This window comes from Lysobacter sp. Root494 (genome assembly GCF_001427225.1).
Lineage (GTDB): Bacteria > Pseudomonadota > Gammaproteobacteria > Xanthomonadales > Xanthomonadaceae > Agrilutibacter.
On the sequence record NZ_LMFH01000009.1, the window covers coordinates 55,200 to 112,870 of the forward strand.

Sequence of the window (57,671 nt, forward strand, 5' to 3'; positions counted from 1 at the left end):
TCAACGCTGGCTTGCAGAATCGTCGCTTTTTCAACGTGCATCAAGAGCCTAGATTGCAGTTCTCTTCAAAACAAGGCCGTTACGGCCGGGAGTAGGGAATGAACATCTGGACCGGATTGCTGTTCCTGGACGGGGCCGTGGCGGATACCTCCCTGGCCCGCGAACTCGCCGGCGGCAGCGAACGCGAGCCGCGCGATTCCACATCCGCAAACAACAACGAACCCGTCGCCGCACGCGACACCGCGCCCGCCAACCGGTGGTTCACCGGCGCCGGCCAGTACTGATCGAGGAAACGACCATGAACGTGTTCAAGGGCCTGCTCTATCTCATCGAAAACGACGCGCCGGCATCACCGGTGCTGATCGAGGCGCCGCGTTACGGCGCGGCTACCGCTGCCAATGAATTCGCCGGCACGCTCGGCAATGGCGCCGCCGGGCAGCGACGCTTCGGCACGCGGCGCAATGCGCCTGCCCAGGAGGCCCCGAGCCTCGGCAAGCACGTGGATGCCGCCGGCGGCTGCTGCTGACCGCAGTACGGCGCGGGTCCGGACGGTCCGGCATCTGCGCCGTCCTCGACCCGGTCACTGGTCGAAGCCGCGGCGTCGCGCCGGTTCCGCGCGAACCTGCCGCCCGTTACGATCCCCGCATCGCCGCGCACGTTCCCGCGCGTGCCGTGCCGGGGAGCACATGAAGCTCAGACTGATCATCTTCCTGTCGGTGGCGCTGGGCCTGGTGAGCGGCGCCTTCCTGTATTCGCTGCTGTCGGTGAAGCGCCACGAAAAGGCGCTCGCCGCGGCGCGCGCGGAAGGCCGCGCGGATGCGGAGAAGGCGATGGCCGACGAGCTCGCCGCGCTCAAGCCCGTGGTGCTGAAGAAGGTCGCGAATGCCGAAAGCAAGCCGGACGGCACGCACTTCACCTACGAGTACGTGAAGCCGCACGATCCCGGGCTCGAGCCGTTCTACAGGCTCGCCCATGACGGCGACCTGCTGCACCACCTGCCCGAGATCCAGGCCATCGATGGCCTGCTGATGCTGCCGAAGCCGATCCGGTTCGTGATGGCCGAGTGCCGCGAACCGAACGCGTTCTATTCGCCCGAACGCGGCGAAGTGGTGATGTGCTACGAAACGATGAAAGTGCTGCTCGATCGCGGCCGGCAACTCGCCACCGACCAGGACGTCGCCGACAAGGGCGACGCTTATGCGCAACGCTATCTCGAAGCCAACCTGCGCTTCATCCTGCTGCACGAAACCGGGCACGCGCTGATCGATCTGTTGGAAATGCCGATCACCGGGCGCGAGGAAGACGCGGTCGACCAGCTCGCGACCACGCTGATGCAGCGCTTCGCCGGCATGAACGAATCCTCGCGCCAGGTCAGCGACAACCTGCGCATGGCGTCGAACTGGTTCCTGGTCCGCAGCACCGGCCAGTACAACCTCGACGCCTACGCCGACGAACACGCACTGGGCGAGCAGCGCTACTTCAACCTGCAGTGCCTGATCTACGGCAGCAATCCCGCGCGTTACGTCGGCATCGTCACCGAAGGCGACCTGCCCGAGGCGCGCGCGAAAACCTGTCCGGCCGAGGCGCGCCGCGTCAGCAAGTCGTGGCTGCGCCTGCTGCTCCCGCACGTGGCGCCTAAGTACGAGATGACCGAAGAGAAGGCCAACCGCCTGTTCGAACAGCGCGAGCGCGAACGCAACCGCAATGCGGAAGTGCCGTACGTGAGGTGAGTAGTTCCGCGCATCGCCGGTATGCGTGCTGCCCCGATGCCTCGCGTAGAAGACAGCCGGTTGCAAAAAAATGCGGCGAGGAATCCCCGCCGCATCTTCGTACGTCGAACATGCGATCCCTGTGTGTACATCTCGAGCTCGTAGATGCGTGCGGCCGGGTCGCCGTCCTGCGCCGGCGTGGTGATGTTTGAGCCGCACGTAGCGCGCGGTGCGTGCGGTGATCGCGTGGGTGGTCACGCTTGCGCTGTTGTCTGCGTTCCTGCATCCGCCGGGTCCGCCATCGATGGCGGCGGGCCGTTCTACAGCGGCGGACAGCGGTGATGCATCACCTAATCGCGTCCGGCTTCGCTGCGCGGCGCACACCATCATCGCTGCGATTCCTGCCGGCCAATACTTTGGATCGATATAAATCCGCCATAAGACCGATCCAAAAGTTGTGGGCCGGGGAGAAGGTGGCGCTGCAACCAAACGATTGCGCATGCCGCATGCCGATCCTTCTGCTGCTCCGGACCTCCGACAAATCCCCTGTAGCCGATGTCGCCGCCGAGAGTGCGACCCCGCCAAGCGCTGCGTAAAGGGGTAGCGGCTTCACGAAAGCACACAAAAACAGGCGTTGTCGTAACTCTGTGGTTTGTTGCGGACCAGGCCGTGCGTGAGCTTTTCTCCAGCGCAGCGCCCTCGCTTCAGTGAGGGATGGTTAGCGCTCACTGCTGCACCGCGGCAAGACAATCATCGTGGTTTATGGTCCAGTGTCTTTAGATCGATCTAAATTGATCGGCGGATCGGTGCCCCACGCCGGCTTTCCTACTTCCCTCTCGGAGTGGTTTCGATGAAAGACGCAGCACGACAGAAGGTGTTGGTGACCGCGCTGCTCGCGGTGCTGTACGCACCCGGCGCAATGGCCCAGGAGCAGCCCTCCGCACCCGAGGCGAACAAGGACCCGACCGCCACCGACCTCGACACGGTGACCGTCACCGGCTATCGCTACTCGATCGAGAAGAGCCTCGACCAGAAGCGCAACGCCAACGCGATCGTCGAAGTCATCACCGCGGAAGACGTCAGCAAGTTCCCCGACAAGAACGTGGCCGACGCATTGCAGCGCGTGCCGGGCGTGGTCATCACGCGTAGCGGCGGCGAAGGCAAGAGCGTCAGCGTGCGTGGCCTCGCGCCGGGCCTGACCCTCACCCAGTTGAATGGCAATTACATCGCGTCGTCGGAGACCAACGACGAAGCCAGCCGCTCGTTCAACTACACGCTGCTGCCGGCGAACATGCTGTCCCAGGCGGAACTGTTCAAGACGCCGGAAGCGCGCATCGACGAAGGCGGCATCGGCGGCACGGTGATCCTGCATACGCGCCGCCCGCTGGATCTGGAATCCAACTCGGGCTTCGTCTCGCTCGAAGGCACTTATTCGGATACGAGCAAGACCACCGATCCGCAGCTGTCGGCCATGTATTCGTGGCATAGCAAGGACGAGCGTTTCGGCTTCCTGGTGGGCGCGACCAAGCAGAAGCGCACCAACCGCAGCATGGAAGTCAGCACCGAGGACTGGCAGTGGTACACCGATCGCTACGACGCCAACGGCGAGATCGTCGCGGACTACCCCTGGAACAACTCCGGCGTGCGGACGGACGCACCCGTCGACGTCAACGGCAACGCGCTGGGCAATGCCTCGCAGTTCTGGGGACAGTCGGGCATCTACGACCAGAATGGCGGCCACTATTCCGGCTTCTTCCTGCCGACCTCGGTCAACTTCGCCGTGCGCGAGGAAGAGCGCCAGCGCACCGGCTCGCAGGTCACCCTGCAGTTCAAGCCGACCGATGAGCTGACCCTGACAGCGGACTACTTCCGCTTCGACCTGCAGGGCGACTACACGCTCAACATGCTCAAGATTCCGGAATGGAACCTGGCGCGTGTCGCGGGCGACGGCAACTGGCCGTATGGCAGGTTGCTCAACGGTTTCACGATGGACCCGAGCGGCACCATCGTGACCGGCGCGGAATACGGACTGCTCGCGGGCAAGGTGTATCCCTGCAACGAGGACCAGGCTGCGGCCATGGGCCGGCCCGGCGGTGGCTGGGGTTCCGACGACTGCACCGTGCCGACGCCGCAGCTCACTGGCGGCTACAGCCGCGAAAGCGCGCTGTCGCAGACCTTCGACATCGGCGCGGAATGGAAGGCCAGCGACCTGCTCTTCTTTGCGGTGAAAGGCGGCAGGACCTGGTCTGAAGGCGGGCCGACGATGAACTTCCGGATGTCGGCCAAGCCGCGCCGCAACGTCAACGGTGTATGGGAGCCCGGCAACACCTTCAGTTCCTGGGACCTGACCGGCACGCCGACGATGACGTTCTCGCCGGACCTGCAGGACAAGATCATGGCCGGCATCGCCGAGATCGACACCGGCTCGACGGATTCGTCGTGGAAGGAAACCAAGATCTCGCAGGACCGCTTCCAGATCGACGGCACGAAGCTGTTCGAAAGCGGCTGGCTCGACTCGCTGCAATTCGGCGTCAAGTTCACCGACAGCAGCGTCCACCGCAACACCGGCAACACGTACTGGGTGTGCCAGGGCGCGGATCCGAAGGACTACAGCCAGCGCTACCAGGCCGGCTGCGATACGACGGCGGGCGTCGCCCAGCCGGGCTTCTTCCTGTCCAAGCCGATCGCCGACCTTGCGGGCGGCTTCAATGCCAATGTCTTCCCGGGCATCGACTTCCCGGCCTACATCGCCTATCTGAACGACCGCTACGGCGGCATGCAGAACCGCCGCGAGCCCGACTTCATCTACAACGTCGACGAGGAAACCACGGGCGGCTACTTCCAGGCCAACTTCCGCACCGACCGCCTGCGCGGCAATCTCGGTGTCCGTGTGGTCACCTCCAAGCAGCACGCCGAATCGACCGACTCGGTGGAGCGCTTCACGGACTACTTCGTGGACGACGCGAACGGCAATCCGGCGCAGTGCCCGGCGGGCGGACCGCCGCAGGGTTACACCTGCGACAGCGGCTTCCTGCGATTGCCCGACTCGCTGGCCAAGAGCAAGACGTTCGAACTCAACACGCTCGACAAGTCGTACACCGACGTGCTGCCCAGCTTCAACATCGCGTTCGACCTGACCGACGACATCGTGCTGCGCGGTGCCGCGTCCAAGGTCATCGCGCGCTCGGCCTACACCGACGTCGCCTATCCCGGCTCGCTCAGTTTCTACAGCCAGGAATACAGCAATGATCGTGCGGTGGCCGGCGGCGGCAGCCTGGGCTGGTTCGGCAACGGCAGCAACAAGGACCTGGATCCGTACGAGGCGACCCAGTACGACATAGGCGCCGAGTGGTACTTCCATCGGGGCTCGGTGCTGGGCCTGGGGCTGTTCCGCAAGGACGTCAAGAACTTCGTCGTGCCGCTGAGCCAGGACACCAACGTCACCATCGGCAGCGAGACGGTGCTTGTACAGAACTACAGCACCTCCGCGAACGGACGCGACGGCGTCTCGCAGGGTGTCGAAGCGTACGTACAGCACACGTTCGACTTCGGCCTCGGCTTCCAGGCGAACTACACCTACAACGACACCAACCTGGCCGCCGTCGAACTGGATGGCGAGCAGATCGCCGAGTCGCCGCTGGTCGGCAGCGCCAAGAACCAGGCGAACTTCACCGTGTTCTATGAAACACCGAAGTTCCTGGCGCGCGCGTCGTACAACCGTCGCGGCGAAGTCGTCGGCGGCCTGCACAACGGCCACACCATCTACTCCGAACCGTATGCCCAGCTCGACCTCAATGCGTCCTACAACATCACCGACCAGTTCACCGTGACCGGTTCGGTGCTGAACCTGACCAAGGAAGAGCAGCGCGTGCATCTGGGCAGCGACACCAACGCACGTCTGTTCAGCAACAACTATTCCGGCCGCATCATGTACCTGGGCCTGACCTACAAGTTCTGACCCCCCGCCTCTCGTGCACGATGGCGAGGGGCACCTCCGATCGGCAGTTGCGGGCCAAGCGCAACTGCCGATTCCTTATTGGCCGTCGATGCTGATGGCAACGCAGACAGCCGTAGTTGTGCGGGAACGCATGTCGTTCGATTCGATCCGTCATGGCCGGTGCAGTTCGAGCGCTGTTACCACGGCAGCCACGATGCTGCCCACCTCCTGTGCCGCGCCCGGCGAATCGAATCGTTCGCCAAACGGACGCATCCTCTCCCTGATACGTCCTTGCATCCGACGCGATTCGGGTCCCGCATTCCGGCGTGTCACGGCCGTAGACCGCTATCGTTGCCGCAGGGCGGCAGCCCGCGCCAGAAGGGAAACCCGCAGTGACAAGCAACGACAATCGAATCCGGAAAGTGGTGGTCGTTGGCGGTGGCAGTGCCGGCTGGATGGCCGCGGCCGCATTGGCGACGTACCTCGGCAAGGGCACGTCGATCCGGCTGATCGAATCCGAGGAAATCGGCATCGTCGGCGTCGGTGAAGCCAGCATCCCCTTCATGCAGTACTTCAACACCAAGATGCTGGGCATCAAGGAAGCCGATTTCGTCACCCATACCCAAGGCACGTTCAAGCTGGGCATCCAGTTCAACGACTGGGGCCGCATCGGCGACAGTTACATCCACGGCTTCGGCACGATTTCGCAAGGCATCGGCCCGCTGCCGTTCCACCAGTTCTGGCTGAAGCTGTTCCTCGCCGGTCGAGCACCGGACATCGGCGCGTATTCGCTGCATACCGCGGCGGCGCCGCTGGGCAGGTTCATGGTGAGCCCGGCCAACGTGCCCGCGGACTCGCCGCTGGCCAACCTTGCGTACGCCTATCACTTCGACGCTTCGCTGTACGCCCGGTTCCTGCGCACGCTGTCGGAGAAGCGCGGCGTGACGCGCACCGAAGGCAAGATCGTCGACGTGATCCAGCGTGGCGAGGACGGCTTCATCGAAGCGGTCGTGATGGAAGGCGGCGAGCGTATCGAAGGCGAACTGTTCATCGACTGCTCCGGTTTCCGCGGCCTGCTGATCGAACAGACGCTCAAGACCGGCTACGTCGACTGGACGCAGTGGTTGCCCTGCGATCGCGCGATGGCGGTGCCGTGCGAAGTCGTCGGCCCGCCGACGCCGTACACGCGTTCGACGGCGCTCGCATCGGGCTGGCAATGGCGCATTCCGTTGCAGCATCGCGTCGGCAACGGCTACGTGTATTCGAGCAGGCACATCAGTGACGACGAAGCGGCCGCGACCCTGCTCGCGAATCTCGATGGCAAGGCATTGGCCGACCCGCGTCCACTGCGTTTCACCACCGGCCGCCGCAACAAGGTGTGGAACAGGAACGTCATCGCGATGGGCCTGGCCAGCGGCTTCATGGAACCGCTGGAATCCACCAGCCTCTATCTGGTGCAGTCGGCCCTCAACCGCCTGCTGGGCCTGTTCCCCGATCGCAACTTCGATCCGCTGCTGTCCGACCGCTTCAACCGCGAATGCACGGCGGAAGCGGAGCGGGCCCGCGACTTCCTGATCCTGCATTACAACGCTACCGAGCGCGACGACACGCCGTTCTGGGATCAATGCCGCACCATGGCGGTTCCCGACAGCCTGCGCGAAGCGATCGGGCTGTTCCGCCATGACGGGCGTTACTTCCGCGCCGACAGCGATCTGTTCGCCTTGCCCAGCTGGGTGCAGGTAATGCTGGGCCAGCGCATCGTGCCGCGCGGCTACCACCCCATCGTCGATGAGATGCCCGACGACCACCTGGTCGAATTCGTCGATCGCGCGCGTGCCATGGTTGCCAAGTGCGTCCAGGCCATGCCGATGCACCAGGACTTCATCGACCAGAACTGCAAGGCGCCGGCGCTGTAATCAGCGACGAAGCGGCCGCTCCCGGCAACGCTGTTGGCATCGCGACAGCACAGGACCAAGGGATACAGATGAACCAGCGCATCTCCATCATCGCCACGTTCCAGCTTCTCCGTCGCGTTCGTCCGTTGCGCGCGCTGGCAGGATTGGGTCTCGCCTTTGCCGCCACCGCAGCGCTTGCGACACCGCCGACGGAACAGGCGCTCGAGGGCGCGTGGCAGTTCCGTCTCGTTCCCGGCAACGCGCAGGCAAAAACGCATGCGGAAGCCACGACGTGGCGCAGCGCGACCGTGCCTGGCACGGTGCACACCGACCTGCTCGCCCACAGGCTGATTCCGAATCCGTACATCGGTGCGCCCGAAGCCGGGTTGCAGTGGATCGGCCTGGCGGACTGGGAATACCGCACCACCTTCGCGGTGCCGCGCGACACGCTCGACGACGCGCGCAGCGATCTCGTGTTCGAAGGGCTCGACACCCTCGCCGAGGTGTACCTCAACGGCGCGAAGGTGCTCGATGCGGACAACTTCTTCCGCACCTGGCGCGTGCCGGTGCAGGGCAAGCTGCGCGCGAGCGGCAACGAGCTGCGCGTGGTGTTCCATTCGCCGATCGCGACGCTGCTGCCGAAGGTGCGGGCGATGCCGCACAGGATCGCCGGTAATTATCCCTCGCCCTATGGCGACGAGCCGAAGGATGTGATGACCGCGAACTTCGTGCGCAAGCCCGGCTATCACTACGGCTGGGATTGGGGCCCGCGCTACGTCACCGCCGGCGTGTGGAAGCCGGTCAAGCTGCAGAGCTGGGACGCGCTGCGCATCGACGACCTGCAGTTGCGACAGGACAAGGTCACGCAGGCACAGGCCGACGTGAACGCGCGCATTGCGATCGATGCGGTGAAGCCAGGCAACTACGAGTTGCGGCTATGGCAGACCGATCCGGACGGCAAGCGCAGGCTCGCGACAAAACAGAAGATCGAACTCGCCGTCGGCGACAGCACGATCTCGATGCCGCTGCACATCGGCAAGCCGCAGCGCTGGTTTCCCGCCGGCTACGGTGCGCAGCCGCTGTACCGCTTCGAGGTGGAAGTGCTCGACGGCAAGGACGTGATCGCAAAGGCCTCCGATCGCACCGGCCTGCGCAGCGTCGAACTGCGCCGCGCGAAGGACGGCAAGGGCGAGGGCTTCACCTTCGTCGTCAACGGCATTCCGGTGTTCGCGAAGGGCGCCAATTCGATTCCGTTCGACATGTTCCAGCCGCGCGTCAGCGAAGCGCAGCTGCGCCGCGTGCTGAAGTCGGCGGTCGACGCGAACATGAACATGGTCCGCAGCTGGGGCGGCGGTTATTACGAAAGCGACACGTTCTTCGACATCGCCGACGAACTCGGCCTGATGGTGTGGCAGGACTTCATGTTCGGCGGCGGCATGCAGCCGGCGTACGACGATGCCTTCCGCGCCAATGTCGTGGCCGAGGCGCGCGACCAGGTACGCCGTCTTCGCGACCATCCCAGCCTCATCCTGTGGTGCGGCAACAACGAGGAAGAGATCGCGTGGAAGTACTGGGGCCACGGCAAGGACCTGAAGGCCGCCGATCCGGTGTTCGCGGAGAAGGTGTGGAACGGCTACGTGCAGCTGTTCGGCCGCGACCTGCGCCAGGTCGTCGCCGAAGAAGGCGGCGGCATCGCGTACTGGGCGAGTTCGCCCGGTAATGATCTCGCCGAGGTCGCCAACACGCCCGCAGCTGGCGACATGCATTACTGGGAAGTGTGGGGCAATCCCGCGCATCCGCCGGTCAAGTACCTGGAGATCACGCCACGCTTCATGTCCGAGTACGGACTGCAGGCCTGGCCGGTACAGCGCACGATCGACTACTTCGCGACGCGCGAAGAGCAGGGCATCGCGATGCCGGTGATCGAGGCGCACCAGAAGTTCCTTGCCGGCAAGGGCAACGAGCGCCTGATGAAATACGTCGACTACGAATTCGGCACGCCGGAGAACTTCGCCGACTTCGTCTATCTCAGTCAGGCCGCGCAGGCCGAAGGTATCGAACTGGCGGCGCTGCACCATCGCGCCAGCCGCCCGTACACGATGGGCTCGCTGTACTGGCAGCTCAACGACGTCTGGCCCGGCGCGTCGTGGTCGGGCATCGACTGGTTCGGTCGCTGGAAGGCGTTGCAGTTCCACGCGCGCCGCTTCTTCGCGCCGGTGACGGTGGCGGCGCTGCGCAACGCCGAAGGCAGGACGCAGGTCAGCCTGATCAACGACCGCACCACGGCGCGCTCGGGTGAATTGCGCCTGCGCGTGATGGACCTGGCCGGCAAGGTGCTGCGCGAGGAGCGCAAGCGAGTGACGCTCGCGCCGCTGTCTTCGACGACGGTCGCCGGTTACACCGATGCGGACCTGCTCGGCGGTGCCGACGCGGCTTCCACGGTCGCGGTGTTCGATCTCAGCGTCGAAGGCGAACCCGGGACGCGTGACATCGTGTGGTTCAAGCCGGCGAAGGAAATCACCTGGCGCACCCCGCAGCTGCGGACGGAACTGCGTCGCGACGGCGATGGCTATGCCCTCGGCCTCAGCACGCAGAACATCGCACGCGCCGTGTGGCTCGACTTCGGCGACGCCGACGCCGAGCTGTCCGACAACGCGCTCACGTTGGTGCCCGGCGAAACCGTCACGTTGCGCGTCGGTTCCAGGGTGGGCATCGACGAACTGCGCAGGAAGCTCGTGCTGAAGTCCGTGGCTGACGTGGTGCCCGCAACCACAAGGTGACATCCGCGCTACGGATGCCGGGCATGTGAACAGGTGCGGCAATCGCCGTGCCTTCGAGTAGCGGACCTTCAATTGCGTCCAGGCCGCGCGCATTCGGCAATCACCCGGACGGGTCATCGCGTCCACGCCGATCGGTGACCGCAACGCCACGTATCCGGCGTTGTGGTCTGTGATCACAGCGGAGCATCGCCATGCCAAGTCGCCTGACCCGTCGCCAGTTCCTGGCCGTGCCTGCCGCGCTGGGCGCCACCGCACTGCTGCCCGGCGGCCTGGTCACCGCGCTTGCGCAGGAAACGCCTCCGCTGCCAGACCTCTCCGACTGGAGCCGGGTGCGCGCGCAGTTCAGCCTCGACCCGGCGTGGATGCATTTCGCCAGCTTCTTCATCGCCAGCCACCCCGCGCCCGTGCGCGAGGCGATCGAAGCCTGGCGCCGGGCGATGGACCGCGATCCGTTCCGGGTTATCGAGCACGGCATGTTCGAAGACGACGCGCACAACATCCCGCTACAGGTGCGCACCACGATCGCGCGCTACCTCGGCGGGCAAGCCGAGGAAGTGGCGCTGACGCGCAGCACCACCGAAAGCCTCGCGCTCGTCTATCACGGCCTGCCGCTCAAGGATGGCGACGAGGTGCTCGCCACGACCCACGACCACTATTCGCACCACGAATCGATCCGCCTGGCGACGCGTCGTGCCGGTGCGTCGATGCGGCGCATACCGCTGTTCGAGGACGCGGCCGGCGCAACCGTCGACGCGTTGACCGGGCGCCTGCTGCAGGCGCTGAGGCCAGAAACGCGCGTGGTCGGATTGACCTGGGTGCATTCCAGTACGGGCATCCGCCTGCCGATCCGCGAGATGGCGCGTGCGTTGAAGGAACGCCGCCCGGATGTGCTGCTGGTCGTCGATGGTGTCCACGGAATCGGCGCCGCCGATGAAACCATCGCGACGATGGGCGCCGACTATTTCTGCGCTGGTTGCCACAAGTGGATGTTCGCGCCGCGTGGGACCGGTTTGATCTGGGCGAACGCGGAGAACTGGGCGCGTCTCACGCCGGTCGTGCCCAACTTCAGCGACATCGAGAGTTACAACGCATGGGCGGAAGGCCGCGAGCCGGCTTCACCGACCAATGCCGCGCGCATGATGCCGGGCGGCTTCCATGCCTTCGAGCATCAGTGGGCGATGGGCGCCGCGTTCGCCATGCACGAGAAAATGGGCCGCGCCCGTGTCGCCGCGCGTATCCGCGTCCTCAACGACCAGCTGAAGGCCGGGTTGGCCGGCAACCGGAAAGTACGCATCCACACGCCGGTGTCCGGCGATCTGTCCGCGGGATTGGTGGCCTTCGAAGTCGACGGCATGAAACCGGACGCCGTGGTCGCGCGCTTGCTCGAGCAACGCATCATTGCGAGCACGAGTCCGTATGCAGTGAGCTATGCGCGCCTCGCGCCGAGCCTGGTGAACACGCCGGAAGAAGTCGAACGCGCGGCGCGCGCGGTGAACGCGATCGCGACGTAACCGGAACGTTTGCAGCTCGGTTTGCGCCGACACGTGCGCGACGACAGGTAGCGGGACACGGGCGACCGCGGTGTGGCGCAGAGGAAGCGGCCTGCCGCCGGCCCCTTTCATGGAGTCGGGCTCGCCGCCACTTCCTGCGGGTCCAGGTGCAAGCCGGCGCCACACGAACGAAGCCCGGCATTCGCCGGGCTTCGTGTCTCCGGATCCAGCAGCGTGAGTTACAGGGCCGCCAGGGCGGCGTTGAACGTCGCGCTCGAACGCATCGCCTGCGACAGTTTCGCCATGTCCGGCTTGTAGTAACCGCCGATCTCGACCGGCTTGCCCTGCACGGCGATGAGCTCTTCGACGATCTTCGCTTCGTTGTCGGTCAATGCCTCCGCCAGCGGGGTGAACTTGGCCTTCAGCTCTGCATCCCTGTCCTGCGCGGCCAGTTCCTGCGCCCAGTACATCGCCAGATAGAAATGGCTGCCGCGATTGTCGATCGTGCCGAGCTTGCGGCCCGGCGACTTGTCGTTGTCGAGGAACCTGGCGTTGGCCGCGTCGAGCGTGTCGGCCAGCACCTTTGCTCGCGCGTTGCCGGTGGTGTCGGCGACGAATTCCAGCGAGGCCTGCAACGCGAGGAATTCGCCGAGCGAATCCCAGCGTAGGTAGTTCTCCTCGGTGAACTGCTGCACGTGCTTGGGCGCGGAACCGCCTGCGCCGGTTTCGAACAGGCCGCCGCCGGCCATCAGCGGCACGACCGACAGCATCTTCGCGCTGGTGCCCAGCTCCATGATCGGGAACAGGTCGGTGAGGTAGTCGCGCAGCACGTTGCCGGTGACGGAAATCGTGTCCTGGCCCTTGCGGATGCGCTCGACGGACAGCGTCATGGCTTCGACCGGCGAGAGGATCCGGATGTCGAGGCCGGACGTGTCGTGGTCCTTGAGGTAGTGCTCGACCTTGGCGATCACGTTGCGGTCGTGCGCGCGCTGCGGATCGAGCCAGAACACCGCCGGCGTGTTCGACAGGCGCGCACGGTTCACCGCGAGCTTCACCCAGTCCTGGAGCGGCGCGTCCTTGGTCTGGCACATGCGCCAGATGTCGCCGGCGGCGACCTTGTGTTCCATCAGCACGTTGCCCGCGTCGTCGCTCACGCGCACGACGCCGTCGGCGGCGATCTGGAAGGTCTTGTCGTGCGAGCCGTATTCCTCGGCCTTCTGCGCCATCAGGCCCACGTTGGGCACGCTGCCCATCGTCGCCGGATCGAACGCGCCGTTCGTTGTGCAATCATCGATCACCACCTGGTAGATACCGGCATAGCAGCGATCCGGAATCACTGCCTTGGTGTCCTGCAGCTTGCCTTCGGCGTTCCACATGCGGCCGCTGTCGCGGATCATCGCCGGCATCGAGGCATCGACGATCACGTCCGACGGCACGTGCAGGTTGGTGATGCCCTTGTCGGAATTCACCATTGCCACGCCCGGGCGCCGTGCGTACACCGCGGCGATGTCCGCTTCGATCTGCGCGCGCGTGTCGGCCGGCAACGACGGCAGGCGCGCGTACAGGTCGCCGATGCCGTTGTTGGCGTCGAAACCGACCTGCTCCAGCGCGGCGGCGTGCTTCTTCAGCACGTCGGCATAGAAGCGGTTCACCACGACGCCGAACATGATCGGGTCGGAGACCTTCATCATCGTCGCCTTCAGGTGCAGCGAGAACAACACGCCCTGCGCCTTCGCATCATCGATTTGCGCATCGACGAATTCGCCGAGCGCGCGCGTGTCCATCACCGACGCATCGACGATTTCGCCGGCCTTCACCTTCAGGCCGGTCTTCAATGCCTGGCTGCGGCCGTCGTTGCCGATCAGTTCGATCTTCAGCGCGGTCGGCTGCGCGATCACCGCGGACTGTTCGCTGCCGTAGAAATCGCCGGCCGCCATGTGCGCGACGTGCGACTTCGAATCGGCGCTCCACGCGCCCATCTTGTGCGGGTGCTTGCGTGCGTAGTTCTTCACCGACAGCGGCGCGCGGCGATCGGAGTTGCCTTCGCGGAGCACGGGGTTCACCGCGCTGCCCTTGGTGCGGTCGTAGCGTGCCTTGATCTCGGCGTCGCGTTCGCCGCGCGGATCTTCCGGGTAATCCGGCAGCGCATAGCCCTGCGCCTGCAGTTCACGGATCGCGGCCTGCAGCTGCGGCATCGAGGCGCTGATGTTGGGCAGCTTGATGATGTTGGCGGAGGGCTGCGTGGCGAGCTGGCCGAGTTCGGCGAGGTCGTCGGCGACCTTCTGGTCGTCGCGAAGGAAGTCGGGGAACTGCGCCAGGATGCGGCCCGCCAGCGAGATGTCGCGCGTTTCCACCGCGATGCCCGCAGGCGCCGTGTAGGCCTCGACGATCGGCAGCAGCGACGCGGTGGCCAGGAACGGCGCCTCGTCGGTGAGGGTGTAGAGGATCTTCGGGGCGCCCCCCATGGGGACTTCCTTCGGGGCGCTGTTCGCAGGGGTGTCGGACATGAGGCGGCGGCTCTTCGTTATGAACAGGAAGCGGCGCTTCGGCCGCACACCCGGCGGCGAAACCGGCGGGTACAGAACGCCATTGTCGCCGTTCAGGCAGGCTGCGGCAAAAAGGCCAGATCGGTGAAGCGGCAGTACGGCGAATGCGTGAACACGCGAGGTCAATGCGTGTTCATCCACGAGCCTTAAAACTCGCGAAACGACATGGCGAAGAAACTTCACAAAAGCAGAACAAATGCCTTGCCCCGAGCGCGCAACCGCGTTGTACTGCGTGCGTGGCGCAGGGTGGGCGCCGCGGTTCCGGTGATGTCATGTTGAAACGCCTGCTGATCTCCAAAAGCGCGCTGTTGAGGTGCGCAACTGTCTCCCTTCTGCTGCTCGCCGCCGCGTGCCAGTCGAAAACGCCTGAACAGGCGCCAGTGACGCTCGGCGAAGACGTCAGCAGCGAAGGGCCGTCGAAACCGGTTTCGACCGCCGCGCCGCCCATCATCCAGATGGCGCCGTCCGATTACCTCAAGACCACCTACTGGCCGACCGCCGAACTCGACAACGGCGTCGCGCGCATCAGCTGCGACTACGACTATGCGCGGCTCGGCGACGGCGAGAAGCTGGAATCGCTGACCTTCTTCGAAGTGGTCGACGCACTGACCCCGTGCCAGCCGCACGGCGTGGTGCGACTGCGCTACGAAGGCAAGATCGGCCCCGGCTTCACCGCGCTGATGCAGCGCGTGTCGGCGATCGCCGATCGCATGGAAATCCCGGTGCGCATCCTCGACATCAGTTCGTCGGGTGGCCACGTCGAGGAAGCCATCCAGGCCGGCGACAGCATGGCCGAGCAGCGCTGGGCGGTGTGGGTGCGCGAGGACTCGTACTGCCACAGTTCGTGCGTGCTGATCCTCGCGGGCGGCGACACGCGCTCGATCGCGGGCAAGGTCGGCATCCATCGCCTGTTCCGCGACCAGTCGAAGGCGACGTCCCGGGCCGAACTCAGCGCCGAACTGCGCGACGTGAGCGGTCAGGTGCGTGATTACCTGGTGCGCAACGGTGCGGATGCGCGCATCGCCGACCTGATGATGACCGTGGCGAATCGCCGCCTGCGCATCCTCAGCGACGACGAGCTGCGTGAGTTTGGTCTCTCCGGCAGCAACGCGGTGCAGGACGACCTCGACCGCATCCGCACGACTCGCCGCTGCGGCGAGGACTTTGCCCGCCGTCGCGATGCCTGGCTGCGTGCGTTCGAGAACGAATGCCTCGCGCCCGGCAAGGCGTTCGAGGTGCTCGATGAATGCGGGCGCGCGCTGGAACCGCGCTTCGGCTTTCCCGATGCGAAGTGCCCGGGCGACAACCCGACCGCCGACCGGCGCGGCCTGCCGACCGGTAGTGCGAAGGTGTTCGGCGTGCTCAAGCCGAGCGGCGACAGTGACAAGCCGGTGGTCGTGACGCCCTGATCAGCTTGCGCAGGCGGCCTTGGCTGCCGCCCGCTTTCACCCGTTGCGCACTGTCGCGAATGCAAGGTGCGCGCCATGCCTGCGCCCGCCTGCGAACCCGTACCCGTGCGGTTCTGGGGAACATCGTTTCCCCGTGAACACTTGCTTGAGGTCTACAAGAGCGAATCGGCGTTCATCGATGGCCTGGTCGAGTTCGCCAGCGAAGGACTGGCGGCGGGCGAGGCCTTCGTCATGCTCGCCACGGCGGAGCATCGCGATGCCGTAGCGAGCGCGCTGCGCGAACGCGGCCATGATCTCGACGCGGATGCGTTCATCGCCCTGGACGCGGAGGCCACGCTTGCGCGCTTCATGGTCGATGGCGAGCCCGACGCGCAACGTTTCGAAGCCGTGATCGGCGCCGTGCTCGCGCGCGCATCGGCCGGCGGACGACCGGTCCGCGCCTTCGGCGAGATGGTCGCGCTTCTCTGGATGGAAGGCCGCCGCGAGGCGACGTTGCAGGTCGAGCAGTTGTGGAACCTGCTGCTCCGGCGCCATCCATTGAGCCTGTTTTGCGCCTACCCGCGCCAGGATTGCACGCGCGAGATCACCGAGGACTTTGCCCACGTATGCGCGGCGCATTCGCAGCTGGCGTTTACGTAGGACGGCCCGTGCCGCGAGGAATGATTGCCTGGTCGCGCCCAGGGGCGCTCCTACAACGACCTAATGCGAACGGCGCCGTCGCTGTCACGGTGAGTCCTGCCGCTGCACAGGGCCGTGGCGCATTGGAAACGGCGCTGTCTCGCATCGCAGCTGGCATTACGTAGGAGCGGCCCATGGCCGCGACGGATGATCGCCGGGTCGCGCCCGTGGGCGCTCCTGCGATGGCATCAGGCGCCGTGGCACTTCTTGTATTTCTTGCCGCTGCCGCAGGGACACGGTGCATTGCGATCGGGCGTGGCTTCCTTGCGGATCGGCTCGCGCGGCGTGAGTGCGTCGATGCGGTGGTGGTGCAGGTCGGCGAGCATGCCGGGGAGCGACGCGATGATTTCCAGGCGCTCACGGTAGCCGACCGGGGTGCCCGGCGCTTCCGGGTCTTCGCCGATCACTTCACCGCTGGCGAGCTGGTCCAGGCGCGCGAAGATCTCGTCGATCCAGTCGTGTTCGTCGAGCCACTGCTCCCACGCGGCTTCGCGCAGCTCGACGCCGCGGAAGAACCCGAACGCCCAGTCGCGGCCGACGTCGAGTTCGTCCGGATGCTCGGCCTCGGCTTCCTCGGGCAGCCACAGCAGCGGCGCGAGGTGCTCGGGCAACTCGTCGTCGTCGAAGCGCACGCGCTGGCTGGCCATGTTCCAGTGGCCCTGCAGCAGCGCTTCGACTTCCTCGCGCTCGGTTTCGTCGGCCCAGCGCGGCGGCTTGCCCCACACCGGCGGCTGCCATTCGCTGGCGGGCACGTCTTCGGGCGACACGGCGAGTGCAGAGAGATAGCCGTCCAGCGCCTCGAGGTTGAAGCCCTTGAACGGCACGGCGCGCTGATCGAGGAGGTCGGAGAGGCGTTCGATCTGCGGGTCGTCGAGGTAGCTGGGAGCTTTCATGGCGTCGGGAGCGGGGTGGGGTGACAAGGGTAGTCGTTCGCGCGCGACGCGGGGCGGACGGGGATTGTTGGCGGGATGCGCGCGGCCGGGGCCGGCTGTCGCGCAGCGCACTACGATCGGGCGATGGTGTGATGGCGAGGATCCTTCCATGCATGTGGCAAGCGCACTATTTCCCATCACCTTCTTGCTGGGGAGTACCGGCATGACCACGCAGGCAGCGAAGCCACCGGCCCTGATGCGCTGTGCCGGACCGGAACATCGGCAGTTCGATTTCTGGATCGGCGAGTGGGAGGTGTTTGGCGGACCACAGGGCGACCGCCTGCTGGGCAGCAACCGGATCGAACGAAGCGGGAACGGCTGTTGGCTGGTCGAGCATTGGCGCGGCGCCAGTGGCAACCACGGCACCAGCACCAATGCCTGGGACGCGCAGTACCGCGTCTGGCGGCAGTTCTGGGTCGGCGGCGACGGAGTGGTACTGCGACTTGAAGGCGGCCTGCAAGGCAAGGCGATGGTGATGACGGGCGAGCTGCCAAAAAACGATGGTGGCATCCAGCGCCAGCGCATCAGCTGGACGCCGCGTGACGACGGCAGCCTGATCCAGCAATGGGAAACCTCGGACGACGATGGGACCACATGGGCCACCAGCTTCCGTGGTACCTACCGGAGAACGACCTCCGCGGCGGACTGAGCCATCGCCGATTCCGCGACAATGCGGCGATGAGCAGAAACGAGGTCATCGCATGTCCATGCCAGTCGGGCCGCCCCTACGCCGCGTGCTGCGCGCCGCTGCATCGCGGCGACGCAATCGCGGAAACTGCCGAGGCATTGATGCGTTCGCGCTACAGCGCCTACGTGCGAGGCGATGCCGATTACCTCCGCAGAACCTGGCACCCCTCGACGCGCCCGGCGGCACTCGATCCCGGCGATGCGGGCGCAACGCGCTGGCTCGGGCTCGATGTGCGTCGCCACGAACAGCACGACGCGGATCACGCCACGGTGGAATTCATCGCCCGCTACAAGGTCGGTGGTGCTTCTGCAGTGCGCCTGCATGAAGTGAGCCGTTTCGTGCGCGAAGACGGACGCTGGTTCTACATCGATGGTAAGTTTCCATCGCGCTGACGCATTCGGGATGCGCAACGCGCAACGCATGCGCTGCGTGCACGATCCTTCGACCTTCGACCTTCGACCTTCGACCTTCGACCTTCGACCTTCGACCTTCGACCTTCGACGTGCGCACAGCGCACTGCGGCGTCTTCGCCGGTTTGCGGACAAAAAAAGGCGCGGCTTGCGGCCGCGCCGGGCTTGCCCAACCCCGCCTTGCGGCGGGGCGGAGAGAGGCAGAAAGGCGTTACTTGACCTCGAACTCGCGCGTCTGCACGACGTTGCCGTCGAGCGAGACTTCGACCTTGTACTTGCCGGTCGGCCAGCCGTCGGGCTTGGCGATGTGGAATTCGGTGTTGCCGGTGCCGGTCGCGTTGATGTCGCGGGTCTCCTCGTTGACGGTCTGGTTGCTGTCGACGTGGGTCCACTTCACGCCCAGCTTGGCGGGCACGCTGGCGGCGGGGTCGCTGGTGCTGGTGCCGATCGAGGCATAGATCGTGTCGTTCTTGGCGAACGTGGTGGCGGGCGTGGCGACCTTCATGTCGGCGCCGACGGCATTGCCGAGGTCGACGCTGGTGACCTGGGCGGTGGCGGCCGGGGCCGGGGTGGCCGGTGCAGGCGTGGTGGCCGGCGGCGGCGTGGTCGCGACCGGAGCGGCTTCTTCCTTCTTCTTGCAGCCGACGATGGCGACGGTGCCGAGCAATGCGACCAGCAGGGCAGACGGGATGCGATTGCGATTCATGCGTGCGTTCCTTTGTGCGAAGTCAAACGGAATACGGGCGATCACTCTTCTGCGGCCGGCAGCTTGAGCACCTGGCCGGGGAAGATCTTGTCGGGATCATCGATCTGGTCGCGATTGGCTTCGAAGATCGCGTGCCACTTGCTCGCCTTGCCGTAATGCTCCTTGGCGATGTGCGACAGCGTGTCGCCCTTCGCCACGGTATAGGTGCTTCCACCGGCACCGCCGGTGCCGCCACTGCCGCCGGTGATCTCCTCGGTGGAAGATGCCCCGGACTGCACGTTGGAAAAATCGGGCTTGCCCTGCTCGGTGCTGCTCGAGCCGCTCTGCACGTTCGAAAAATCAGGCTTCTTCTCGTTGCTCATGTGAGGGGTCTCCTCCCCGGCGTCTTGTCGACGCCCCAACGGTCGCACGTGCCCTGTTAAGGAAATATTGCGGACACACGCAAAACTGAATCCCGGACCTACTGTCGCGCGTCGCGCCCCGCTACCGGCCGTCCGGTCCCGGGCGTGGCGCGCCAGGGGTTGATATCGAGCCCGCCGCGGCGGGTGTAGCGCGCCTCCACCGACAGCGACTGCGGCCGCGCGCGCGCAACCAGGTCGGTGAAGATGCGTTCGACGCACTGCTCGTGGAATTCGGCGTGGTCGCGGAAGGACACGAGGTAGCGCAGCAGCGCGGCGCGATCCAGGCGCGGGCCGCGATAGGCGATCGTGACCCGTGCCCAGTCGGGCTGGCCGGTAACCGGGCAGTTGGACTTGAGTACCGAACTGGTGAGCGTCTCTTCCACCACTTGCGTTGTATCGGCGCGCAACAGGGCCGCGTCGGGCGGGCCGTAACAATCGATCGTGGTGGTTTCCTCGTCGATGGACGCGGCGTTGCCGGTGTCATCGATTGGCGGCAGGCCGGAACGCACCTGCACCCGCGCCCCGGCCGCGCGCGACAGGTCTTCGGCGATGCGTTCGCGCACGCTCTCGTCGCTGTCGAAGCGGGTGGCGTTGAAGGAGTTGAGGTAGAGCTTGAGCGACTTGGATTCGACCAGGAACGGCGAATCAGCCGGCACCTCGAACGTCGCCGTGGCGACGCGCGGGCGGCCGTGGCGATCGAGCCAGCTCAGTTCGTAGGCGTGCCAGCGGTCCATGCCGATAAAGGGCAGGCCGGCGGGCGCGCCGTCGTCGATGCCGATATGGCCGCGGCCCAGCGCGCGCGGGATCGGGAAGAGCAGGGACGCGTCGTATTCGCGCGGATAGTCGACGTGGCGGCCGAGGGGCAGGTCTTGCGTGGTCATGCGGTCATTGTATTGGCGGGCGTTCCGCGCTGCCGCCATCCGCCGTCATTTCCGCTGCGCCGGCATGACGGGAAAAGCGGTGCGCAGGAATCGGATATCGCGACGCGCGCGGCCCGCGAACACTGCGAACTCCGCACACCGCCCGATTCCCGCCCATGCTCACCTTCTACGATTACCTCCCCTCGCAGAACGCCTGGAAAGTGCGCCAGCTGCTCGCCCACCTGCAGTTGCCGCATCGCACGCGCCTGGTCGGCATCTTCGAAGGCGAAGGCCGCAGCGATGCCTATCGCGCGATCAGTCCCACCGGCACCGTGCCCGCGATCGAATTCGACGGCGGCCGCGGGCTCGCCGAATCCAACGCGATCCTGATGCATCTCGCACAGGGCACGCCGTACCTGCCCAAGGATCCGTTCGAACGCGCGAAGACGTGGCAGTGGCTGTGCTTCGAGCAGGAGCGCATCGAAAGCCAGATCGGTGCACTGCGCCACTGGACGCTCACCGGCAAGCTCGCGCGACGGCCGCAGGTGCTGGTCGAACTCAAGCGCAATGCCGGCCGCAACGCACTGGAGATCCTCGAACGCGAATTCGCCGCGCGCGAATTCATCGCAGGCGAGCGTTACGGCATCGCCGACATCGCGCTGTTCGCCTACGGCAGCCGTGCGGAGGAAGCCGGCTTCGACCTGCAGCCGTATCCGCACCTGCGTGGCTGGATCGCGCGCGTGCAGGCGCAACCGGGCTTCGGCGCGCCGATGCATCCGTATTCGATCGATCCGTATTCAGTGCGGGAACTGGGCTGAGTTGTCTGGGCGTTTCCCGATTCGTCCGCAGTGACGCGTCGTACCGCAGCAAACAAAAATCGCGATGCGCGCGGCGACGCGACGACTGGGCCAGACGCAGCCCTGTCGGCTGCGAGGCCGGCCGCGCGTCTGATCCAGTGATTCCCGCATCGGAACCCCGGTCCGGATGGTTCCCTGCGGCCGGCCCGTTGGCGCGGTAGGCAATCAGTCACGGCAACGCTCCGGAGCGAAAACGCATCCGAATCAGGGAGTTCCGCCGGCTGCGCCTCCTTTTCGAAGGGCCATTCCAGACAGGTCTTCAGTGGGGTGACTTCCGGCACAGGTGAATTATCGGTGTGGTGTTGTAGTCTACCAACACACCGAGTCACAACCGCTCCAGCCAGCCCCCCACGCCCCCGAGGAAACCGCCATGAACGTCCGCACCTTCGAAGCCCGCCGCAACGACGCCGCCAAGTCCGCTCCCGCCTCCCAGCCTGCCCCGGTCCGCCATCTGCATCGCGAACGCGATTTCGGCGTCGGTTACGGCAACAGCAGCGGCTATGCCAGCAACCGTCGTTATTCCAGCAACGCCTTCCAGCCGCTGTTCCGCTGCGCGTAACGCGCACGCCACTCCGGTGGCTGTCGTCCCCCGCAGCCCCGAGGAGATCGTCATGAACGCCCGTTTTGTCGAAACCAGCGCTTCCTTCCGTCCCGACCACCAGCCGCCCGTCGCCATCGTGATCACCGCGCCATCCGGCGCGAACACCGGCCTGCAGGCACCGATGCGCCACGTGCACCGCCAGCGCGACTTCGGCATCGGTTATGGAAACAGCAGCGGCTATGGCCGCGATCGCAGCTACACCAGCAACGGCTTCGCCCCGCTGTTCCGTTGCGCCTGAGATCCCGTCGTCATCGCCTCGCCCCGCGCGATGACGCCTGAAAGTCCCCTTCCCCGTGGGTGCGGCCCCGGCCGGCGCGCAGGCCTCATCTCCCTGCGCGCTGGCCGGTGATGCTTTGGTCGAAGCCGGTTTCGGTCGCATCGCCGCCGCGTGTATCGTCGGGCGCATGAACGAATCTTCCGCCCCCAGGCGCGCGCTGTTCCGCAGCGGCGTCAGTCTCGCCGACCTCAACGCGATGTCGAAGAACACGGCGATGGAGCCGCTCGGCATCGAATTCACCGAACTCGGCCCCGACTACCTGCGCGGCACCATGCCGGTCGATGCGCGCACGCACCAGCCATACGGCCTGCTGCATGGCGGCGCCTCGGTGCTGCTGGCCGAAACGCTGGGCAGTTCCGCCGGTGGCCTGTGCGCGCCGGAAGGCAAGGGCGTGGTCGGCATCGAGATCAACGCCAACCATCTTCGCGGCGTGCGCGAAGGCATCGTCACCGGTACTGCGCGGCCGCTGCATGTCGGCGGCAGCACGCAGGTGTGGGAGATCCGCATCGAGGACGAGGCTGGCCGCCTGGTCTGCATCTCGCGGCTGACCTTGGCGGTGGTAAGCCGGCCGGCCTGAAGCGGCGCGTTGCGCGCGAGTTCGACCTCGGCATCATGCGGGCAGCGCGCTACGCAAAAACGAAAACATCGTCTCCCGTACGGCGGCGCCAGCGAGTATCGTTCCGCCCCATGACCGCGCCGTCCCCCACCATCGGCGCCAACGCGCCAGGGGCGCGTCTGGCGCGCGCCTTTCGCTACGTCTATCGCGTGCCAATGCTGCTCTGGCATCTGCTGGTCGACCTCCCGCTGACCATATTGCTGACGACGCCGCTCACGGCAAGGCTGCGCTGGGGCGACGAATCGCTCGAATACCGCGCCATCCGCGCGTGGTCGGCCGGCCTGATGCATGTGTTCGGCTTCCGCCTGCGCCGCGTCGGCACGCCGTTGCCCGGCGCGGCCCTGTTCGTCGCCAACCACGTCAGCTGGATCGACATCGAGACGCTGCACAGCCAGCGCATGATGGGCTTCGTCGCCAAGCGCGAAATCCAGAGCTGGCCGGTGGTCGGCTGGCTCGCGCAGCGCGGCGAAACCATCTTCCATGCCCGCGGCAGCACCGAATCGCTGGGCGGCGTGCTGCATGAAATGCTCTCGCGCCTGCGCAACGGACGCAGCGTCGGTGTCTTCCCGGAAGGCGGCACGCGCGGCGGCCGCGAGATCGGCCCGTTCCATGCACGGATCTTCCTCGCCGCCGTCGAGGCTGGCGTGCCGGTGCAACCGGTCGCGCTGCGCTATGGCGAAGGTGGGAGCGCGCAGCACATCGTCGCGTTCCAGCCGCGCGAAAGCTTCTTCGCCAACTTCGTCCGCCTGCTCGGCGAACCGGCGCGCGTGGCCGAAGTGCATTTCCTCGAACCGATCAGCCCCGGTGAAACCGATGGCCGGCGCCGCCTTGCTGAACTGGCCCGCAGCCGCATCATCGACGCGATGACGGCCGCCTGACGGCGGCGCACGGATGCGCCTTTCCACGCATGTTTTCACGCGTTCCAGCCGGGGCGCGGTAGCACGCTGTGGACGGCGGCATCGAACAGGGTGTCGATCGCGGAATCGGAAGCCCGTTCGAGTGCCCGCTCGAATCGCACGGACTATCGTCAGCTGATGCTCACCGCCGCCGATTACCAACCGCCGCGCTGGCTGCGCAACGCCCACGTGCAATCGCTGCTGGGCACGAGCGCGCTGCGGCGGCGGCGCGGCGAACGCGTTTTGCGTGAGTGCGGCGCCGTGACGACCGCTCACGTGATCGACGGCGGCGACGGCGTCCGCCTGCAGGGCCTCTACAGCATCGTGCCGGGCGTGCCCACGCGCGGGCTTGCCCTGTTGCTGCATGGCTGGGAAGGCAGCGCCGAATCCAGCTACATGCGGCTGACCGCGGCGCAACTGCTGCGCCGCGGCTTCGAGGTGTTCCGCCTCAACTTCCGCGACCATGGCGACACCCACCACCTCAACGAAGGCATCTTCCACTCCAACCGCATCGACGAAGTGGTGTATGCCGCCTGCGATGTCGCGCGGCGCTTTCCGCGCCGGCCGCTGGTCATCGGCGGCTATTCACTCGGCGGCAACTTCGCCCTGCGGCTGGCATTGCGCGCACCCACCGCCGGCCTGGAGATCACCCATGTCGCGGCGGTGTGCCCGGTGCTCGACCCGGCGCGGACGATGGAGTCCATGGAGCAGGGCCTGCCGCTGTACATGTGGTATTTCGAGCGCAAGTGGCGCGGCTCGCTGGCGCGCAAGCGCGAGCTGTTCCCGCAGGTGCACGCGTTCGACAATTCCGTGCTGAGCCTGCGCATGCGCCCCCTGACCCAATGGCTGGTCGAGCGCCATACCGAGTTCGGCACGCTGGACCGCTATTTCGATGGCTATTCGATCGCCGGCAGCCGCCTCGTCGGGCTGCAGGTGCCGGCGAGCGTGCTGATGGCGGCCGACGATCCGGTGATTCCGGTCGAAGGCTTCCATCAGCTGCGCCTGCCGGCGCACGCGCAGGTGGAAATCGCACCGTGGGGCGGCCATTGCGGCTTTATCGAGAACGCGCGGCTGGAAGGCTTCGCGGAGCGCTGGGTGGCGGAGCGGCTGGCCGCCGCGTTGCCGGTCACCGAAACCATCCCGGAACCCGCCTGAGCGCCCGTACCGGACCCGCGCCGGGGCCGCCACGCGGCTTACAATCGCCGGCTCTGCAATTTCCCTGAAGCAAGCCCATGTATGAGTCCCTGATCGACGCGCTGCGCCGTGGCGCCGCCGCCGAAGCGCTGCCCGCCGCCTACGATGCCGTCGCCGCCAATCCGCAGGACGCGATCGCCCGTCGCTTGCTGGCCAATGCCCTGCAGCTCAACGGCGATCGGGAAGCAGCACTGGCCACGCTGGACGAAGCGCTCGAGCTGACGCCCGACGACGCCAGCCTGCACGTCGAACGCGCCGCGCTGCTGCTCAAGGGCCGCCAGCTGGACGAGGCCGAAACGGCGCTCGCCAAGGCGGTCGGGCTCGACCCCAACCAGTTCCTTGCCTATGTCATGCAGGGCCAGCTCGCGCTGGGTCGTGGCGACATTGCCGAAGCCGAACGCATCGCCAGGACCGCCGCGCGCATCGCACCATCGCATCCGCAGGTCGCCGCGATCGAAGGCATGGTCGCGCTGCGCCGCGGTGATGCCGATCACGCGCTGTCGATCCTCTCGCAGGCCGCGCAGGGCGCGCCGGAGGATCCGACGGTGCGCAATGCGCTGGGCTTCGCCTACCTCGCGAAGGGCCACTTCGCCTTCGCCGAACAGGCCTTCCGCAAGCAACTGGAGCAGCAGCCGGATTCGTTCGCGCTGCGCGCGCTCATCGCCGATCTCGTGCGCCGCCAGGGGCGCGCTGCCGAAGCCGCCGATGAAGCCGCACCCTTGCTGGAACGCGAGAATGCCTCGCCGGGACTGCACCGCGTGGTCGGCGAACTCGAAGTGGAAGCCGGTCGTCCCGAACGCGCGGTCGCGCCGCTCAAGGCCGCGTTCGCCGCGATGCCGAACGACCTGCGCACGCTGCAGGTGCTGGTGGAAGCCTGGCGACGCAGCGGCGGTGTCGACGACGCGCGCGCCACGCTCGACGCGGCGATTGCCGCGACACCCGGGAACGACAACCTGTGGCGCGCGCGCCTGGTGTTCGAGCCGTTCGCCGAAGCCGGCGCGCTCGCCGTCGTCGAGCGCTGGCTCGACGCCCGGCCGGACCATATCCCTCCGCTGCAGGCCCGTGTCGCCATCCATGACCGCGCTGGCGAACGCGACGAGGCCGATGCCATCGCGTATCAGATCGCCGCCATCGAGCCGGGTCAGGCGCAGGCCGAACTGCGCATCGTCGATCGTCTCCTGCGCGACGATCCGCCGGCTGCGGTCAAGCGCGTGAAGGACCTGCTGGCCAAGAGCGATTCGGACGAGGCGCGTCCATTGCTGCGCCAGTTGCTGGGACGTTGCCAGGATATTGCGGGCGAGACGGCCGAAGCCGCGTCCACCTGGGCCGCGCTGCAGGCGGATCTTTCGCAACAGCGGATGCCACTGCCGCCGTTGACGAGCGTTTCCGGAGAATTGCCGCCGCTGGCCCCGTTGCCCGAGGCCGCGCCCGGTGTGCTTTGGCTGTGGGGCCCGCCGGGCTCCCAGGTCGACCGCATCGCCCTGACCCTGAATTTCGCCGGAGCGCCGCTCCTCGCCGACCGCTACGGACCGCAGCCACCCGTTGATGCGCTGCAACGCTTCGGCACGGCGCAGGAGCTGCTGGATGGGCGCCTGGAAGGCGGCTTGCTGGTCAGCCAATGGCGCGCCGCGTTGCCGGGCCGCGGCATCACCGGCACCCAGGTCTTCGATTGGCTGTTGTGGTGGGACAACGCACTGCTGCACGCGTTGCGCCCGCATCTGCCGGAAGCGGTGCTGATGATCGCGATCCGCGATCCACGCGACATGCTGCTGGAATGGCTGGCTTACGACACGCCACAACGCTTCGGACTCGAGTCGATCGAAAAGGGCGCGCAGTGGCTGGCGCAGGTGCTCAGCCAGATCGCGGATCTGCACGAGGGCGATCTCTTTCCCCACCGCCTGCTCAAGCTCGACGACATCGGCCATGATCCGGTTGCGCTGGCGAGTGCCATCGGCGACGCGCTCGAGACCAGGCTGCCACCGCTGCCTGCGCTCGCGCCGGCGAACATGGCGCCGGGCCATTGGCGCGCTTACGCAGGACCGCTCGCCGACGCCTTCGCCATGCTGACGCCCGTCGCGGTACGTTTGGGCTATCCCGAAACCTGAGTGCGGCGCGCCGCTGCGTCGCCGGTGGCGATCCGTCGGGGGATCGCCGCCGTCTTCAAGGACCACAAGGAGCGCAGACCATGAAGATCCACAGCGACAGCTTCGCCCACCGCGCACGCATTCCCGCCGGATTCGCCGCGGGCCAGCCCACGAGCGACGGTTACGGCTTCGCGCCGAACCGCAATCCGCATCTCGCCTGGGGCGAGGTGCCCGAAGGCACGCAGTCGTTCGCGCTGCTCTGCATCGATCCGGATGTGCCCACCAACGCCAGCCCGGCGCAGATTCCGGTGGAACAGCCGCGCGCCGATTTCACCCACTGGGCAATGGTCGACATTCCCGCGAACGTGCGCGAGATCGCCGCGGGCAGCTGCAGCGATGGCGTGCAGCCGCATGGCAAGTCCGATCCAAAGGGTCCGCCCGGGAGCCGTCAGGGCCTCAACGATTACACCGGCTGGTTCGCCGGCGACGCCGGCATGCGCGGCGATTGGCGCGGCTACGACGGCCCGTTCCCGCCGCCGCACGACCTGCGCCTGCACCGTTACTTCTTCCGCCTGTTCGCGCTCGATGTCGCCAGGCTCGACGTGCCGGACCGCTTCACCGCCGGCGACGTACTGCAGGCGATGCAGGGACACGTGCTGGCGGAAGCGTCGATCTACGGGACGTATTCGCTCAATCCTGCTGTGAAGGACTGAAGTCGTAGCGCACGCTGCGCATCACGATCTGTCGGGTGATGCAGGAAACACGTGCTCGCGGAAGCGGTTTGCGCAGCGTATTCCTCGTCTTCCGCATGAGGCGCAGGGGACCGCGGCCAGGTACGCACGGCCATGCCGCGGACCTTGCTTCACTGCCCCGCAGGCACCAGCAACAGCAACGCCAGCCCCAGCACCACGCGATAAGCGGCGAACACCGTGAAGCGATGGTGCTGGATGTAGTGCAGCAGCCACTTCACCGAGATGAAGGCGGTGATCGCCGAGGCCACGAACGCGATCGCCAGCGCGCCCCATTGCTCGTGCGCGGCTTCGCCGTTGCCGATGACGTCGATCAGTTCATATGCGGTCGCGGCGAACATCGTCGGGATGCCGACGAGAAACGCGAACTCGGTTGCCGCCGCGCGGCTGGTGGTGCCGGCGAGCAGGGCGACGAAGATCGTCGCGGCCGAGCGCGAAGTGCCCGGGAACACGCCGGCGACGACCTGCGCGAGACCCACCAGCAGCGCGACCGTCCAGGTGATCTGCGAGCGTTCGCCCAGCACCGCCGCGCGCCTGCCGGCGAAGTACTCCGCCACCACCATCCACGCCGCACCGATCACCAGCGCCCACGCGATCGGCGCGACGGTTTCCGGCAGCTGGAAGCCCAGCTTCTTGACCGCCACGCCCAGCACGGCGGTCACGCCGAACGCCGCCGCCAGCTTCCACGCGTAGTCACGGCTTTCGCGATCGGCGAGGAACTGCGTCGCCAGCTGCCACAGGCGCTGGCGGTAAATCAGCACGACGGCGAGGATCGCGCCGGCCTGGATGGCGATGTTGAACAGGTCGCTGCGATGGCCCAGCCAGCGCTCGGCGATCAGCAGGTGGCCCGTGCTGGAGATCGGCAGGAACTCGGTGATGCCTTCGATGATGCCGAGCAGCAGGGCGGCGAAAAGATCGAACATGAAAGAACGGACCAGTGGAGCCGGCGGCGGCCGGCGAAACGGCGCGCAGCATAGCCTAGCGGGCGTGTGCACCAGTTCGGCGCAATGGTTCGCGCGCTGCACCAATATGGTTCAAGCCGGCTTGGCTTACGCGGGAGTTTCCTGTGAAATCAATCACCTGAAGGTTGGCACGCGCCTTGCGAACCCTAGCGCAGCTTTCCTGATTCCCCTTCCCCGGAGCTCGTGATGTCCCTCGAAAACGTCGAAAAACTCATCAAGGACCACAAGGTCGAATTCGTCGACCTCCGCTTCGCCGACATGCGCGGCGTGCAGCACCACGTGACCTTCCCGAAGTCGATCATCGAGCCCGCTCTGTTCGAGGACGGCAAGATGTTCGACGGCTCGTCGATCTCCGGCTGGAAGGGCATCAACGAGTCGGACATGGTGTTGCTGCCCGACGCGGGCACCGCGTTCCTGGATCCGTTCACCGCCGATCCGACCCTGGTGCTGACCTGCGACATCCTCGATCCGGCCACCATGCAGGCCTACTCGCGCGACCCGCGCGGCGTCGCCAAGCGCGCCGAGGCCTACCTCAAGTCCACCGGCATCGCCGACCAGGCCTTCTTCGGCCCGGAGCCGGAATTCTTCATCTTCGACAGCGTCCGTTTCGCCAATGACATGGGCCACACCTTCTTCCACATCGATTCGGAAGAAGCGCACTGGAACTCGGGCCGCGAATACGACGGCGGCAATACCGGGTACCGGCCGATGGTTAAGGGCGGCTACTTCCCGGTCGCGCCGCTCGACTCGCTGCACGACCTCCGCGCCGAGATGTGCAAGACGCTGGAACAGGTCGGCATCGAAGTGGAAGTGCACCACCATGAAGTCGCCAACGCCGGCCAGTGCGAAATCGGCACCAAGTTCAGCTCGCTGGTGCAGAAGGCCGACGAACTGCTGACGATGAAGTACATCATCAAGAACGTCGCCCACCGCAACGGCAAGACCGCGACCTTCATGCCCAAGCCCATCGTCGGCGACAACGGCAGCGGCATGCACGTGCACCAGTCGCTCGCCAAGGGCGGCGCCAACCTGTTCTCCGGCGACGGCTACGGCGGCCTGTCGCAGATGGCGCTGTGGTACATCGGCGGCATCTTCAAGCACGCGCGCGCGATCAATGCGTTCGCCAACTCGACGACGAATTCGTACAAGCGCCTGGTGCCGGGCTTCGAGGCGCCGGTGATGCTGGCGTACTCGGCGCGCAACCGTTCGGCTTCGTGCCGCATTCCGTATGTGGCCAATCCGAAGGCGCGCCGCATCGAGATCCGTTTCCCCGATCCGATGAACACCGGTTACCTGATCTTCTCCGCGCTGATGATGGCGGGCCTGGACGGCATCAAGAACCAGATCGACCCCGGTGCTCCTTCCGACAAGGATCTCTACGACCTGCCGCCGGAAGAAGAGAAGAACATCCCGACCGTGTGCCATTCGCTGGACCAGGCGCTCGAAGCTCTCGACAAGGACCGCGAATTCCTCAAGGCCGGTGGCGTGTTCACCGACGACTTCATCGACAGCTACATCGCGCTGAAGATGCAGGAAGTCACGCGCTTCCGCGCGGCGACGCACCCGCTCGAGTACCAGATGTACTACACGATCTAAGCGTCTTGCTTCAAAGCCCCTCTCCCGCCGGGAGAGGGGCAACAGCAACAAGAACAGCAACACCACATCGCCGCGCGGCCAGCCCTGCGCAGCGCATGCAACGTCCGGACGACGCGGCCGTCCCCGCGCACCCGAACGCTTCGCCTCGCCGACATAGCGAGCGCTTCATCTCCGCCTCGCGGCTAGTCCCTGCGAGCGCATCCCGGGTCTCCGCGGCATTCCCTGCGGCTACCAGTGACGCCAGCCGTCGCCTTCGCATGCATTCCTCTCCGATTGAAACGCCGCAACGACGGCGTGGACACGCGTGTCCGCAATCCACGGGAGCCTGCGAACGCAATGCCGGCAACGCCGCACGCCTGCGAACGCAACAACGACATCCGAAGCACCTGACCGGGGAGGGCCAACCGCATGAGAGGCCTGTGTCATGACGCATCGCATTAACGCCGTTGTTTCATCCATTGCCCTTGCGGCCCTGTTCGTCCTCGCACCCGCGGGCGACGCGCAAGCCGGCATTGGTGGCTCCGTCGCGCTCACCAGCGACTACGTGTTCCGTGGCGTCTCGCAGAACAACCAGGAACCTGCACTGCAAGCGGGGCTCGAATACGCCGCCGACAGCGGCTTCTATGTCGGCTCGTGGGGCAGCAACGTCAGCTGGCTGTCGGATCTCACCGCGTTCGGCATTCCCGTTTCCAACAGCCTCGAACTCGACGTCTACGGTGGTTATCGCGGCAAGTTCAGCGACAAGGTCGCCTACGACGTGGGCGCGCTGTACTACTGGTATCCAGGCGATTACCCCAGCGGATTCAACAGTCCGGACACCGGCGAAATCTATGCCGGCGTGACCTTCGGGCCCTTCGCCAGCACCACGTTCTCGGTGAAGTACTCGTACTCGCTCACCGACCTGTTCGGCTACGCCGACTCGGACGGCAGCGGTTACCTCGACGGCAACGCCAACTGGGAATTCGTCCCGGGCTGGACGCTCAACGTCCACGGCGGCAAGCAGTGGGTCGAAAACAACGAGATCGCCGAGTACGCCGACTGGAAAGTAGGCGTGACGAAAGGCTTCGCCAACGGCTTCTCCGCCGCGCTCGCCTATTCCGACACCGACGCCGACGAGCCGTTCTACACCAACGCCTACGGCAACTTCGTGGGCGAGGACACGGTGCTGCTCACCGTCACCAAAACCTTCTGACGCACCGCACGACGCAACGCGGATTCACGTAATCCGTTTCATGAAACCCATGGGAGCCGATCGATGAAACTGATCACCGCGATCATCCGCCCGTTCAAGCTCGACGAGGTGCGCGAAGCGCTCACCGAAGTCGGCGTGTCGGGCATCACTGTCACCGAGGTCAAGGGCTTCGGCCGGCAGAAGGGCCACACCGAGCTGTACCGCGGCGCCGAGTATGTCGTCGATTTCCTGCCCAAGCTCAAGGTCGAGTGCGCGGTCACGGAGGAAACGCTGGAAGCCGCGATGGAAGCGCTCGCCAACGCCGCGCGCACCGGCAAGGTCGGCGACGGAAAGATCTTCGTCCAGGCCCTCGAACGCACGGTGCGCATCCGCACCGGCGAACTCGACGACGACGCCCTCTGACACGCAACTGCGAGATTCGATATGAACATGAAAACGATCGAAGCCCGCGTGAGCGGGTTGTTGGAAATGGAAACCCCGGCCAGTGCTTCTGCAAGGCAGCGAAGCCTTCAGTCGTCATTCCCGCGAAAGCGGGAATCCAGCGACTTTGCCGTGGACGTTGGACATGTGGACCATCCTGGAAAAATAAAAACAAAGTCACTGGATGAACGGACATTCGTCCGTGGAAAAGACGCCCGCTTTCGCGGAAATGACGAAGTGGGTGGCGGTGGTGCAGTTAGCTCACGGATGAAAAAAGCAGTGGGTCGTCTTGCGATCCTGGCGGTAGCCGCATCGGCTCCGGCAGCTGCCTTCGCGCAGGATGCTGCCGCTGCCGCACAAGCCGCTGCACCGGTTGCCAACAAAGGCGACATCGCCTGGCTGCTGGTGTGCTCCGCGCTCGTCATTTTCATGACGCTGCCCGGACTCGCGCTGTTCTACGGCGGCCTGGTGCGCAGCAAGAACGTGCTGTCGGTGCTGATGCAGTGCCTGCTGGTGTTCTCGCTGGTGGCGGTGTTGTGGGTGCTGTACGGCTATTCGCTGGCGTTCACGTCGGGCAACGCCTTCATCGGTGGCTGGGACCGCCTGTTCGCGCACGGACTCGATGCGAATGCGATGGCGGCGACATTCACCAAGGGGGTGGTCATCCCGGAACTGGTGTTCTTCGTGTTCCAGGGCGCGTTCGCCTGCATCACCTGCGCGCTGATCGTCGGCGCGTTCGCCGAACGGGTGAGGTTCGCCGGCGTGCTGGTGTTCACCGTGCTGTGGTTCACCTTCGCCTACGCGCCGATGGCGCACATGGTGTGGTTCTTCCCGGGACCGGATGCGTTCACCAGCAACGACGCGGTGCCGGGCGTGCTCGCGCAGTCGGGCTTCCTGTTCGCGAAGGGCGCACTGGATTTCGCCGGCGGCACGGTGGTGCACATCAACGCTGCCGTCGCAGGCCTGGTCGGTGCCTACGTCACCGGCAAGCGCGTGGGCTACGGGCGCGAAGCGATCAAGCCGCACAACCTCACGCAGACGATGGTGGGCGCGTCGATCCTGTGGGTGGGCTGGTTCGGCTTCAACGCGGGCTCCGCGCTCGAGGCGAATGCAGTAGCTGCGCAGGCCTTCGTCAACACCTTCCTGGCGACCGCCGCGGCGGTGCTGGGATGGACGGCGGTGGAATGGATCGGCAAGGGCAAGCCGTCGATGCTCGGCGCGGCGTCGGGGGCGGTCGCGGGTCTTGTCGCGATCACGCCGGCGGCCGGTTTCGTCGGCCTGTGCGGTGCGTTGGTGATCGGTGCGCTCGCAGGCGTGGTGTGCCTGTGGGGCGTGAGCGGATTGAAGCGGTTGCTGGGCGCGGACGATGCGCTCGACGTGTTTGGCGTGCACGGCATCGGCGGCATCCTCGGTGCGGTGCTCACCGGTGTGTTCGCGGCGCCGCCGCTTGGCGGGTCGGGCATCTGGGATTACGTCACCGAAACCGCGTTGCCCGACTACTCCATCGCATCGCAGGTCTGGATCCAGGCGCAGGGCGTGCTGGTGACGGTGGTGGTGTCGGGCGTGGTCGCGCTCGTCAGCTTCCTGATCGTGAAGTACACCGTCGGGTTGCGCGTCAACGAGGAAGCCGAACGCGAAGGGCTCGACATCGCCTCGCATGGCGAGTCGGCGTACGAGCACTGATTCGCCGCAGCGAGGCGGAACACAGCAGCCCGGCCTGGCCGGGCTGCTGCGCCACGAGCTTCGTGCGAAAGCAGTCCGCACTTGCGCCGCCCGCAACCGGCTGAACCGCCTGAATGCATCCGGGGTGGGCGCGCGCGTCGCGCCAGCCCGATGCCGTTGCGCACCTGCTGGCGGCCGAGCACAGTACCGATTCCGCGCTGCTTCCTGATGCGATGACCGATCGCAATCGCCGCCTTCTGTTGCTGGGCCTGCCCGCCGCGGCCGCCGCCATCGTGGCGCCGTGGTGGTGGCGGCGCCAGCATGCGGGCGCACCGCACGCGCATCGCGCCGCGCAACCGGCGACGGAAGCCGCAACTGCATCGTCACCGGGCGCCCAGCCGCTGCGCATTCCCGGCAGGGATGGCCTGCTTGCCGACGTGCCCTTGTCGAAGCCATTGACGCTGCGCGCGCAAACCGGCGAATTCCCGGTGTTCGCCGGGGCGCGCACGCGCGTCTGGCATTACGCCGGCGAGCACGACGGCCGGACCATCGCCAATCCCCTGCTGCATGCAGCGCGCGGCGACACGCTCGACGTCACCGTCGCCAACCTGCTGGATGAAGACACGACGCTGCACTGGCACGGCCTGCACGTCGATGAAGCCAACGACGGCAGCGGCCTGCATCCGCTCGCGCCAGGCGCGCAACGGCATTACCGCTTCCGCATCGACAACCGCGCCGGCCTGTACTGGTATCACGCGCATCCGCACGGGCGCACCGGCTTCCAGCTGCAACACGGGCTCGCCGGCCTGCTGCTGGTCGAAGACGACGAGGAGCGCGCCCTGCGCGAGCGCCTGGGCCTGGAATGGGGTGAACGCGACCTGCCGCTGCTGATCGCGGACAAGCAGGTCGATGCGCACAACGCGATCGTCTATCGCGACGGCGCCGACGACTGGATCGGCAATCGCGTGCTGGTGAACTGGACGCCGGAGCCCACGCTCGAGGTGCTGCCGGCGCTGTACCGGCTGCGCCTGGCCAACGTGTGCAATGCGCGCCTGCTGCGGCTGGCCTTCCTCCACGAAGGCGAAGTGCTGCCGTTCCGGCTGATCGGCACCGACGGCGGCCTGCTCGCGCAGGCGTGGCAGATGGAAGACGTATTCCTTGCGCCCGCGCAACGCCTCGACGTGCTGGTCGATTTCGCCCGTGTTCCGGCCGGTGCGCGCGTGGTCCTGCGCAGCCTCGACTACGTGCCGATGGAAAACGAGGACGAGTCCGGCGCCTTGCTGCCCGATCCGATGAGTGATCATCCGGGCGCCGTGCCCATGGGTGCACCGCTCGACGTCATGCAGTTCTGCGTTGCCGGTTGCAATCGCGACACGGCCGCATCGTTCTCCATGCCGGTGCGGGTTCCCGCGACACTCTCGCGGCTGCCGCCGCCACCGGACACGGCAGGCTGGCCCGTGCGTTCACTGCGCCTGCGCATGGACGAGGAAGGCACCTGGTTCATCAACGACTGGAACTTCCACCGCGACGGCCATGCGCCTGCATTCACGGTGAAGCGCGGCACGCGCGAAGTCTGGGAAATCCGCAACAACATGACCAGCATGCCGCATCCGATCCACCTGCACGGTTTCCAGTTCCGCACCGTCTCGCGCAGCATCAGCCCGCACGACGTGCGCAGCCGGCAGGTCGCCGCGAACGGCCTGGGTCCGCAGGACCTGGGCAGCAACGACACCGTGCTGGTGTGGCCGGGTGAGATCGTGCGCATCGCCATCGACTTCAGCCAGCCGTATCACGGCACGCAGCGCTACATGCTCCATTGCCATAATCTCGAACACGAAGACATGGGCATGATGCTCACCTTCGCGGTGACCGACTGACGCCGACCAGCCGCACGACGACGACTGCGGTCTCTTTCGCCCCCGCGGCCAAGGCGCCTGGATGTCCGTTCGCGCCGTCGCTTTGCACTACGATGGTGCAATGACGGATCCCGTCGCCCCCACCCTCGACGCGTTGACCACTCCGTTGGCCTGGGCCGACGCTGCCGGCGTGCTGCTGGGCGGCAATCTCGCCATGGGCCGCTGGCTCGGCGTGAGCAGCCGGCGCCTGCCCGGGGTGCCGATGGCGGCGCTCGAAGTCGATGGCGACATGCTCGCCCGTGCGTTGAGCGAAGCCGGGGCCGATGGCATCCCGCCACGCGACTTCGCGCGGCTGCGCCACCTTGCGCTCGCGTTCCCCGGCCACGACGTACCGCGTTTCGCCGACGTCAGCCTGTCGCGCACCGATACCGGCTGGCTGTTCGAGGCACACCCGGTCGAGGAATTCCCCGGCGAGGATCCTGCCGTCGCACTGCCCTCCGCGCTGTCGGCCGCGCTGAAAGGTCTCGCCCACGAATTGCGCAATCCGCTCGCCGGCCTGAAAGGCGCCGCGCAACTGCTGGCCCGGCGCATCGACGCAAGCAGCGAGGATGCACGTGACTCGCGCGAACTCGTCGCCCTGATCGAGGCCGAAGTCGCGCGCCTGGCCGCATTGCTGGATCGCCTGCTGTCGCCCACGCCCGCGCAACCGCACGAACCGCTCAACATCCACGCCGTGCTCGAACGCGTGTTGCGCCTTGCCGAAGCCGACGCCGGCTGGGCGGTGAAGCTCACCCGCGACTACGACCCGAGCCTGCCCGAATTCACCGGCGACGCCGACCGTTTGACGCAGGCGGTATGGAATCTCGTGCGCAACGCGATCGAAGCCGGCGCAGTCAACATCAGCCTGCGAACCCGCGCCGAGCACGGCGCGCGCATCGGCGACGAACCGCATTCACTCGCACTGCGCCTGGAAATCAGCGACGACGGTCGCGGCGTGCCGGAAGAACTGGCTGAGCGTCTGTTTCTTCCCTTGGTGTCCGGGCGCGCGGAAGGCACCGGCCTGGGTCTCGCGCTGGCGCAGCAGGTTGCGCGCGAACACCGGGGCTCGCTGGTGTATCGCTCGCGGCCGGGGCACACGGTTTTTACGTTGTTGTTGCCGATGAGCGTGGAGAAGGGGCATGCATGACGAGGGTTCCGCGCCTTTCGCTCTTGCTCGTCATTCCTGCGAAAGCAGGAATCCAGTGACTTTCGCCTTCGCAACCTCAACTGCAACTGCAACTGCAACTGCAACTGCAACTGCAACTGCAACTGCAGAGCAAAGTCACTGGATTCCCGCTTTCGCGGGAAGGACGAGCAACGACAACGACAACGACAACGACAACGACAACGACAACGACAACAGCAACAGCAACAGCAACAGCAACAGCAACAGCAACAGCAACAGCAACAGCAACAGCAACAGCAACAGCAACAGCAACAGCAATTCTGCGCAGGCCCGCCATGCCCACTGATTCCGCCCGCATCTGGATCGTCGACGACGACCGCAGCGTGCGTTTCGTGCTCGCCACCGCATTGCGCGACGCCGGTTACGAAGTCGACGCGTTCGAGAACGCCGCCGATGCACTGGGCGCCTTGCGTACGCGCCGCGTTCCGGACCTGCTGTTCACCGACGTGCGCATGCCTGGCGACGGCGGCCTGGTCCTGCTCGAAAAACTCAAGGCCGCGCATCCCGAGCTGCCCGTCATCGTCATGAGCGCCTACACCGACGTCGCCAGCACCGCCGGCGCGTTCCGCGGGGGCGCGCACGAATTCCTGTCCAAGCCGTTCGATCTCGACGACGCCGTGGCGTTGGCCGGTCGCGCGCTGCCTTTGCGTAATGAGCAGATGCCTGCACACGGAAGTGCAGGTATGGGAACCGACTCCGTGCCTGCCAATGGCGGCGACACCGCGGAACTGGTCGGCGCCGCGCCCGCGATGCGCGAGCTGTTCCGCGCCATCGGCCGCCTGGCGCAGGCGCCGCTCTCGGTCCTGATCACCGGCGAAACCGGGACCGGCAAGGAACTCGTCGCCCGCGCGCTGCATCGCGAATCGCCGCGCGCAAACAGGCCCTTCGTCGCGCTCAACACCGCCGCAATTCCCGCCGAGCTGCTGGAAAGCGAGCTGTTCGGTCACGAAGCCGGGGCGTTCACCGGGGCCACGCGCAGGCATCTGGGCCGCTTCGAGCAGGCCAACGGCGGCACGCTGTTCCTCGACGAGATCGGCGACATGCCGCTGCCATTGCAGACGCGGCTGCTGCGCGTGCTGGCGGAAGGCGAATTCTTCCGCGTCGGTGGACGCGAGCTGATCCGCGTCGACGTGCGCGTGATCGCCGCCACGCACCAGGACCTCGAAACGCTGGTCGCCGATGGTCGATTCCGCGCCGACCTGCTGCATCGCCTCGACGTCGTGCGCGTGCGCCTGCCGCCGCTGCGCGAACGCCGGGAGGACATTCCATTGCTCGCCACGCGCTTTCTCGCGGCTGCGGCGCGCCGCTTCGACACCCCGGCAAAACGGCTGTCGAAGCCGGCGCTGGATCGCATGCGCGCGCACGACTGGCCCGGCAACGTGCGCGAACTGGAAAACCTGTGCTGGCGCCTGGCGGCGCTTGCGCCGGGTGAGAACATCGGCGTCGCGGACATCGAAGCCGCCCTGCCGATCAGCAACGCACCCGCAACCGGAGCCGCGGCGGCTGGCGAGTGGGATATCGCACTGGCGCAGTGGGCGCGCGCGCAGCTCGTCGCGGGCCGCGACGACATCCACGCGCAGGCGCGGGAACGATTCGATCGCGCACTGCTCGAAGCCGCGCTCGAGCACACCGGTGGCCGTCGCGCGGAAGCCGCGGCGCGACTGGGCCTGGGACGCAACACGCTGACCCGCAAGCTCGGCACGGGACGCAAACGGCGCTGACGATGCGGGCGCGCAGGCGGACAGATGCCACACATTGCGCGGTGTCGTGCTGCGCTACATTCGGACGCTCGCTCACAAGGAGGAACGCCATGCACCACCACTTCCTGCGGGCCGGCCTGGCCGGCGCCGTTCTCGCCGCACTCGCCGCATGCAGCACCACGCCGACCACGCCCGCGGGCACGGCCGCACCGTCGCGCGCGATGGCTGGGCCGGCGGTCTCCACTGCCAGCGGCGCGACGATCACGCTGGCGCCGGCCTCCGGCAGCCTGGTGAGCGGCAAGCTCACCGCCGCACCGGTCACGGACGGCGTGCGCATCACGGGTGAAATCGGCGGCCTGTCGCGCGGCAGCACCCACGCCATCCACATCCACGAGAAGGGCGACTGCAGTGCCGCGGACGCGACGAGCGCCGGCGGCCACTTCAATCCGTCGCAGCAGGCGCACGGCCGCGCCGGAAGCGGTCCGCACCACGGCGGCGACATGGACAACATCGTCGCCGATGCGAATGGCGTCGCCCGCGTCGACGTGCGCGCGCTCGGCGTGAGCCTCGGTGGCGGCGCCACCGATATCGGCGGGCGCGCGGTGGTCGTGCATGCGATGCCGGACGATTACGCTACCCAGCCGGCGGGCAATGCGGGCGCGCGTGTCGCGTGTGGCGTCATCGAGCTGGTGCCGTAACAGGCGGCGGATCGAAACCGCTTCGCTTCACTGCCCGACACATGATCATCGACATGTGGCGCCGTGCCCGCACATGTGCGCCTTTTGCGGCACGTCAGCACCGGGCGGCCCCGGGTTACCCGCACGATTGGCGTGGTCGACATCTGCCTTGTAGAAGGCTTGCTTCGCCTGCCCCTTCTCCGGCGAAGCGGCCAAGGTAGAAACAGAAAAGCGAAGCAGGCTCCGCCTGCAAACACGCAGTCAGATGGAGCGTTACATCTCCGTGCGCGCCGCGTCGTCGCTCGCGCAATGCACGAAGTTCACCGCGATGCCGTGCGCGGTCAGCACCGCCGCGATCTGTCGCTGCCGCGCCTGGAAATGCTGGTGCTGTCGCTCCAGCTTCTCGCGGCATTCCGGCGTATCGCAGGGCTCGCCGCTCGCGTAGCGCTGCTTCCACGCGCGCGGCTCGAACAGCGCGATGCGTGCTTCGCCATCGGCGTAGTGCACCAGCGGTTCCGGCGGGGCATCGAGCCAGGCTTCGCCATCGGGTTCGAGCAGCGCGGTTTCCAGCAGTGGCCACAACGGCGCCAGTCCCGCGTGTTCGTACTGCAGCGCCGTCATGGCGGCCAGATCGTGCGCGGTGAGGTACCGAGCATGTTCGATCTGCATACCGAACGCTTCCTGTGCCGCCAGCGCCGTCGAGGCGCCCGCCATGCCGCGCTCGATCAGTTCGCGTTCGAAGCGGTCGCCGACGCCGGCGACGATTTTCGCGTCGCCACCGAGCACGAAAGGAACGAGTCGAAGGGGGCCGCCGAAATAATCGGCGGAGGGCGCGAGCGCCCCCGGAAGCTGGCCGTCATGCGCCCCCACGGAAGTCGCCTGGGAAGGCGCGCCGAACGCGACGATGCGCCCCGTGGCATCACCCGGCGCCCGTGCGGAAAGTTGATCGAGTTCGCGATGCAGCGCCCAGCCGGGCCGCAGCAGTTCCACCGGATCGTAGTGCGCGCCGACGGTGACCAGTTGCAGCTGCGCGGCGTCCGGCGCGAGCGCGGCAAGATCGCGGGCGATATGCGCAGCCAGTTCGCCCGCTTCGGCCTGGGCCAGGGCGCTGCGCGCCACCGGTGCGTCGCCCCGCAACTCCAGCGCCAGTGCGCCCAGCACATGCAACGGGTGATCGGTGTGGGCGTCGACTGCGCTCATCAGGGCACGGGCCTCGGGCGGAAGCAGGGAAACGGGGATTTCGCGCCGGACGGATCCTGCGGCCGCCGCGGTTGGTCGCGCCCGAAGGCGGCGCTACACTCGCGGGCATTATCACCGTCCGCAAGAGTATGGCGGCCGGAACCGGCTCTACCAAGCTGCCCGCGCTCCGCGTCGGCGACTTCCCACATCCCAAGGTGCCCGATGCGACCCATCCGTCCCGTTGCCGTGCTCGGCGGCGTCCGTATTCCGTTCTGCCGCCAGAACACCGCCTACGCGGACGTCGGCAACCTGGGCATGTCGGTGCGTACGTTAGGTGCATTGGTTGAGAAGTTCGGCCTGCACGGGCAGCAACTGGGCGAAGTCGCGATGGGTGCGGTGATCAAGCATTCCAGCGACTGGAACCTCGGCCGCGAAGCCGCGCTGTCCTCCGGCCTGTCGCCGCTCACGCCCGGCATCACCCTGCAGCGCGCCTGCGGCACCTCGCTGGATTCGATCATCACCGTGGCCAACAAGATCGCCGCGGGACAGATCGAAGTCGGCATCGGCGGCGGTTCGGATACCACTTCCGACGTGCCGATCGTCTACGGCAAGAGCCTGCGCCGCCGCCTGCTCAACGCGGCGATGGCGAAGACGCCGAAGGACAAGCTGCGCGCGTTCAAGGGCTTCCATCCGCGCGAACTCAAGCCGGATTTCCCCGGCGTCGCCGAACCGCGCACCGGCAAGTCGATGGGCGAGCACTGCGAGGACATGGCCAAGGAATGGAACATCGCGCGCGACTCGCAGGACGAATGGGCGCTGTCGTCGCACAAAAAGCTCGCCGCGGCGTACGAACGCGGCTTCTTCGAGGATCTCGTAGTGAGTTTCCGCGGCGTGTCGCGCGACAACATCCTGCGCGCCGACTCGACGCTGGAGAAGCTCGCTTCGCTGAAGCCGGCGTTCGACAAGAGCTCGGGCCGCGGCACGCTTACCGCCGCCAATTCCACCCCACTCACCGACGGCGCCGCTGCGTGCCTGCTCGCTTCCGAGGAGTGGGCCGCCGCGCACGGCCATGAAGTGCTGTGCCACTTGCGTGACGCGCAGGTCGCCGCGGTCGACTTCGTCCATGGCGAAGGCCTGCTGATGGCACCGACGGTCGCCGTGCCGGAAATGCTGAAGCGCAACGGCCTGACCCTGCAGGATTTCGACATCTACGAGATCCACGAAGCGTTCGCCGCGCAGGTGCTGTGCACGCTGCGCGCGTGGGAGAGCGAGGACTACTGCCGCAACCGGCTCGGCCTCGCCGCACCGCTGGGCCGCATCGATCCCTTGAAGATCAATCCGCTCGGTTCGTCGCTCGCGACGGGCCATCCCTTCGCCGCCACGGGCGCACGCATCGTCGCCACCGCCGCGAAGCAACTGAAGGAACGCGGTGGCGGGCGCGCGCTGGTCTCGATCTGCACCGCCGGCGGAATGGGCGTAGTGGCGATCCTGGAGCGCTGAGGCGGGTCGTGTCAGTCCGGGTTGGCCGCCGCGTGCCGCGGCTCTGAAGTCGCGATACCATCCCCACGATGAGGATGCCGTGGGGGGATCCTCATGCCACTCACTGGGGAAAATCGGAATGTCCTACCTGTCTCCGCTCTGGATAGCGGCGCCTGTTGCCGTGTGCGCATCGTTCCTGATGTCTGGTTCTGTCCCGGTGACGCCTTCTTCGTCGCGGAGCGGCACCGTCAGTGCAACACAGCAATTGCGGGCGGGTATTGGAACGCTTCCGATGTCGTTTGAAGCCAATCGAGGGCAGACCGATGCGCAAGTGCGGTACTTCGCTCGCGGGCCGGGTTATGGGCTGTTCCTGACCGCGACCGAGGCGGTGTTCACCTTGCAGTCCCCGGGCAGCCCGGCCGAGGGGCAGGGCAGGAAACGCGAGGCCCACGACACTGCCGTACTTCGGATGTCGCTTGCGGGTGCAAGGGAGCCTGGACGGATCGAAGGCCTGGAACCGCAGCAGGCCGGTAGTCATTATTTTCGCGGCAGCGACTCCAAGGAGTGGCTCCCGGACGTGCCACGGTTCGGCAAGGTGCACTACTCGTCGGTGTATCCGGGCATCGATCTCGTCTACTACGGCAACCAGCACCAACTCGAATATGACTTCATTGTCAGTCCTGGTGCCGATGCCGGCCAAATCGGGCTCCAGTTCGAAGGAACGCGCGGACGCGACCTCGACGAAGCCGGCAACCTCATCCTGACCACTCCGTTGGGCGCTCTGAAGCAAGACAAGCCCATCGCCTATCAGGAAATCGGGGGACGCAAGCGCCTTGTCGATGCGCGCTACCGGCTGGATGGCGAGAAAGTTGCGATCGCGGTGGGAGCCTACGACCACACGCGTCCGCTGATTATCGATCCGGTGCTGAGTTACAGCACCTACCTGGGCGGCGGCTCGGATGATCTGGCAGAAGCAATCGCGGTTGACGGTGCCGGCAATACTTACCTGGCAGGGCTCACGTCGTCGACCAACTTCCCAATGCGCTCCGCATTGCAAGGCACCAGCGCCGGCGGCGGCTCGGATGTCTTCGTCGCCAAGCTCAATGCAGCCGGAACCAGCCTGCTGTACAGCACGTATCTGGGCGGAGCAGGCGAAGACGTCGCACTCGCAATCGCAGTCGATGGTTCCGGCAACGCCTATGTGGCGGGATACACGGACTCCGCCAACTTTCCAACCAAGCAGCCGCTGCAACCGATGCTCCAGTCGGCCCCCGGCTACATGAACGGTTTCGTCACCAAGCTCAACTCCAGCGGAAGCGGGCTGGTGTATAGCACCTACCTCGGAGTAACCGACGACATTGCGCACGCCATCGTGGTCGACAGCGACGGTAGTGCCTACGTGGCAGGTGACACCAAGGGGGGATTCGTCTTCCTCGGTGGCCCCTTGCAACCTGACTTCGGTGGCGGCCAGCACGATGGTGTGCTGATAAAGCTCAACCCGGCCGGTAATGACATCACTTGGGGTACCTATCTCGGAGGCAGTGACTTCGACTCAGCCACCGGACTCGCCATCGATGGTGCCGGGAACGTACATGTTTCCGGCTATACGGTCTCTTTCGACTTTCCGGTCGTGACGCCGGCCATGGGGTACAAAGGAGGAAGTGATGCCTTCCTGGCCAGCTTCTCTCGAGGCGGCACGGCGTCGTACTCGACCTATTTCGGCGGAACGGGCAGCGAATATGCCAATGACGTCGCGGTCGACCGGGCAGGCAATGTCTACCTTGCTGGAGAAAGCAACAGCGTCGATTTTCCGATCACGACGGCGAGTTCACCCCATCCCGGAGGAAGTGGATTCGTCGCCAAGATCAACCCAAATCATGCGGTGGTCTACTCGACCGCAATCGGCGGCAACAACACCTCCGAAATTCTGGGGGTTGATGTGGATGCCGCTGGTTACGCCTACGTCGCTGGCAGCACGAAGTCCCAGGATTTCCCAACCGCATCGCCATGGCAGGCCAGCTTTGGTGGCGTACAGGACGGGTTCGTAGCCAAGCTCAATGCCACCGGCACGGACATGCTGTGGGCCTCATTCCTCGGAGGAGCGCAGGACGATCGCCTCTTTGACCTCGCGGTCGACTCGACAGGCAAGGTCCATGTCGCGGGCCGCACGTACGGCAATTTTCCGCTGGTATCGGCCATGCAGGGTACTCATGGCGGTGCGCGCGATGCGGTTGTATCGCTTGTTACCGGAGCTACACCCACTTCCCCGCGGTACCGTCGCAACGACGTGCAGGATGACGGCTTTGCCGACGTGCTGTGGCACGACGATGCAGGTGGCGATCTCTGGCTGTGGAGCCGGACACACCCCACGTTGTTCCGCATTTTGGGCGCCCGTTATGAGGGCTGGTCCATCGCTGGCACAGGCGATTTCAACGGCGACCATCGTGCCGATATCGTATGGCGCAATCGCCAGAACGGCGCCAACGAGCTGTGGCGTTCCTCTAACCGTTCCAACGCGCAGGCGCTCACAGGTATTACCAACCTTGATTGGCAGATAGCGGGCGTCGGTGACTTCGATGCGGACGGCTTCTCCGATCTGCTATGGCGCAATGTGGTTGCAGGCACCAACGCGCTATGGCCACGCGCAAGCTATGCGAGCCGCAGGAACATCACTCCGCTGGCTCCACCCTGGAAGGTCGCCGGTATTGGCGATTTCGACGGCGATCGAAAGGACGACATTCTCTGGCGCAATCCAGCGACGGGAGCCAACGTCATCTGGAAGGCAGCAGCGAGCACCAATGTCCTTCCTGTAAGCAACGTGGCAACGAGCTGGCAGGTGGCCGCGATAGGGGACTTCAATGGCGATCGAAAGGCGGATGTGTTCTGGCGGAATTCCGTCACGGCTGCTAGCTCCATCTGGAGATCGGCGAATTCCGCTACCCGGCAGGCCGTAACCCAAACTAGCGCGACATGGCGCCTGGCTAGCGCCGCCGATTTCAATGGCGATGGTACGGACGACCTGATGTGGCAGAACCCGGACACGGGCACGGTTGTCGTCTGGTCTTCGGCCAATTCAGGCACGCGCTATTCCGTTAGCCAGATGACATGGAAGGCGGTGCCTTGACGTTGCGTGGTGCATGCGGCTCTACCCACGCAACCGCGGCACCCCGTGCTCGTCGCGCTCCTCGACGGCGGCCTGGTCGAATATCTTCTGGCGCATGTCGCGGCCGGGTAGTTCGTCGACGGTTTCGCCGCGAGTGGTCCGCAATGCATTGACGTAGCTCTGGCGCGCGCGCGCTTCGTCGCCGATGGAAGCGAAACCGTGGCCGAGCTCTTCCCAGGCTTCCGAGCCCGCGCCCTGCGCTACCGCGCGATGCAGGAAGGCTTCGCCCTGCGGCCACTGGCCCTGCGCCATCGCGATGCGCGCACGCGTGAGCAGCAACGAGGGGCTGGCGGGGCGCTGCTTGAGCCAACGCTCGGCGTTTTCGCGGCGTGCGTCCAGGCGCGCGGGGTCCTGTGGAACCGGCAGGCGGCCGTAGAGCGCGGCAAGCGATTCGTCCCACGTCGTGTCGAGTGCGTTTTCGATGCTCTTCGCCGCGGCGTCGTCCCAGCGCAATGCGGCAGCTCGTTCGGCGTACGCGGCGACCGTGCGTGCATCGCTGCGCAACGGCTTGGGCAGCGCTTCCCAGCGGTCGGCGAGGACGTTCGCGTCGGCGGCTTCGCGCAGGCTCGCTTCGGCCCATCGCGCTTCGAGCTCGCTCAGGCGTTCGGGCGCGACGACCTGTTGCTGTCGCAACGCGCCGAGCAGGCCGTAGGCCTCGCCCGCGCGGCCCAGCGAAGCGAGGGTTTCCGCGCGCAGCAACACGCCACGCGGCGGCAACGGCTGTGCGGCGGGCAGGTCGAGCGCCGCGAGCGCGTCGGCGTGGCGGCCTTCGGCGCGGGCGAATTCGGCGATCGCGATCGCGTGCTCGGCGGGATGCGTGGCCGCAAGAGGTTCGACGTGCTGGCGCGCGCGCGCCATGTCGCCGCGCGTGCGCGCGACGCGGCTGGCGACGAGCTGCGCGACCGTGGCGGCTTCGTCGTTTTCCGCGGCCTGGCTCAACGATTTTTCCGCCCGCGCCCAATGACCCTGTTCGGCGGCGAGCAGGCCTTCAGTGAGGCGTGCGCGCGCCTGCCTTTTGCGATGGCGGCCCAGAGCGACGAAGGGCAGGGTGAGCAGCTTCCAGACCAGCCACAGCACGAATAGCACGAGCAGCGTGCCGAGCACGGCGCCGACCAGCGTCGTGCTGTAGTCGTTGCCGCCGTAGCGGACCAGCACGTAACCCGGGTCCTGCACGAACAGCTGCGCGACCAGCGCGCCGAGCAGGATGAGGGCGATCCAGAACAGGAGGTTGCGGAACAGGTTCATGGTCGTTGGCCGGGTTTCTTTGCGGGACAGGTTTTTTCTTGCGTCTTCCCGAGCGAAGCGAGGAATCTGCTGTTCTCGAGACAACACCCTGCAACTTGACTATCAGGGCCGCAGGCGCGGCACGAACATGCAGGTCACTTCATTTTCGTCGCGGGCCGGTCCCTTGCTGTGCTCGGGATGACGCCTGACAGTAATTCCTGTTCCAACTGCTGCTCACGCGGCACCAACCAATCGTTGCTTCGATGCCGGGCGTCTTATCAGCGCGCGCGAAGCTGCCGCAGCTGCTGGAGTGTGCTGCCGAGCGTGGGCACGGAGAGTGAAAGAGGCATCGCGGCGATGTCGCGCAGCTTCGCGCGCTGCCCAGCGAGTGCGGCCGAATCGGGCGCGAGCCGTTGCAGCCAGGTATCGGCGCGGTCCAGCGCCTGGCGATACGCCACGGCGTCGCGGCGCTCGGCGGCGGCGCGCGCCAGGGTGATTTCCAGCTGCAGTCCCGCGAGCGCGGCGGCGCGGTCGGCGGTCTGCACCGCGACCGCGCGATCGGTGGGCTGGACCTGCAGCAGGTTGCCGAAGGCGCGTTCCCACCAGGGCGCCATCGCGCGCCTGGCCTGGACATCGCGCGTGGCCGGTGCCGTGACGTTCTGCGCAAAGGCGTCGAGTTGCGCGATCGCCTTCACCCGCGGATCGGCACCGAGCGCGTCGAGCGCGGTGCGTTCCTGCAGCAAGGTCTGCCGCAAGCTCAGGTAAGCCGCATCGTCGATGCCATCGAGTACGCCCGAAGCCAGCACATACGCCCGGCGCGCGCCGTCGAGATCGCCGGCGATCTGCAGGCGCTGGCCGCCGAGCACGAGCAGCATCTCGGCTTCGTCCAGGCGCAGTGCCTGCGCGCCGTGGCGGTCGGGATCGGCGAGCTTGTCGACGGTGTCCTCGAGCAGCGCCGCGCGCTGGCTGATGCCGTCGAGTTCATCGCGCAATATGCGGTTGAGCGAATCGGCCTGCTGCAGGCGGCGGCTGTTGGAGCGCTGTTCGCCACGCATCGCGTTGAGGCGCTCGGACAGCGCATCGATCTGTTGGCGCGCGTCGACCGCATCGGCCGCCTCGTGTTCGCGCCAGCGGCGCCAGCCCAGGTACAGCGCGGCGAGCAGCGCCATCAGCAGCACGAGCATGACGATGCCCGAAGAGAGCGGGCCGCGGCTGCGGCGTGGGGCGGGTCTCTCGTCGGGCGAAGCGGACACGGCGTGGCTCGCGTGTGATCAGGGTCTCATGCTACCGGAAGCCGTCGCGCGGCCGCGTCGACCAGGTCCCTGGGCCGTGGACCGGCCGCGACTTCGACATCTACGAAGCCAAGCCCGAGCGCGAGGGTACGAAGCCGCTCGCTGGCCGCGACGACACGGACCGCTTTCACCTTGGCGACAGGATCGGCGGGCAATGCCGCCAGTACGCACTGCAACGCCGCGCCGCTGCTCAGCGCCAGTACCAGTGGCGCGTCGGCTTCGCGCAGCTGCTGAACGGCACGGGTGGACAGCGGCACGGGTTCGCGCACGTAGACGTCGGCGCGCAACACGCGGGCGCCGCGCGCGCCCAGTGCCGGCGCGATTTCACCGCGACCGCCCGGAGCGGTGACCAGCCCGACGTCGCAGCCTCGCACGTCCTGCAGGACCGGCAGTGCGAGCAGCCCTTCGCTGTCCATCCGCGCGGGGGAATGCACGTTCGCGACGCCGGCACGCTGCAGCGCGGCTGCCGTGCCCGCGCCGACTGCGCACACGGACTGCCCGGGCCGCGCGTGCAACGCCTGCAGTGCACGGGCCGCGCGCACGGCGGCGGGGCTGGTGAACACCACGTGCGATGCCGCCAGTGCATCGTGCAAGCCCGCGCGCGTCGCGTCGTCGTCGCGCAACTGCAATCGCCACGGCGACAACGCGATCAGCCCGCCGCCACGCCTCGCGGCTTCGCGCCGCAATGCCGCGTGTTCGCCGCGAGGACGCAGCGAGATCACATACCATGACGGGGTGCTGCGCCGGGACATGCGCGCAGCTTACCGCGCGACTTCCGCCGACACGACGCAACGCATGCCTTACGCCGCCGAACTCGAACAGCTCAACGCCCACTACCAGTCGATGCCACCGGTCGCGCTGATGCAACTGAGCATCGCCGGTTACGATGGCTGCCGGTTGCAACTGCATGCGCCGTTGCCCGTGCACGTGAACGACAAGGGCTGTGCCTTCGGCGGCAGCCTCGCATCGATGATGACGCTCGCGTCGTGGGGCGTGGTCTCGTTGCTGGTTGAACGCGCCGGCCTGCACGCCGATATCTACGTGGCGGATAGCCAGATCCGCTATCTCGCTCCCTTGTTCGCGGACCTCGACGTGAGCGCCGAACCCGCGCCCGAAGCGGACCCCGGTGAGTTCATCGCCACGCTGCGCAATCGCGGCCGTGCGCGCATCGGTCTCGTCGCGCGCACGCTGCTGCCCGATGGCGGTGTCGCGACCGATTTCACTGCTCGCTATGTGGCGATGTTGTAGTGAATGAGGCCGGTGTTCCCGCGCGCTGCGGCGCGTTCGATTTCCGCCGGAGCCGAAAGTCGTTCGCGGCGCGCTAGGATGCGCCAACCGACCACGGGGCTGCCCGCATGAAGCGTCTGTACCAAACGTTCAACACACTGGCGCTCAAGCCAGCCTTCGTGACGTTGTGCCTGCTGGCCCTGGCTGCGTGCGCCACCGTCGCCAACCAGAGCACCAAGCTCGACCAGGCGCAGTACGCATGGTCCGGCGCGATCCGCTGGGGCGATTTCGAAGGCGCGATGAACCTGATCGATCCCGAGGAGCGCAAGAAGGTCGAGATCACCCCGCTGCAGCTGGAACGCTACAAGCAGGTGCAGATCTCCTCGTATCGCGACGTCGGCACCAGCACCGACATGGACGCCGGCAAGTCCGTGCGCGACATCGAGATCGGCGTCATCAACCGCCACACCATGGCCGAGCGCACGGTGCGCTACCGAGAAGTCTGGCGCTGGGATGCGGATGCGAAGGCGTGGTGGCTGACCAGCCCGCTGCCAGATCTGTGGGACGGGCAATAGGCCGCATCGATTCGCTTTGAACCTCGCACTGTTTGACTTCAACGGCATGTCACGGCCCGTGAGGCTTGCCTGACGCAACGACCTGGCGCCGGGCGTACCCGGTGCCGATGCTGCGAAGGGCCAAAGCGCCGCGCAGGCATGGCGCGACGTGACCGTTACATCGCCACGTAGTAGGTCGCGATCGCCACGAACACCGCCAATGTCTTGATGATCGTGATCGCAAAGATGTCCTTGTAGGACTGCCGGTGGCTGAGCCCAGTCACCGCCAGCAGCGTGATCACCGCGCCGTTGTGCGGCAACGTGTCCATGCCGCCCGACGCCATCGAGGCGATGCGATGCAGCACTTCCATCGGAATGCCGGCGGCCTGCGCATTGGCGATGAACGTATCGGCCATCGCCGCGAGCGCGATGCTCATGCCGCCCGACGCGGAGCCCGTGATGCCCGCGAGCGACGTCACCGTCACTGCTTCGTTCACCAGCGGATTCGGGATCGCACCCAGCGCGTTGGCGACGACGAGGAAACCCGGAAGCGCGGCGATCACCGCGCCGAAGCCGTATTCCGATGCGGTGTTCATCGATGCGAGCAGCGCACCGCCGATCGCGCTCTTGCCGCCTTCGGCGAAACTCGCCTTCACCGGCTTCCATGCGAACAGCAGCACGCAGGCGATGCCGGCCAGCAGGGCGCCTTCCACCGCCCAGATCGCGGCGACCTTCGAGACTTCCTGCACCACCGGCGCGGCCTTGCCCATCGACGACGGCACGAATTCGTGGCTGGTGCCGTACCACTGCGGGATCAGCACCGAGAACAGCTTGTTGCACACGCCCACCAGCACCAGCGGCAGGATCGCAACGTAGGGATTGGCGAGCGCGGTGCCGGCGAAAGCCGCGGGCTCGTTCACCAGCGTGGACGGATCGCCGTAGCCTTCGCCGTTCTTCAATGCGACGCGTCGCCGCCATTCCAGGTACGACAGGCCTGCGATCAGGATGAACACCGATCCGCTCACGCCCAGCAGCGGCGCGGCCCAGGAATCGGTGCCGAAGAACGACGTCGGAATGATGTTCTGGATCTGCGGTGTGCCCGGCAGCGCGTCCATGGTGAAGGTGAACGCACCCAGCGCGATCGTGCCGGGAATCAGGCGCTTGGGGATGTTGCCCTGGCGGAAGAGTTCGGCGGCGAACGGATACACCGCGAACACGACGACGAACAGCGACACGCCGCCGTAGGTCAGCAGCGCGCACACCACGACGATCGAGAGCATCGCGCGGCCCGCGCCGAATACGCGAATGGTCGAAGCCACGATCGAACGCGAGAAGCCCGACAACTCGATCAGCTTGCCGAACAGGGCGCCGAGCACGAACACCGGGAAGTACAGCTTCAGGAAACCGACCATCTTGTCCATGAACAGGCCGGTGAACATCGGCGCGACCAGCGACGGATCGGTCAGCAACACCGCGCCGAGCGCGGCGACCGGCGCGAACAGGATCACGCTGTGGCCGCGGTAGGCCACGACCATCAGGAAGCACAGCGCGGCGAGAACGACGAGGAATGACAGAAGCGGGAAGGACATTCATTGCTCCATCGCGACTGGCGCGAAGTGGGATCGGCCTCGCGCACACTGCACGCGCTGCCTGCTCTTGCTCGTCATCCCCGCGAAGGCGGGGATCCAGCGACTTTTGCTTTCTGCTCCAGGCGCCAGGAGCGAAGACGCTGATCACCAGCACTCCGCGCCGCGAAAAGGTACTTCCGCCTTCGCTGGAATGACGGGCGTTTTCTCTCGTGTGCCGGAAAGCGATTGCCAGGCGAGTCTCCCGGCCGCGCCGCGGCCGGCCCATTGTCCGAAGGTACGATGCCGTCCCTTCGGCGCCGGCCCTAGCCTTGCGAAAACGGCCCACTCCTGCCGGGGTGCAGGGGTCCGCCGCAACGTGTACGTACGCACCCGTTAGGAGGGGACGCGATGAAGCGCAAGTATTTGAGTCTGGCGATCGGTTCGGTGCTGGTGACCGCGCTCGCGGCACCGGTGGCGTGGGCGCAGGACGCGGCTCCTTCGGATGCAACGACGCAGGAAACCAAGGCAACCAATCTCGGCGCACTGACGGTCACCGCGCGCAAGCGCGAGGAGACTCTGCAGGAAGTACCGGTCGCGGTCACCGCGTTTACCGCCGATGCGCTCGACAAGCTTGCCGTCGACGACATCTCTGACCTCGACGCGCAGGTGCCGAACCTCACGGTGTACGCCGCGCGCGGTTCGAGCAGCACGCTCACCGCGTACATCCGCGGCGTCGGCCAGTCCGATCCGCTGTGGGGCGTGGATCCGGGCGTCGGCCTGTATCTCGACGACGTGTACATCGCGCGTCCGCAGGGTGCGCTGCTCGACGTGTTCGACGTCGAGCGCGTGGAAGTGCTGCGCGGCCCGCAGGGCACGCTGTACGGCAAGAACACGATCGGCGGCGCGATCAAGTACATCTCGCGCGGGCTGCCGCGCGAGTTCGAAGGCAATGCCTCGATGACGGTCGGCAACTACAACCAGCTCGACGTGAAGGCCGCCATCGGCGGTCCGATCGGCGGCGCCGACAGCGGCCTGCGTGGACGCATCGCGGTGGCGAGTCTCAACCGCGACGGCTTCGGCGAGAACACGGTCACCGACCAGGACGTGAGCGACAAGGAAATCCTCGCGCTGCGTGGCCAGCTCGGCGCGTACGCGGGCGACAACTTCAACGTGCAGTTCGCGTTCGACTGGATGGACGACCAGTCCGGCGTGCGCGGCGCGCAGATGCTCGCGCCGAACCGTTTCGTGCCGGGCGTGCAGCCGCTGGATTCGCGCTACGACGTGCGCAACGGCATGCCCAACGTCAACGACACCGAGATGAAAGGCATCTCCGCCACCGTGAACTGGCGCGTGAACGACGACCTCAGCCTGAAGTACGTCGTTGCCAAGCGTGAGTCCGACTCCGAAACCAACATCGACTTCGACACGACCCAGGCCAAGATCGCTGACGTCAAGGCGTTCTACAGTGACCAGCAGGTCAGCCACGAAATCCAGGCCAACTACGATGCAGGCGGCCGCGCGCGCGGTGTGATGGGCCTGTACAAGTTCGACGGCGACGCCGGCGGGCAGGTCCTCAATAACTTCTTCAACCTTCTGTTCGGTGACACCCAGGGCGTCGTGCAGACCGAAAGCATCGCGCTGTACGCCGACTGGACCTTTGATCTCACCGAGAAACTCAAGCTCGACGTCGGCGCGCGCTACACCGACGAGGACAAGCACGCGACCGTGCTCAACCGCGGCTACCGCGACGCGACGTACACGCAGCCGATTTCGGTCGCCGCGAACTTCGACAAGACCATCAACTTCAAGAACACCTCGCCGAAGATCTCGCTCGACTACGAAATCACCCCGGACATCATGGTGTACGGCCTGGCCTCGCGCGGCTTCAAGTCCGGCGGCTACAACATCCGTGCGCAGGCGACCGCGGTGCCGCGTTCGGCCGAGCCGTTCCAGGACGAGCAGGTCGACAGCTATGAAGTCGGCACGAAAATGGGCTTCCTCGATTCCACGCTGTTCCTGAACCTCGCCGCCTTCCACAACAAGTACGACGACATCCAGCTGTCGATCTTCACCGCCTACGACAGCAACGGCGACGGCACCGACGATGCGTTCTTCGGCGACTTCACCAACGCAGGCTCGGGCACGGTCAACGGCGCCGAAGTCGAATACCAGTGGCTGCCGACGGCGAACTGGGTGGTGTCGGGCAACTTCGCGTGGCTCGATGCGAAGTACGACGAGTACATGTTCAAGGGCGTGAACATCGCCGACCAGCAAGAATTCACCAACGCGCCCGAGTTCTCCGGCGCGGTGAATCTCGAATGGCGCACCGAGCTCGCCAGCGGCGGCAACCTGTCGGCGCGGGTGGGATACAGCTATCAGTCCGAAGTCGTGGCGACGACGGAAGTCGTGCGCGATCCGGTCACCGGCGCGACGACGCAGCCGATCACGCAGGACGGCTACGGCCTGGTCAACGCGGGCGTGACCTGGCGCCTCAACGACGCGTGGTCGTTCTCGCTGTCGGGCACCAACCTGGCCGACGAGGAATACCGCACCACCGGCTACAACCTGAATGCCGCGCTTGGCGTCATGACCGGCTTCTACGGCGCACCGCGCCAGTACGCCCTGACGGCGCGCTACAACTTCTGACGCTGGTTCTCCCTGCGGTGGGATTGCACGGCGACGGATGCGAATCCGTCGTCGTGCTTTTGTTTGCGCGCGTCGCATCCATTCGCAGCCGGGAGAACAAGTGCAGTTATCCTCGCGGGCATGCTGCACTCGTCTGAAGCCTGACCCGCCGCCATGCTCCCCGCCGGCCTGATCCTCCTCGCCGCCCTGCTCTGGCTGGGCCTGCTGTTCGCGGCGGGCGTGTACGGCGAGCGCCACCCGCAGGCGTTCGCGACGCGCTGGAAGCACATCTACGCGCTCTCGCTCGCGGTGCACTGCACCTCGTGGACGTTCTACGGCACGGTCACGCAGGCCGCGCGCCACGGCTGGCCGCTGCCGCCGACCTTCGTCGGCGCGATCCTGCTCTACGCCTTCGCCGCCGCCCTGATGGTGCGGCTGGTGAAGCTCGCGCGCGAAACGAATGCGACGTCCATCGCCGACCTCATCGCCACGCGCCTGGGCAAGGACACCGGGCTCGCCGCGACGGTGACGCTGGTCGCCGCGCTCGGTCTGCTGCCGTACATCGCGCTGCAGCTCAAGGCGATGGCGATGAGTTTCGCCGTGCTCACCGGCCGCGACGGCAATGCCACGAACGTGCCGGTGTGGCAGGACATCGCGCTGTACGTCGCGTTGGCCATGGCGCTGTTCGCGATGCTGTTCGGCACGCGCCGGGTCAGCGCCGCCGAACACAATCGCGGACTCGTGTTGGCGATGGCATTCGAGTCGCTGCTGAAACTGGGCGCGATGCTCGCGCTGGGTGTGTTCGTGTGGTGGGGATTGGGCGACCTGCCCGCCGCTGCGCCGGTGCCCCCGCCCGTGTCCGGCGGCGGTTTCGTGCCGCTGATGCTGCTCGGCGCGTTCGCGATGTTCATCCTGCCGCATCAGTTCCATATCGCCGTAGTCGAATGCCGCGACGAGCGCGACGTGCACACCGCGCGCTGGCTGTTCCCGTTGTATCTCGTGCTGATCGCCTTGCCGGTGCTGCCGCTCGCGCGCGCGGGGCAGGTGTTGTTCGCCGGCACCAACGTGTCATCCGACATGTACGTGCTCGCGTTGCCGTTGTCGCAGGGCCACGCAGGGCTCGGCCTGTTCGCGTTCCTCGGTGGCATGAGCGCGGCCACCGGCATGGTCGTGGTGAGCACGCTCACGCTGAGCCTGATGATCGGCAACCACTGGCTCGCGCCAGGATTGCTGCGCCGGATGTGGAAGGACACGTCGTGGAAGCATCCGCCGCTGCTGCGCGATGGCCACGACGACCTGCGCGGCGCGGTGCTGCTGCTGCGCCGCGCGGGGATCGTCGTGATCATGCTCCTCGCATGGATGTACGGCCGCGTCGTCGCCGGCAGCGCGGCGCTGGCGGATGTCGGCGCGGTGAGTTTCTCCGCGCTGGCGACACTCGCGCCGGCGCTGGCGTTCGCGGTGTGGCGGCCGCACACGCCGCCGCGTGCGGCGATCGCAGGCATCGCCGCGGGCTTCGCGACCTGGGCGTGGTGCCTGCTGCTGCCGGTGCTGGCGACCTCGCGCGGCGTCACCCCGGAATGGGTCACGCACGGGCCCCTCGGATGGCAATGGCTCGCGCCTGACGCACTGTTCGGATTGACCGGCTGGAGCCGCCTGGGCCGCGCAGTGGGTGCGAGCCTGTTCGTCGGCACCGCGGTAACGGCACTGGTCGCGGTATGGCGCACGGCGCCTGCGCGACGTGAATCGCGCGGGCTCGATGCCGCGACGTTGCGCACTGCCGGACGCCGCTTCCTGCCGCGCGAACGCGTTGCCGAACTGCTTGCGTCCGCACCCGTCACCGGCTCCGTTCCACATGAGGTCGAAGCCGCGATGGAGCGCGAACTCGCCGCCGTGCTCGGCTCCGCATCGGCGCGCGTGCTGCTCGACGCGGCGCGGCGCGAAGGCGGCAACGTCCACGACCTCGACGCCGTCGCCGCGATCGTCGACACCGCCTCGCAGGACCTGCGCTTCAACCAGCGCGTGCTCGAAGCCGCGCTGCAGAACATGAGCCAGGGCATCAGCGTGGTTGATGCGCAGCTGCGCCTGGTCGCGTGGAATCGCCGCTACGTCGAACTGTTCGGCTTCCCCGACGCGCTGCTGAAGATCGGCACTCCCGTCGCCGAGCTCTCCGCGTGGACGCTGCAGAAGATGCCGCACAAGGGCTCGCTGCAGCAGGCGCTGGCGCGCCGTCTCGCCTTCATGCGCGCGGGATCGCCGCATCTGTCCGAGCGCGTGTTTCCCGACGGCAGCATCGTGGAAATCCGTGGCAACCCGATGCCGGGTGGCGGTTTCGTCGCCACCTTCACCGACGTCACCGAGTTCCGCCGCGCCGAAGCCGAACTGCTGCAGGCGAATGAAACCCTCGAACAGCGTGTCGGCGAACGCACTACGCTGCTCGAACAGGCCAAGCGCGAAGCCGAGTCCGCGAACGATGCGAAGAGCCGCTTCCTCGCCGCGATCGGCCACGACCTGCTGCAGCCGTTGCATGCGGCGCACCTGTTCACCGATGCGCTTGCGCAGCAGCTAGGTGAACAACCCGCGCGCGAACCGCTGACGCAGAACATTCTTGTGCAAATCCGCGGCGCGCTCGATTCGACCACCGGCCTCCTCACCGGCCTGCTCGACATGTCGCGCCTGGAGGCCGGTGGCCTCGTGCCCGAGCCGCGCGCGATGCCGTTGGCCGATGTGCTGGAGCCGCTCGCCTCGGAGTTCCGCGCGCTCGCCGCCGAACGCGGTTTGCAGCTGCGCTACGTGCCCACGGCCTTGTGGGTCGATACCGACCCGCAGTTGCTGCGCCGCGTGCTGCAGAACTTCCTCGCCAACGCGGTGCGGTACACCACGAACGGACGCATCGTGCTCGGCGTCCGCCGCAGCGGAGGCGCCGCGCGGATCGAAGTGCACGACACCGGCCCCGGCATCGCGCCCGAACACCAGCAGATCATCTTCGAGGAGTTCCGTCGCGGTGGTGATGCGCCGGGGCAGGGCCTCGGATTGGGGCTCGCCATCGCCGAACGCATCGCCGAACTGCTGCGCGCGCCCCTGATGCTGCGCAGCGAACCCGGGCGCGGCACGATGTTCGCGATCACCGTGCCCGCCGTACCGTCGCGCGTGCGCGAAGCCGCACCCCTGCCGCCGCCGCGGCCGCGCCTGCCCGGGGTGCATGTCCTCGTGGTCGACAACGAGCCGCTGGCGATGGAAGCCTTGCGCCGCGTGCTCGAAGGCTGGGGTTGCCGCGTCAGTGCCGCCGCGCGCGGCAGCGACGCGCACGCGGCGATCGCCAGCGATCCGGCCGATGCGTGGCTGTTCGACTACCACCTCGACGACGACACCGGCGTCGCCCTGCGTGAACGCCTCGTCCAGCAGCACGGCGCGCGCCCGACCGTGATCCTCAGCGCCGACCACACCGAAGCCGTGCGCCGCGATGTGCAGGAAGCCGGCCTGCCCCTGCTGATGAAGCCGCTCAAGCCGCTGGCGCTCAAATCCGTCCTGGACCGGCTCCTGGCCGCGCGCGCGGTGTCGTAACGGCGGGGGACCACCCGGCTCGGCAGCGATGCCGGCGACGTCGCTTCAGCTTTCAGCGGCGGCGCCGATACCGTTTGCAACGGCCGTGCACTGCAGCCGGAAGCGGCAACGCAGCTCCTCCAGCGGCAGCGCACGGCTTTGCCCACTCCGCCTAAACCATTAACGGGGTGATTGCCTTCACGGAGAAAAGGTGACCGTCGTCGCGGAATACGCGCTGACGCCTTCCTACGCTGTCCGGGCATGGGCGGCGTGCTGCGCCAGCCTGTGGCGCGCGTGCGTCTGGGGAGCCCGTGCGCACCATGGAGAACCAAAATGGCCGGGCGACGCGTCGGCAACATTCGCAGAAATGATGACAGCCAGCAGCACGCGGACCTGACCGCGAGGCTGCTGCGTGCGTCGACGCCTGCCGAAGCCGCCGCCGTGCTGTTCGACGAGATGCCGTGGCTGGAGAAGCGCGGCGCCAGCGTGCACTGGTCGACGCACTGGCCCGAGCAGATCAGGAGCTATCCGGAACGTCGCGGCCCCGGCAACGTCGAGGCACTGGCCGTCGAGTTCCTGCATGACGTACGTGCGGGCCTCGGCTCCGAATCCATGCGCCTGTTGCATGACGACGGCGACAGCACCATTGCCGTCCTGCATTGCGCACTGGATTGCCCGGAGGTGGACGAAAGCATCCGCACGCGGCTGGGCGAGCTGCTACGCCTGCAGCGCATGCAGGAGAGCGTGGTGCGCCTGGAAGGCGCGGAAAAACTGCAGCGCTCGCTGTACGCCATCGCCGACATGGCCGGTTCGGA

General features: G+C 66.7%; 46 protein-coding genes (1 of these 46 only partly in view). 34 read left to right on the forward strand and 12 right to left on the reverse strand.

The window, feature by feature from the left end; translation table 11 throughout:
* The first annotated feature begins 98 nt into the window (after positions 1-98).
* From ASD14_RS14720 to ASD14_RS14750, 7 genes are all read left to right on the forward strand, one after another.
* The gene (locus ASD14_RS14720) at positions 99-284 is read left to right on the forward strand and encodes a hypothetical protein (RefSeq protein WP_056135572.1); all 186 of its coding nucleotides are present in this window, start codon (positions 99-101) and stop codon (positions 282-284) included.
* Positions 285-298: 14 nt separating this feature from the next.
* Positions 299-526: a hypothetical protein gene (locus tag ASD14_RS16260; protein ID WP_056135575.1), complete on the forward strand. Its 228-nt coding sequence runs from the start codon at positions 299-301 to the stop codon at positions 524-526.
* 160 nt (positions 527-686) lie between these two features.
* Positions 687-1,730 (forward strand): DUF4344 domain-containing metallopeptidase, encoded by a 1,044-nt coding sequence (locus ASD14_RS14730; RefSeq protein WP_056135578.1) that lies wholly within the window; start codon positions 687-689, stop codon positions 1,728-1,730.
* An 829-nt stretch (positions 1,731-2,559) separates the two neighbouring features.
* Entirely contained in the window at positions 2,560-5,667 is a 3,108-nt protein-coding gene (locus tag ASD14_RS14735; protein WP_056135581.1) for a TonB-dependent receptor, read from the forward strand.
* 371 nt (positions 5,668-6,038) lie between these two features.
* Positions 6,039-7,562, forward strand: a complete 1,524-nt coding sequence (locus ASD14_RS14740) for a tryptophan halogenase family protein (RefSeq protein ID WP_255355040.1) — start codon at positions 6,039-6,041, stop codon at positions 7,560-7,562.
* A gap of 68 nt (positions 7,563-7,630) precedes the next feature.
* On the forward strand, positions 7,631-10,321 hold the full coding sequence (locus ASD14_RS14745) for a glycoside hydrolase family 2 protein (RefSeq protein WP_056135584.1): 2,691 nt from the start codon (positions 7,631-7,633) through the stop codon (positions 10,319-10,321).
* A 191-nt stretch (positions 10,322-10,512) separates the two neighbouring features.
* A complete protein-coding gene (locus ASD14_RS14750; RefSeq protein ID WP_056135587.1) occupies positions 10,513-11,832 on the forward strand; it encodes an aminotransferase class V-fold PLP-dependent enzyme in 1,320 nt (439 codons plus the stop codon).
* 218 nt (positions 11,833-12,050) lie between these two features.
* Here the strand turns inward: ASD14_RS14750 and ASD14_RS14755 are convergent, their stop codons facing one another.
* Positions 12,051-14,276, reverse strand: a complete 2,226-nt coding sequence (locus ASD14_RS14755) for an NADP-dependent isocitrate dehydrogenase (RefSeq protein ID WP_056135880.1) — start codon at positions 14,274-14,276, stop codon at positions 12,051-12,053.
* A gap of 353 nt (positions 14,277-14,629) precedes the next feature.
* Here ASD14_RS14755 and ASD14_RS14760 point away from each other — a divergent pair, with 353 nt between their 5' ends.
* Together ASD14_RS14760 and ASD14_RS14765 are read left to right on the forward strand one after the other, a co-directional pair.
* Complete coding sequence (locus ASD14_RS14760) at positions 14,630-15,766, forward strand: hypothetical protein (RefSeq protein ID WP_082539021.1); 1,137 nt, start codon at positions 14,630-14,632, stop codon at positions 15,764-15,766.
* A gap of 75 nt (positions 15,767-15,841) precedes the next feature.
* On the forward strand, positions 15,842-16,405 hold the full coding sequence (locus tag ASD14_RS14765) for an MEDS domain-containing protein (RefSeq protein ID WP_157475452.1): 564 nt from the start codon (positions 15,842-15,844) through the stop codon (positions 16,403-16,405).
* 227 nt (positions 16,406-16,632) lie between these two features.
* On the opposite strand, the gene ASD14_RS14770 is transcribed toward ASD14_RS14765, so the two are convergent.
* Entirely contained in the window at positions 16,633-17,337 is a 705-nt protein-coding gene (locus tag ASD14_RS14770) for a UPF0149 family protein (RefSeq protein WP_056135596.1), read from the reverse strand.
* Positions 17,338-17,539: 202 nt separating this feature from the next.
* Between ASD14_RS14770 and ASD14_RS14775 the strand changes: the two genes are divergently transcribed.
* Both ASD14_RS14775 and ASD14_RS14780 read left to right on the forward strand, forming a co-directional pair.
* A complete protein-coding gene (locus ASD14_RS14775; protein WP_056135598.1) occupies positions 17,540-18,025 on the forward strand; it encodes a hypothetical protein in 486 nt (161 codons plus the stop codon).
* A 29-nt stretch (positions 18,026-18,054) separates the two neighbouring features.
* Entirely contained in the window at positions 18,055-18,456 is a 402-nt protein-coding gene (locus ASD14_RS14780) for a YchJ family metal-binding protein (protein ID WP_056135601.1), read from the forward strand.
* A 229-nt stretch (positions 18,457-18,685) separates the two neighbouring features.
* Here ASD14_RS14780 and ASD14_RS14785 read toward each other — a convergent pair whose 3' ends face one another.
* The 3 genes from ASD14_RS14785 to queF all read right to left on the reverse strand — a co-directional run bounded on the left by ASD14_RS14785 (position 18,686) and on the right by queF (position 20,462).
* A complete protein-coding gene (locus tag ASD14_RS14785; protein ID WP_056135604.1) occupies positions 18,686-19,180 on the reverse strand; it encodes a hypothetical protein in 495 nt (164 codons plus the stop codon).
* 41 nt (positions 19,181-19,221) lie between these two features.
* The gene (locus tag ASD14_RS14790) at positions 19,222-19,542 is read right to left on the reverse strand and encodes a LysM peptidoglycan-binding domain-containing protein (RefSeq protein WP_056135607.1); all 321 of its coding nucleotides are present in this window, start codon (positions 19,540-19,542) and stop codon (positions 19,222-19,224) included.
* A 98-nt stretch (positions 19,543-19,640) separates the two neighbouring features.
* Positions 19,641-20,462 (reverse strand): NADPH-dependent 7-cyano-7-deazaguanine reductase QueF, encoded by an 822-nt coding sequence (gene queF / locus ASD14_RS14795; protein ID WP_056135883.1) that lies wholly within the window; start codon positions 20,460-20,462, stop codon positions 19,641-19,643.
* Between the two features lie 155 nt (positions 20,463-20,617).
* On the opposite strand from queF, the gene ASD14_RS14800 reads away from it, so the two are divergent.
* From ASD14_RS14800 to ASD14_RS14835, 8 genes are all read left to right on the forward strand, one after another.
* Entirely contained in the window at positions 20,618-21,259 is a 642-nt protein-coding gene (locus ASD14_RS14800; RefSeq protein ID WP_056135610.1) for a glutathione S-transferase family protein, read from the forward strand.
* Positions 21,260-21,668: 409 nt separating this feature from the next.
* A complete protein-coding gene (locus ASD14_RS14805) occupies positions 21,669-21,857 on the forward strand; it encodes a hypothetical protein (protein WP_056135612.1) in 189 nt (62 codons plus the stop codon).
* Between the two features lie 52 nt (positions 21,858-21,909).
* Positions 21,910-22,137, forward strand: coding sequence for a hypothetical protein (locus tag ASD14_RS14810; RefSeq protein ID WP_056135614.1), 228 nt, complete (start codon positions 21,910-21,912; stop codon positions 22,135-22,137).
* A gap of 166 nt (positions 22,138-22,303) precedes the next feature.
* Positions 22,304-22,753, forward strand: a complete 450-nt coding sequence (locus ASD14_RS14815; protein ID WP_056135886.1) for a hotdog fold thioesterase — start codon at positions 22,304-22,306, stop codon at positions 22,751-22,753.
* Positions 22,754-22,863: 110 nt separating this feature from the next.
* Positions 22,864-23,670, forward strand: a complete 807-nt coding sequence (locus tag ASD14_RS14820) for a lysophospholipid acyltransferase family protein (RefSeq protein WP_056135617.1) — start codon at positions 22,864-22,866, stop codon at positions 23,668-23,670.
* A gap of 156 nt (positions 23,671-23,826) precedes the next feature.
* Positions 23,827-24,843: an alpha/beta fold hydrolase gene (locus ASD14_RS14825; protein ID WP_056135889.1), complete on the forward strand. Its 1,017-nt coding sequence runs from the start codon at positions 23,827-23,829 to the stop codon at positions 24,841-24,843.
* Positions 24,844-24,920: 77 nt separating this feature from the next.
* A complete protein-coding gene (locus ASD14_RS14830; protein ID WP_056135620.1) occupies positions 24,921-26,987 on the forward strand; it encodes a tetratricopeptide repeat protein in 2,067 nt (688 codons plus the stop codon).
* Between the two features lie 80 nt (positions 26,988-27,067).
* A complete protein-coding gene (locus ASD14_RS14835) occupies positions 27,068-27,679 on the forward strand; it encodes a YbhB/YbcL family Raf kinase inhibitor-like protein (RefSeq protein WP_056135623.1) in 612 nt (203 codons plus the stop codon).
* A 149-nt stretch (positions 27,680-27,828) separates the two neighbouring features.
* On the opposite strand, the gene ASD14_RS14840 is transcribed toward ASD14_RS14835, so the two are convergent.
* Entirely contained in the window at positions 27,829-28,638 is an 810-nt protein-coding gene (locus ASD14_RS14840) for an undecaprenyl-diphosphate phosphatase (protein WP_056135627.1), read from the reverse strand.
* A 225-nt stretch (positions 28,639-28,863) separates the two neighbouring features.
* Here ASD14_RS14840 and glnA point away from each other — a divergent pair, with 225 nt between their 5' ends.
* The 6 genes from glnA to ASD14_RS14870 all read left to right on the forward strand — a co-directional run bounded on the left by glnA (position 28,864) and on the right by ASD14_RS14870 (position 36,589).
* Positions 28,864-30,273, forward strand: coding sequence for a type I glutamate--ammonia ligase (gene glnA / locus ASD14_RS14845; RefSeq protein ID WP_056135630.1), 1,410 nt, complete (start codon positions 28,864-28,866; stop codon positions 30,271-30,273).
* 424 nt (positions 30,274-30,697) lie between these two features.
* Positions 30,698-31,465 (forward strand): TorF family putative porin, encoded by a 768-nt coding sequence (locus tag ASD14_RS14850; RefSeq protein WP_056135633.1) that lies wholly within the window; start codon positions 30,698-30,700, stop codon positions 31,463-31,465.
* 63 nt (positions 31,466-31,528) lie between these two features.
* Positions 31,529-31,867 carry a P-II family nitrogen regulator gene (locus ASD14_RS14855; RefSeq protein ID WP_056135635.1) on the forward strand — a complete coding sequence of 113 codons (339 nt, stop codon included), beginning with the start codon at positions 31,529-31,531 and terminating at the stop codon, positions 31,865-31,867.
* 285 nt (positions 31,868-32,152) lie between these two features.
* Positions 32,153-33,568, forward strand: coding sequence for an ammonium transporter (locus tag ASD14_RS14860; RefSeq protein ID WP_082539023.1), 1,416 nt, complete (start codon positions 32,153-32,155; stop codon positions 33,566-33,568).
* Positions 33,569-33,681: 113 nt separating this feature from the next.
* Complete coding sequence (locus tag ASD14_RS14865) at positions 33,682-35,424, forward strand: multicopper oxidase domain-containing protein (RefSeq protein WP_056135641.1); 1,743 nt, start codon at positions 33,682-33,684, stop codon at positions 35,422-35,424.
* A 100-nt stretch (positions 35,425-35,524) separates the two neighbouring features.
* Positions 35,525-36,589, forward strand: coding sequence for an ATP-binding protein (locus ASD14_RS14870; RefSeq protein ID WP_056135893.1), 1,065 nt, complete (start codon positions 35,525-35,527; stop codon positions 36,587-36,589).
* 135 nt (positions 36,590-36,724) lie between these two features.
* Here the strand turns inward: ASD14_RS14870 and ASD14_RS16155 are convergent, their stop codons facing one another.
* Positions 36,725-36,880: a hypothetical protein gene (locus ASD14_RS16155; protein ID WP_157475455.1), complete on the reverse strand. Its 156-nt coding sequence runs from the start codon at positions 36,878-36,880 to the stop codon at positions 36,725-36,727.
* Positions 36,881-36,903: 23 nt separating this feature from the next.
* Here ASD14_RS16155 and ntrC point away from each other — a divergent pair, with 23 nt between their 5' ends.
* Together ntrC and ASD14_RS14880 are read left to right on the forward strand one after the other, a co-directional pair.
* The gene (gene ntrC, locus ASD14_RS14875; RefSeq protein WP_056135642.1) at positions 36,904-38,349 is read left to right on the forward strand and encodes a nitrogen regulation protein NR(I); all 1,446 of its coding nucleotides are present in this window, start codon (positions 36,904-36,906) and stop codon (positions 38,347-38,349) included.
* A gap of 200 nt (positions 38,350-38,549) precedes the next feature.
* Positions 38,550-39,026, forward strand: a complete 477-nt coding sequence (locus ASD14_RS14880) for a superoxide dismutase family protein (RefSeq protein WP_235565427.1) — start codon at positions 38,550-38,552, stop codon at positions 39,024-39,026.
* A 252-nt stretch (positions 39,027-39,278) separates the two neighbouring features.
* Here ASD14_RS14880 and ASD14_RS14885 read toward each other — a convergent pair whose 3' ends face one another.
* Positions 39,279-40,205, reverse strand: a complete 927-nt coding sequence (locus ASD14_RS14885) for a hypothetical protein (RefSeq protein ID WP_056135649.1) — start codon at positions 40,203-40,205, stop codon at positions 39,279-39,281.
* 201 nt (positions 40,206-40,406) lie between these two features.
* On the opposite strand from ASD14_RS14885, the gene ASD14_RS14890 reads away from it, so the two are divergent.
* Together ASD14_RS14890 and ASD14_RS14895 are read left to right on the forward strand one after the other, a co-directional pair.
* A complete protein-coding gene (locus ASD14_RS14890) occupies positions 40,407-41,684 on the forward strand; it encodes an acetyl-CoA C-acetyltransferase (RefSeq protein ID WP_056135652.1) in 1,278 nt (425 codons plus the stop codon).
* Between the two features lie 118 nt (positions 41,685-41,802).
* The gene (locus tag ASD14_RS14895) at positions 41,803-44,787 is read left to right on the forward strand and encodes an SBBP repeat-containing protein (RefSeq protein ID WP_082539024.1); all 2,985 of its coding nucleotides are present in this window, start codon (positions 41,803-41,805) and stop codon (positions 44,785-44,787) included.
* 21 nt (positions 44,788-44,808) lie between these two features.
* Here the strand turns inward: ASD14_RS14895 and ASD14_RS14900 are convergent, their stop codons facing one another.
* The 3 genes from ASD14_RS14900 to ASD14_RS14910 form a co-directional block, all read right to left on the reverse strand.
* Positions 44,809-46,071: a heme biosynthesis HemY N-terminal domain-containing protein gene (locus ASD14_RS14900; protein WP_056135656.1), complete on the reverse strand. Its 1,263-nt coding sequence runs from the start codon at positions 46,069-46,071 to the stop codon at positions 44,809-44,811.
* A gap of 257 nt (positions 46,072-46,328) precedes the next feature.
* Complete coding sequence (locus ASD14_RS14905; protein ID WP_056135659.1) at positions 46,329-47,234, reverse strand: uroporphyrinogen-III C-methyltransferase; 906 nt, start codon at positions 47,232-47,234, stop codon at positions 46,329-46,331.
* 95 nt (positions 47,235-47,329) lie between these two features.
* Positions 47,330-48,094: a uroporphyrinogen-III synthase gene (locus tag ASD14_RS14910; RefSeq protein WP_056135662.1), complete on the reverse strand. Its 765-nt coding sequence runs from the start codon at positions 48,092-48,094 to the stop codon at positions 47,330-47,332.
* Here ASD14_RS14910 and ASD14_RS14915 point away from each other — a divergent pair.
* Positions 48,093-48,590: a YiiD C-terminal domain-containing protein gene (locus ASD14_RS14915; protein ID WP_235565423.1), complete on the forward strand. Its 498-nt coding sequence runs from the start codon at positions 48,093-48,095 to the stop codon at positions 48,588-48,590. The two genes, ASD14_RS14910 and ASD14_RS14915, sit on opposite strands and share 2 nt — an antisense overlap.
* 107 nt (positions 48,591-48,697) lie before the next feature.
* Positions 48,698-49,144, forward strand: coding sequence for a hypothetical protein (locus tag ASD14_RS14920; protein WP_157475458.1), 447 nt, complete (start codon positions 48,698-48,700; stop codon positions 49,142-49,144).
* 155 nt (positions 49,145-49,299) lie between these two features.
* Here ASD14_RS14920 and ASD14_RS14925 read toward each other — a convergent pair whose 3' ends face one another.
* Positions 49,300-50,712 (reverse strand): GntP family permease, encoded by a 1,413-nt coding sequence (locus tag ASD14_RS14925; protein WP_235565424.1) that lies wholly within the window; start codon positions 50,710-50,712, stop codon positions 49,300-49,302.
* A gap of 387 nt (positions 50,713-51,099) precedes the next feature.
* Between ASD14_RS14925 and ASD14_RS14930 the strand changes: the two genes are divergently transcribed.
* The 3 genes from ASD14_RS14930 to ASD14_RS14940 form a co-directional block, all read left to right on the forward strand.
* Positions 51,100-53,337 (forward strand): TonB-dependent receptor, encoded by a 2,238-nt coding sequence (locus ASD14_RS14930; RefSeq protein ID WP_056135666.1) that lies wholly within the window; start codon positions 51,100-51,102, stop codon positions 53,335-53,337.
* 153 nt (positions 53,338-53,490) lie between these two features.
* Positions 53,491-56,877 carry a PAS-domain containing protein gene (locus tag ASD14_RS14935; protein WP_056135670.1) on the forward strand — a complete coding sequence of 1,129 codons (3,387 nt, stop codon included), beginning with the start codon at positions 53,491-53,493 and terminating at the stop codon, positions 56,875-56,877.
* A 312-nt stretch (positions 56,878-57,189) separates the two neighbouring features.
* A protein-coding gene (locus tag ASD14_RS14940; RefSeq protein ID WP_056135673.1) for an EAL domain-containing protein crosses the window boundary here: on the forward strand, positions 57,190-57,671 show its beginning. It continues 2,431 nt past the right edge of the window; 482 of the gene's 2,913 nt are visible here — the first part of the coding sequence; the start codon lies at positions 57,190-57,192; its stop codon lies beyond the right edge, outside the window.

Coding starts and splice junctions, on each gene's coding strand:
- ASD14_RS14720 (WP_056135572.1), top strand. CDS start 99: ATGAACATCTGGACCGGATTGCTGTTCCTGGACGGGGCCGTGGCGGAT.
- ASD14_RS16260 (WP_056135575.1), top strand. CDS start 299: ATGAACGTGTTCAAGGGCCTGCTCTATCTCATCGAAAACGACGCGCCG.
- ASD14_RS14730 (WP_056135578.1), top strand. CDS start 687: ATGAAGCTCAGACTGATCATCTTCCTGTCGGTGGCGCTGGGCCTGGTG.
- ASD14_RS14735 (WP_056135581.1), top strand. CDS start 2,560: ATGAAAGACGCAGCACGACAGAAGGTGTTGGTGACCGCGCTGCTCGCG.
- ASD14_RS14745 (WP_056135584.1), top strand. CDS start 7,631: ATGAACCAGCGCATCTCCATCATCGCCACGTTCCAGCTTCTCCGTCGC.
- ASD14_RS14750 (WP_056135587.1), top strand. CDS start 10,513: ATGCCAAGTCGCCTGACCCGTCGCCAGTTCCTGGCCGTGCCTGCCGCG.
- ASD14_RS14755 (WP_056135880.1), bottom strand. CDS start 14,276: ATGGGGGGCGCCCCGAAGATCCTCTACACCCTCACCGACGAGGCGCCG.
- ASD14_RS14760 (WP_082539021.1), top strand. CDS start 14,630: ATGTTGAAACGCCTGCTGATCTCCAAAAGCGCGCTGTTGAGGTGCGCA.
- ASD14_RS14765 (WP_157475452.1), top strand. CDS start 15,842: ATGCCTGCGCCCGCCTGCGAACCCGTACCCGTGCGGTTCTGGGGAACA.
- ASD14_RS14770 (WP_056135596.1), bottom strand. CDS start 17,337: ATGAAAGCTCCCAGCTACCTCGACGACCCGCAGATCGAACGCCTCTCC.
- ASD14_RS14775 (WP_056135598.1), top strand. CDS start 17,540: ATGACCACGCAGGCAGCGAAGCCACCGGCCCTGATGCGCTGTGCCGGA.
- ASD14_RS14780 (WP_056135601.1), top strand. CDS start 18,055: ATGAGCAGAAACGAGGTCATCGCATGTCCATGCCAGTCGGGCCGCCCC.
- ASD14_RS14785 (WP_056135604.1), bottom strand. CDS start 19,180: ATGAATCGCAATCGCATCCCGTCTGCCCTGCTGGTCGCATTGCTCGGC.
- ASD14_RS14790 (WP_056135607.1), bottom strand. CDS start 19,542: ATGAGCAACGAGAAGAAGCCTGATTTTTCGAACGTGCAGAGCGGCTCG.
- queF (WP_056135883.1), bottom strand. CDS start 20,462: ATGACCACGCAAGACCTGCCCCTCGGCCGCCACGTCGACTATCCGCGC.
- ASD14_RS14800 (WP_056135610.1), top strand. CDS start 20,618: ATGCTCACCTTCTACGATTACCTCCCCTCGCAGAACGCCTGGAAAGTG.
- ASD14_RS14805 (WP_056135612.1), top strand. CDS start 21,669: ATGAACGTCCGCACCTTCGAAGCCCGCCGCAACGACGCCGCCAAGTCC.
- ASD14_RS14810 (WP_056135614.1), top strand. CDS start 21,910: ATGAACGCCCGTTTTGTCGAAACCAGCGCTTCCTTCCGTCCCGACCAC.
- ASD14_RS14815 (WP_056135886.1), top strand. CDS start 22,304: ATGAACGAATCTTCCGCCCCCAGGCGCGCGCTGTTCCGCAGCGGCGTC.
- ASD14_RS14820 (WP_056135617.1), top strand. CDS start 22,864: ATGACCGCGCCGTCCCCCACCATCGGCGCCAACGCGCCAGGGGCGCGT.
- ASD14_RS14825 (WP_056135889.1), top strand. CDS start 23,827: ATGCTCACCGCCGCCGATTACCAACCGCCGCGCTGGCTGCGCAACGCC.
- ASD14_RS14830 (WP_056135620.1), top strand. CDS start 24,921: ATGTATGAGTCCCTGATCGACGCGCTGCGCCGTGGCGCCGCCGCCGAA.
- ASD14_RS14835 (WP_056135623.1), top strand. CDS start 27,068: ATGAAGATCCACAGCGACAGCTTCGCCCACCGCGCACGCATTCCCGCC.
- ASD14_RS14840 (WP_056135627.1), bottom strand. CDS start 28,638: ATGTTCGATCTTTTCGCCGCCCTGCTGCTCGGCATCATCGAAGGCATC.
- glnA (WP_056135630.1), top strand. CDS start 28,864: ATGTCCCTCGAAAACGTCGAAAAACTCATCAAGGACCACAAGGTCGAA.
- ASD14_RS14850 (WP_056135633.1), top strand. CDS start 30,698: ATGACGCATCGCATTAACGCCGTTGTTTCATCCATTGCCCTTGCGGCC.
- ASD14_RS14855 (WP_056135635.1), top strand. CDS start 31,529: ATGAAACTGATCACCGCGATCATCCGCCCGTTCAAGCTCGACGAGGTG.
- ASD14_RS14860 (WP_082539023.1), top strand. CDS start 32,153: ATGAAAAAAGCAGTGGGTCGTCTTGCGATCCTGGCGGTAGCCGCATCG.
- ASD14_RS14865 (WP_056135641.1), top strand. CDS start 33,682: ATGCATCCGGGGTGGGCGCGCGCGTCGCGCCAGCCCGATGCCGTTGCG.
- ASD14_RS14870 (WP_056135893.1), top strand. CDS start 35,525: ATGACGGATCCCGTCGCCCCCACCCTCGACGCGTTGACCACTCCGTTG.
- ntrC (WP_056135642.1), top strand. CDS start 36,904: ATGCCCACTGATTCCGCCCGCATCTGGATCGTCGACGACGACCGCAGC.
- ASD14_RS14880 (WP_235565427.1), top strand. CDS start 38,550: ATGGCTGGGCCGGCGGTCTCCACTGCCAGCGGCGCGACGATCACGCTG.
- ASD14_RS14885 (WP_056135649.1), bottom strand. CDS start 40,205: ATGAGCGCAGTCGACGCCCACACCGATCACCCGTTGCATGTGCTGGGC.
- ASD14_RS14890 (WP_056135652.1), top strand. CDS start 40,407: ATGCGACCCATCCGTCCCGTTGCCGTGCTCGGCGGCGTCCGTATTCCG.
- ASD14_RS14895 (WP_082539024.1), top strand. CDS start 41,803: ATGTCCTACCTGTCTCCGCTCTGGATAGCGGCGCCTGTTGCCGTGTGC.
- ASD14_RS14900 (WP_056135656.1), bottom strand. CDS start 46,071: ATGAACCTGTTCCGCAACCTCCTGTTCTGGATCGCCCTCATCCTGCTC.
- ASD14_RS14905 (WP_056135659.1), bottom strand. CDS start 47,234: ATGCTCGTGCTGCTGATGGCGCTGCTCGCCGCGCTGTACCTGGGCTGG.
- ASD14_RS14915 (WP_235565423.1), top strand. CDS start 48,093: ATGCGCGCAGCTTACCGCGCGACTTCCGCCGACACGACGCAACGCATG.
- ASD14_RS14910 (WP_056135662.1), bottom strand. CDS start 48,094: ATGTCCCGGCGCAGCACCCCGTCATGGTATGTGATCTCGCTGCGTCCT.
- ASD14_RS14920 (WP_157475458.1), top strand. CDS start 48,698: ATGAAGCGTCTGTACCAAACGTTCAACACACTGGCGCTCAAGCCAGCC.
- ASD14_RS14925 (WP_235565424.1), bottom strand. CDS start 50,712: ATGTCCTTCCCGCTTCTGTCATTCCTCGTCGTTCTCGCCGCGCTGTGC.
- ASD14_RS14930 (WP_056135666.1), top strand. CDS start 51,100: ATGAAGCGCAAGTATTTGAGTCTGGCGATCGGTTCGGTGCTGGTGACC.
- ASD14_RS14935 (WP_056135670.1), top strand. CDS start 53,491: ATGCTCCCCGCCGGCCTGATCCTCCTCGCCGCCCTGCTCTGGCTGGGC.